The sequence below is a fragment of the Marinobacter iranensis genome (genome assembly GCF_029207565.1).
GTDB classification, from domain to species: Bacteria; Pseudomonadota; Gammaproteobacteria; order Pseudomonadales; family Oleiphilaceae; genus Marinobacter; species Marinobacter iranensis.
This window is the reverse complement of the sequence record NZ_JANCMW010000013.1, coordinates 100,658-158,328: the sequence shown is the minus strand read 5'-3', so window position 1 is coordinate 158,328 and position 57,671 is coordinate 100,658. Positions and strand designations below refer to the sequence as shown.

Genomic DNA, 57,671 nt, shown 5'->3' with positions numbered 1-57,671 from the left:
CGATTGCGAGCCAACAATTGACCCAGGCTCTCAGCCCTGACTTCTTTACTCAGGCTCCATAGTTGCTCTACTTCCTTCCGATACCGACTGATTGGCAACCCCATTGCCAGGAACAATAGTCGGGTCAGCAGAAACCGGGCAGAACGGATTATCATGGTGCACCAAGAACCCTTTCGTAGAATTCGAGGTAACTCGCCGCCATTGCCGCAGAAGAGTAATCTCTAACCACTGCTCCATACGCCCAGTCCACTCGACGGCGGGACCGTTCTTTGTCATTGACTGACTGCTCAATAGCTCTGGCAATAGTGGCCGGCTCTATGTCGCTAAGCAGCTCACCGCCCTTTCCGTAGCCCAGAACTTTCGGTATTTCGCCGACAGCGGAGGCAATTACTGGAACCTTTAAAGCTATCGCCTCGAGAAGAGTTATTGGCAACCCCTCCGTCAAGGAAGGCATAACCAGCTCCTGTGAGCGCCTGAAAAGCGCAGGTACGGAGCTGCAGTATCCGGGCATGAGCACATCGTCCTGAATACCCAGCTCTGCAATCAACGCCTCCAACTGATTGCGGAGTTTGCCCTCACCAACAATAATCATTCCTGATTTGGGGTATTCTTTTCTGAATTCTGAAAAGGCAGAGACCAACCTGTCGAATCCTTTCTCTCTGGAAAGCCTTCCAACCCCGAGTATCACAGGTTCATGGTTATCGAAAAACGATTTGAACGGCTCATCCAGTGAATCCAGGGATGATTTCTGAAGTTCTGAAATATCCAGACCATTTGGAATAGCAACGGCTTGGCCGCTTGAGATCTTTCCTGGCAACTCCTTCTTCATCGCCTCGCCTACAAGTACTACACCCCTCATCCGGCGGATCGCGAAGCGGTCAAGAGATTCGTAGAGCCACATTTTTGAAAGGCGTTGGGCATGGACGTACCCATGTAGAGTGGCGATTATCGGGACACCTCTGACTTTTTCAGGAAGCATACCCAGCAAAACATTGAACTTGAAACCATGAGAATGGAGTAGTTGGTAATTATTTGCCAGTGCCCAGTTCCGGATCATCCAGGCCGCTTTCAGATTGAGACCGGGCTTCATTCTCCATTCAGTAACAGGCAACCCTAATTTTTTTGCCTCAGTCTCTAGAGCTTTTTCGCCCGCCTGGTGCTCACCAGCGCTTAAAATCATGGGCTCAAGCCCTTGTCCCAACTGCTCCTTTACCAGGCTCAGAAGCACCTTCTCAGCGCCGTACAAGCCTCCGCTGTCGATCAGATGGAGGACCTTCAACTCGACCTCTCTCTCGCCAAATCTCCATGAATCCCAGGGTCGGAGTTCACTGCAGTATTTCCCTGATTGGATCCGTCCCTGGCTTTCTCATAATTGTGTTTAAGAGACAGAAAGCGTTTTTCCAGAAGATGATAAGAGAGTGCAGCCAAAGCACAACTGATCAATATACCTGCAAACAGTTGCAGCGATTCAGGCAAAAAGTTGAGCTTGTTACCAGCCTGTATACCCCACATATGCCATAGGTAAACGGGATAGCTGATAAGCCCTAGATAGACAGCCACAGGGTGATTGAGCCAGGCCCAGAATCGTCCCTGGCTTAATCGCATCAGTTGAAGCAGCAATACTGCCAGCAACAACGCATCCAGAGTAAAAGCGGGGCCATACGCATAGTCACTACCGGGCACCTGACGGGATAACGTGAGCAGCCCTATGGTGATCAAGGGCATCCAGAACCGACTGCTCACGAGGTCTGCCAGTTCAAGACAGCGCTTTTTCTCAAGCAGAAAGGCCATTGCGCAACCAATAGCGAGATTATCAAACCGGGTGTCAAAGGCGTTATACGCATAGGACGTTCCAAAATCTAATACGGAGAAACTGTAGGTTCTCCAGGCCATAACCAGCACACTTATAACAATCAGAAAACTGATGACGAAGTTTCTGCCCCGTTGTATCAGAAACATAAACGCCATTGGCCACAAAAGGTAGAACTGCTCCTCGATTGCCAGTGACCATAGGTGAGCCAGGGACGAACTGGAATGCCCTTCCAGCGCATTATGGTAGTTCATGAAATAGAAGAGGCCAGGCAATATGACATCTTTGATATCGTCATTGCCACGAAACAGGTCCCAGCCGATGGATGCAAACAGAAACGCGTAGTAGGCCGGGAAAATCCTGAGTGATCTCCGCATGTAAAAATCCCGGAGAGATATGCGGCCTGCTTTCTCGTATTCCTTGAGCAACAACCAGGTAATCAGAAAGCCGCTGAGTACAAAAAACCCTGCCACCCCGTGGCGGGCTGAAAATAACGATCCGACACCGGAATGGGCCAACACAACGGCCATAACAGCAATCATCCGGAAGCCATCAAGGGCCGGAAGCTTTCGCGATGCGAGAACACTGTCCAGTGTTGGCAAGTTCACGGCCTACCCCTTCCTTGGATTCCAGATAACCTTCTTTTCACCCTTCAGGAACGCTGCTGTCGCCTTGTAGGAGGCAATGTTCAGCAGCATGAAGTAGTAGGGTATCGAGTAAATTACTGACAACGGTTGCCCCTCCTCTTCCCGCTTATGGCCAGTCCAGGCCAGTGCCAGGAAGATGACCAGGCCGATGAATGCCAGGGTGTAGATGCCACGGGCCGGGGCGAGCAGCAATGTGCTCAGTGCCAGTGTGGCCAAGGGTACGAAAGCGGTATAACGCAGCAGCTTGTGGGAAATGAGCTGCCAGGCAAACACCGGGTCCCGCGACGGGTTCATCAAATGGCGCATGTCTTTCAGTGCCCACAGTGCACGAAGGCTGACACGCACCCGCATACTGAATTCGCTGTCGCTGTCGTTCAGGGTTTCTTCTTTCAGCAAGGCCAGGGGTTCATAGACTACCCGGTAGCCCTGCTCTACCACTTTCAGCGGTTGCACGAAGTCCGGCAACTGGTCGGCGTTGAGGGGCTGGTAAAGTGTCTTGCGCATGGCGTCTATACCGCCGTCCACGCCAACAACGGAACCCAACCAGGTTTCCTGTTCGCGCAGCCAGTTCTCGTATTTCATGTAAGCGCTGCAGCCGTCGCCCACCAGGGAACCATCGTCGTTCACGTAGACCATTTTACCGGTAACATAGCCCACGCCCGGGTCGGCGAAGTTGCTGCACAACTTGCCAACGGCCTGGGCGTCCCACTGGGAGTTGGCGTCTGAAAACAGGAGGATATCGCCAGTGGTTTCCGGTACCAGGGTATTCAGGCCAGCAGTCTTGCCCTGCCTTGGAACCTGGCGGAACAGACGGATCGGGAAGCGCGAGTCGCTTGCGACGCGCTCTATGATGTCATCGGTGCCATCGTCGGATTCGTCCGAGATCACCAGGATTTCCAACTTGTCTGACGGGTAATTCAGGGACAGTTTATTTCGCAGGGTGGCTTCGATGTCCTTTGCTTCATTGTAGGCGGCAATCAGTATGGAAACCTTGGGCTCGTATTCGGCATCTGTGTTTACCGGCCTTGGCCAAAGGGACGCCACTACCCTTGTCATCAGCGGATAGCCAAAATAGATATAGAAAAGCAGTAACAGGGACAGCCAGAACAGTGCAACTAGCATGGTGATGTGAATTCCATTTTCTCGTGGCCGGCGGCTATTGGAGCTTCCTTGTCCAGCAATTGCTGGTTTCTTAGCACGTCGCCCATGGCAGTAAACTGGAAGTGCCCCAGCAATTGATCCAGCCTGTGCTCACACACGTCCAGGTTGTTGTAGTGCCGGAAGCGGGAGAACCATTTCACGTCCAACCGCGGCTGGCCCGGGTCCACTTCCCAGGGGTGCAGGTAGAACACGAACGGATGACCCTGGCGGTTTATGCTGCCCAGGCCCCAGCGGCTGAACCAGTAGGGGAACAGCCGGAAATAGCCACCGCCGGCGATGGGCAGGGTGTAACCGGGGAACTTCAGGGTGCTCAGGGGGAACTCAGCCAGTTCATGGCCGTTGTCGGTTGTCAACCGATGCGGCCAGCGTGGTGTGCCCGGCATGCCATAACGGTCGTGGTGCACGGGAAATATGGATGAGTCCCAGGTAAATCCTTCCTCGGCCAGTATGTCGAGGGCCCAGCGCGACTGGTTGGTGATGGAATAGCTTGCGGCTCGATACCCGGTAATGGGCTCGCCAGTAATGTCTTCCAGGATCTGTTTTGAGCGCCGGGTCTCTTCACGGAAGACGTCGGGTGTCTGATTATAGATCAACTGGTGGCTGTAGCCATGGCTCGCCACCTCGTGGCCGGCTTTCTGGATATCGCGAACCAATTGGGGTGATTTTTCCGCCACCCAGCCCAGGGTAAAGAAGGTCGCCTTTGTGCTGTGTCGGTCAAGCAGTTCCAGCAAACGGTGTGTGTTGGCTTCAACCCGATATTCCATGGAATGCCAGTCTTCACGGCGCACTGCTTCAGCGAGGGCAGCTACCTGGAAGTAGTCTTCCACATCAATGGTGAGTGCGTTTGCTATCCGGGTGATATCATTGTTCATTGGTACGTCCCCCTACTCAGAAAAATTGATAGTTAAGGGAAACCGCAACCCAGTTCTCTTCATATTCCCTGGCTGCAATGTCGCTGGTCTTTTGCTGGTGCCCGACGGCAGAGCGGATATCCATTCTGGTGCTAAGCTGGTAATCAAGGCCGACAGACAACAGGGCCACTTGGTCTTCCGCGCCTTCGTCTTCAAAGCGCTGGTGCTCATAGGCGGCATCGGCAAACCATGAAAGCAATGTTGTTACCGGTCGTGAATACCGCAGGTCAATCCCGCTTCTTTCCTCGCGGTTGCCTGTCTGGACATAATCACTGCGACTGGTAGAGATTTCTGCCCTGAAAGCAGAGCCGTCGCTGAACCGGGCGTTATAGCCCGCTCTTACAACCGTGACTTCCACTGCGTCGGATTCGGTCAGGTTGAAGTTGAAGTCATCGAAGCGAAGGCCCAGAGTGGAGGTCCTGTCTGTTAACTGGCGATTGGCATTCAGGGTAAATTCGCTGCTGGGGTTGATTTCCCGGCTTAGGTTAAAGGTGCCCGTGATGCCATCGCTGGAGACCGTCTGGCTGCCCAGCCGGGTCTCCAGGCGGTTTTTGCCAAGGGAGCCGCTTACCTGGGTGGTTGCCCAGACTTTGCTAAAGGTCACAACGGCTGATTCACGGTCCAGTTCAGCGCCAGTATCCAACTCTGTGCGTTGAGCACTGGCAGACAGGCCGCCCTGGAGTGTGTCACTGAAGCTATGGTTGTACGCAGCAGTGCCGGTAACGCGGTCGCTGTCCGGTTCTTCCCGCTCTTCGAACTCGGTTTGTTCGTAGGCAGCAGAAAACTGCAGCTGATCCACCTGAGTTAATTGCAGGGTGTACACCGGGCCGGTGCGGAACACGTTCTTGCGGGTCTGGTTGTCCTGTGTGTCGGCTCTGCGGTTGTCCTGTGTAACATGGCTAACGGTGTTGGAAGCCTGCCACACCAGCCCTCTGGCCAGCTCGCACTGCCCTTGCAGGGTGCCGTTGGTGTAAACCTCGGAGTCATAGGTGTCGTCGTGCCAGTAGCCATAACCCAGCCCCATGTCCACGGCGGATGTGCACTGCCCCGGGTCGCTCAGGTGCTGGATGTTCAGGTTTACCCGGGTTTCCAGATCGCTCTGCTCGTTGGATTCAGCGCGGCGGGCGTTGTCGGAATAGCGGTTATCAATACCACCAGACAGGCTGTTTGTAGCCGCCATTGCCGACCCGGATCCTGCTATCAAAAGGCCAGCGCCGATGGAGGTAACCCACCGGATCTTCCCTGATCCGTGCACATCATCCATTGATTACGGCTCCTACAAACTTTTCCGGGTTAAACGCCTGGGCAGCGTTCTCTGCGGCAGTAGCCGTAATTTTGCCGTGGGGCACCACCAGCATCGAGTAGTCACACAGGTCACCTAGAATACGGGCATCCGGTGAGTCGCTGATGGGCGCAGTGTCCAGAACAATGAAGCGGTCCGGGTAACGGCGGCGAATTGCCTGCAGGAATTGCTTCATGCGGAATGAGGTAAAGAATTCCGCCGGCGTCTCCCGCTGGCTACCAGCGGGGATCAGCCTCAGGCGCGGAACGCCTGTGGGATAGATAATCCGCCCGATGTCGTAGTCCGAGTCTTCCAGGAAATCCGTCAGGCCGGTTTCCGCAGCCAGGTCCAGTTGTGAATGCAGCGTGGGGTGGCGCAGGTTGCAGTCGATGATCAGTGCGGTTTTGGATTGATCAAAGGCAAACGCGGCCGCGAGGTTGAGGGCCATAAACGACGTTCCCGCCCCTTCGCAAGCTCCGCTGACAACCATGGTGAAGTTGTTGCCGCCTGACAATTCCAGTAGTTTGGTTCGCAGGTGACGGAAGCGGTTGACCAGCTCCCGGTTCTGGGACTCCGGATAGATGATGCGACGCTCGTCCATGTCGTCACGGGTGAGCCGACGTGGCTCCTGCATCTTGACGATCTGCTTGCTGATAACATACTTGTCGACAGCACCCGGGCCCAGCTCCAGGGAGCTTGGCACCAACATACGGGAGTCTTCCCAATGCGAAAACTCGCTGCTGTGGCTGCTATCCGGGGTGCTACCCCTTGTTTGCAGGTCCCCCGTCCGTTCATGCCCGTTGATATCTGAAGCCTGCGTTCTTTTCTCGCGGGAACGGGTGCTCGCTTCCATCTCTTCCTTATCCCTGTCCTGTTTTTGCTCTGTCATCAGATAACTCCCATCAGAGCAGCACCAGCAACACCACCATAGGCAGCTACCACCAGTACGGCGCATACAGAGACTGCAACGGTTAACCAGCGGTCTTTACGTTTCTCGTAAGGTGTTCGTACGTGAGGGATTTCTGCCAACACCGGCAGACCAATACCGTCTTCAAGCTGCTTACGAGCCCTTATACGGGGATCAATCTGTAGCACTCCAGCCGCCAGGCCAAACGGAGCCAATGCTCCGAGAATCAGGCCAACTGACGCAAACAGCTGGAACTTCGGACCCACTGGGCCCAGCGGATACTGAGCGGTTTCATTGATGCGGAAATTCAGGCCCTGGCCTTCAATGTCCAGGTGCATGGATACCCTGGCTCTTTCACGGCGTTTGAGTAGGTCGTTGTAGATTTGCTCGTTCACTTCCATATCCCGGGTAAGCTCGGAATACTGCGCCTTGTTCTCCTGAATGCGCTCCATGCGTTTTTCCTGCTCCGCGATCAGGCCCTCAAAGGAGTTGATGCGTGATTCCTGGGTACGGATGTTGGCGCGGGTTGTGGCGAGCTCGGCACTGATGTCCTGGTACAGAGGGTTGACCAACTGGTCGCCTTCACTGGCGACCCGGTCCAATTCACCGCTCTGCGCAGCCCTGTCTCGCTGGTTTCTTAACTCTGCAATCTGCTCCTTCAATATAATGATGTCCGGGTAGGTGTCGTGGTAGCGCAGCCGCATCTCATCAAGCTGGGCTTCCTTTTCGCGAATTCTGCGGGTATAGGCATCGGCCGTCCGGCCCTGGCTAAGCATGGGTTCAATGTTCTTTAGCTCGGACTCCAGAGAGTTTGCGCGCGCAATCAGTTCAGTACGCTCCAGCTCGGCAAGTTCCAACTGCCTCCGCAGATTCGCCATTCTCGAATTCGCTTCAGCTTCTGTTCCATCGACATTCTCTGAGAGGAACTTCTTAAGCTTTTGCTCGACTTCGGTAAGGATGGCTTCGTAGCTTTTAACCTGCTTGTCGATGAATTCATAGGCGTTGCGGCTTTCCTTGCGCTTGCTCGCCGAATTCTCGGATATAAAAAGTTGCCCCAGCCGTTGCGCGATGCGAAAAGCCTTCATGGGAGACTCGGAGGTGTAACCAATACTGAAGTAGCGATCTCCACGGGGACGTACATTCATGTTGGTACGAAGCATGCCGATTCTGCGTTCCAGAGCCTCGTCACCGAGCTGCTCCGCATCCTGGCCGAAGATATCCTTATCCTTGGCAATCTGTGACATTACATCCCTGGACCAGAGCATTTCCTTGGCCACCGACGTACGCTCGCTGATTTCGGTGGTGACGGCACTGCCTTCCATGAGAGGACGAATAATGTTCTGGTCATCCACAAATATCACAACCTGAGAGTGATACTTGTATGGCCAGACAAACCCCGCCCCCAGCACGGCGAAACTGACAATGGCAAACAGCAGGAAGGCCAGCCACTTGCGTGACCGGACCTCTCTGATCATTTCTGTAGGGAGCTGACTTAATGGAAGTGCCATCTATCTTACCTGTTAACCGGTTCCGCAGTTTGCGTCAAAAGGCGGTTGTAGCTGATCTTAGAAATTTCTTTCCGGCACGGTCAGGATATCCCCGGGCCGCATCCGGTAATTGGTGGACACATCGCCTTCGCTGAGGATATCGTCCAGACGTACTGGAATGGCCACCACTTTATCGCCCACTGAGCGGTAGAGCATGGAATCGTTGAGCTTGGCGAACGGATTCGCCCCGCCGGCGCTCAGCACCAAATCCAGCACCGTCATTCCGGACCGATGGGGCACGGAGATGGACTGATTGACCGCTCCGGTTACCCGTACACGATCGCTGTATTCGTGGCTCCCCATGGACTTGACCACAACGGTGACCTGGGGTTCACGGATATAGCTCGCCAGGCCCAGCTCGATTTCGTTAGCGAGCTCTTCCGGCGTTTTACCGGTGGCGTGTATATCGCCAATGAGAGGCATGGATACCTTGCCGTCCGGGCGCACGGGAACACTGATGCTGAGATCCTGGTTACGCCAGACCGAGATCTGGATTTCATCGGTGGGGCCGAGCACGTATTCGTCAACACTCGTGGATGTCTGCAGGCTAAGGGCTTCGTTAATGGCTTCCTGCGAAGATGACTGAGGCCCCGCACAACCTGCAACAAACGCTACCGCCGTCAGGGAGATCAACAGTCCCCGTGGTGAATACTTCGATGACATTGTCATTCCTCTCTGATTCCGTATCTGTTTCCATGTCTCGGGGAGAGCAGGTCCCGAAACTACCTTGATCCTTTCTTGAACAATACCACTTCTACTGTCTGAATTATAATCAACAAATCCAGTAACAGGCTTTGATTCTTGATGTAATAAAGGTCGTAACGGAGCTTTTCCCGAGTATCCTCTTCGTTATCCGCATAAGCAAAGCAAAGCTGGGCCCAGCCGGTCAAACCCGGTTTGACGCGATGGCGCTCGCTGTAGAACGGGATTTTCTCGGAGAGCTGCTCCACGAACACCGGCCGCTCCGGGCGCGGGCCCACGAAAGCCATGGTACCGTTCAGTACGTTGAAGATTTGTGGCAGTTCGTCAATTCTGACCTTCCGTATGAACTCGCCTACCCGTGTAACCCGGGCATCGTTCTTGCTCGCCCACACGGCGCCGTCTTTTTCGGCATCCGTTCTCATGGAGCGGAATTTATGGACCTTGAACACACTGCCGTTGAGCCCCACCCTTTCCTGGCTGTAAAAAATGGGCGCCTTCATGCCATCCTCAATCTTGATGGCAATGGCAGTTAGAAGCATCAACGGCAGACCGGCCAACAACAAGGTGCCAGCCGACACTAAGTCCAGGGAACGTTTGCCAACCCCGAACACAGATGAAACAGTGAATCCATCGGAGAACACCAGCCAGCCACGGGTGACCATTTCCAGGGCCACTTTTCTGGATTCCCGCTCGTAAAAGCTGGCGCCGTCGACAATCCGCACACCTTCCATTTTGCACTCCAGCAGGTCTTCCATGGGAAGGCCTTTGCGGCGGTCGTCCACGGCAACCACGATCTCATTGACCGGGTGTTTAATGATGTACTGCTGGAGCGTGGTGGGAATGTTCAGCAGGTAATCTTCGCTGATTTCAACCGGCTCGTCCGGCAGGGGCACGAAACCAGTCAGGATAAAGCCCTTGCGATTGAATGGGGTTCTGAGGTCTTCGTGAATCTGCCTGGCGCGAAAACCGGCGCCCAGAACCAGCACCTTCCGTTTGAAGGTGTCCTTGCCTACTGTGGCGAAAAACAGTGAGCGGACGATGCCCAACAGGAAAAAGCCGAACACAGACCCTGTTGTCAGTGCACTGCTGGAGCCGATATACCACAGCCAGTCTGTTGCGAGAAGATAGGCAAAACCGCACAACGGAACACTTACAATAAGTGCCATGATGGTGCGGAGCATCATACCAGACATACCTTCTTCCAGGCGGGACTGGTGAACGCCCAGTGCCACCATCACCAACAGGTTCATTGCCGAAAATACGATGGCTGAAGGCAACAGGAAATTCAGGTTTTCGAGAAAGAAGGAAAAATCACCGAAGTAACGGAAGAACACGGCAAGGGCAAAGGCAAACGCCAGCACCAAAAAATCAATCAGGCCGAGGATGACATACGGAAGGTGGATATAGTGTCTGAACAATCTGACGTGGGCCACGCCAACTCCTTTTGCTGCTCACAACAATGAAACAACGCATCCAGTGCGTTTACATACAGCGTTATATGAACAGCAGTGTACTGTAAATTTCTGTAACTGCAATCGCCAGCGAACTAAACGAGCCGTTCGAATGTAAAAAAAACTGACAACCTGGCCCTGGGTTGTCAGTTTCCTTCTTTAGCCAGCGTTACGCTTGCTTACGTCTGCGGACCAATCCAAACCCTGCAAGCCCAAGACTGAAAAGCGCCAGTGTGCCCGGCTCTGGAACTGCAATAATGCCTATGGATACATCGTCCAGGCCATAGCCGTCATCTGGGTTATTGGAGAAAATGGAAACGTTTCCCAACCCTGCAGCATCAAACAATGTGATGTAGAAAATACTTCCGTTACCCAAAGCAGACCCGAAGATATCGTCGAAATCGAAATCCACGCCACCGATCGAGAAGCGACCACCTGCATCGTTGGGGTCCGTCATGTAGAAGCCCATGGCGTTGTAGCCCGCAGCCGGGGCGATCTTCATCTCTTTCGCATCCATGCTATCCAGCCAGTTATCACCGGACACTGAATAGCGGCCGCCGAAAGGTGTTGTGCCTGCAGTCAGAATCGACAAGCCAGCATTGCAGTCATAGCTACCACTATCACAAAGACCGCCGGAACCGGCTACTTCTCTGCTGAAGGAACCCACACCGGCAACGGAGTTGATTAGGGGGGCTTGTGCTCCGGGCGTATAACTGCCGGATTCGAAATCTTCTGTAAGATAACCCCCGTCGAGAGATGCCAGGAAGGCAGTCTCCGCCTGACCAGCGGCTGTTGAGCCTTGGGCGCTAATGGAAAAAACAGGCGTTGCACTTGCCCAGGAGCAGGCACCCACGAGCAGTCCGGTTGCGATAATTCTTGTTACTTCGTTCATATCAGTACTCCATTGATCTGATGTAATTCACGTGCACTGGAGTACCGGTTGCATGGCTCGTGCCAAAAACATAATCGCTTATATTTCGGTCACTTATGAAACCCCATTTTCCGGTGTGTAAATTTAACCGACATAGTGTAACTTTTTAGTATCAGTGTCATATCACGAAAAGCTCAACAAATTCGTGCACGGGCGTACCTTCCAGCGCCTTCTGGTTCTTGCAGACCTGGAATATCCGCTCGCAGCGCTGGCCAGGAAATCGGGTGGCGAGATTGTTGTGGAACTTGTCTTCCAATAGCGGAATCCCGTCCTTTCTCCGGCGACGGTGGCCGATAGGGTATTCAACTGAAACGTTGTCCGTGCTGCTGCCATCCTTGAAGAACACCTGGATGGCGTTTGCGATGGACCGTTTGTCTTCTTCAAGATACTCGCGCGTGTACTTTTCATCTTCCACCACTTCCATTTTCTCACGAATCCTGTCGATGATCGGATTGGCCTCGTGGAAGCTGTCTTCATAGTGCTCCGCAGTCAGGCTGCCAAAGATCAGAGGTACCGCTGCCATGTACTGCAGGCAGTGATCCCTGTCTGCGGCGTTGGCCAGCTTGCCCTGCTTGGAGATAATGCGGATGGCGGACTCGTGGGTGGTGATTACAATACGATCGATCTCGTCGAGGCGGTCTTTTACCTGTGGGTGCAGGGTTACTGCCGCTTCCGCCGCTGTCTGGGCGTGAAACTCCGCCGGGAAGGAGATTTTGAACAGGATGTTTTCCATTACGTACGAGCCAAACTCTTGTGGTAAAGAAAACTGACGCTTCCCTTCCGGCTTAAGCTCCTGGTCTCTATTGGTTTTGCTGAACAGAACATCGTAAAACCCCCATTGAGGTGCCGTGAGCACCCCCGGGATGCCCATTTCCCCCCTCATCGCGATGTCTGCGAGGCGCACTGCCCGAGACGTGGCGTCACCTGCCGCCCAGGATTTGCGGGAGCCTGCGTTGGGCGCGTGACGGTAGGTTCGCAGTGCCTGGCCATCTACCCAGGCGTGGGACAGCGCCGACAGCAATTGCTCTCGGTTAGCGCCCATCAATTTTGCAGTTACCGCTGTCGAGGCCACTTTGACCAGCACTACGTGGTCCAGCCCTACCCGATTGAAGGAGTTTTCCAGCGCCAGCACACCCTGGATTTCATGGGCCAGGATCATGGCTTCCAGTACGCTCTTCATGGTTAGGGGTTCCTTGCCTTCCGCCACCTTTTTCTGGGAAAGGTGGTCAGCCACGGCAAGAATCCCCCCCAGATTGTCGGAAGGGTGGCCCCACTCGGCCGCAAGCCAGGTATCGTTGTAGTCCAGCCAACGGATGATGCATCCGATGTCCCAGGCGGCTTTTACCGGGTCCAGCCGAAACGATGTTCCGGGAACGCGAGAACCATGGGGAACAACCGTTCCTTCAACTATGGGCCCCAGATGTTTGGTGCATTCCGGGAACCGAAGGGCCAGCAGGCCACAGCCCAATGTGTCCATCAGACAGTTTCGGGCGGTATTCCAGGCCTCTTTATTTTTTATCCGGTAGTTAAGAGTGTAATCGGCAATCGTCTGTAAGAGGTCGTCATAGTCGGGGCGTTCGTTGAGATCAAATGTTGCTGACATTGAACTGTTCTCCTTATCTGAAGTTCCTGTATATATGTATATTTAACATACATAACCATAACAACCAATAGTTTTAAATAACTATATTTTTCAGACATTTAATAATAAGTGCTCACTTGAGTATAATTCAATTACTTTTGTTATCAGGTTATAACATAAATAAGTTTAATTTTTTTTAATAAACAACCCCCGACACATCCCTCTTATTTCACTTCAAATGCCTGTTTTCAATTCAGTTCCTTAGTGCAATTCATTTTCAAAGTCGTAATGGTACGAGATGGTCTTCCTGGCCCTATCTCCCCTATAATTCCGCCCTAATGATGAACAACCCGTCAGCAAACATTAACGAAGCATTTATTACCTCATCAATTAACCGTGGAAGCGCCAGTGAATAGCTCCTCTACAGAATCTGCCATTGCCGAATGGGTCACTATTCTGGGTGAATCCGGAGTGGTTAAGGCTGGCGCAGCGGATTATGGCGCCTCCACTATAGGAACGAAACGCTCAATTCCGGCTGTACTCCGCCCAGCGAACCGGGACCAGGTGGCAGAGGTTCTGCAGGTCGCGCAGCGGTGGCAGGTCGCCGTCTACCCGGTGAGCACAGGCAATAACTGGGGTTACGGTAGTGCCAACCCGGTCGAAGAAGGCTGCGTGATCCTCGATTTGAGCCGACTTGACCGTATTTCCAATTTTGATTCCGAAATGGGCGTTATCACTGTTGAGCCCGGTGTCACCCAGGGTGCACTGAGGGACTTTCTCGACCAAAATGATGGCGATTACCTCGTCCCGGTAACCGGCGCCGGGCCCACCTGTAGCATTCTTGGTAACGCCCTTGAGCGGGGTTACGGCATCACGCCAATTACCGACCATTTTTCGGCGGTGACAAAACTAGAAGCGATCCTGCCCGACGGCACCCTTTACCGGACGTCGCTCAGCGAACTTGGCGGTGCGGAAGTAGATGGGCTCTTCAAATGGGGACTCGGCCCTTATCTCGACGGGCTTTTCAGTCAGGGAAACTTCGGCGTGGTAGTGAGTATGACCATCGCCCTTGCGCCGGCCCCCGAAACTGTTACTGCGTTTTTCTTTTCCATAAAAGATGACGCCAGACTGGAAGCCCTGATACCTACCGTCAGAGCTGTGTTGCGTTCGCTCGGCGGTTCAGTTGTGGCGATTAACCTGCTCAACAGCCAGCGTATGCTCTCGATGATGACGCCGTTCCCTGAAGACAAGGCGGTTAACGGCGTTCTGCCCGCTGACGAAGTAGACAGTCTTGCCAATAGCCATGGCATTCCCGCCTGGAGCGGGGTTGGAGCGATTTATGCCCCCAAGGAAGTAGCCCGAGCGGCCCGACGCACGCTACGGCGGCTTCTCGGGCCAGTCACGGACCGCCTAGTGTTCATCAACCAACGGAAAGTTAACACGGCGCGGCGTATTGCAGGCCTACTGCCTGCCAGACTGGCGACACGGGTTAAGGGCATGGCGGATACGCTCTCGGGCGCACTGGAGATCATGCATGGCACTCCGAATGACGTTGCGTTGGCGCTGGCCTATTGGCGCTCAGGTAAGCTGCCCGAGCCGGGGCAACCGAAAAATCCCGCACGCGATGGCTGTGGGCTCATATGGTTCGCGCCCCTGGTTCCGATCCGGGGAAACGACGTTCGCCGCTATATCGAGATGATTGAAAGAATTTGCCCACAGTACGGCGTTAACCCGCTCATTACATTGACGACGATAAACAACCGCTGCTTCGACTCAACCGTTCCCCTGCTCTTCGATCGCCGGGACGAGGAGGCGACAGCACGGGCTAACGAATGCTACCGCGCACTGTATGAAGCCGGGCAGAAAGAAGGTTTCCTGCCCTACCGTCTGAACATTGACGCGATGGGCATCCTGAATACCGGTGACTCTGCTTTCTCTCGACTTGCCAGTCAACTGAAAGCAGCAGTCGACCCGAATTTTATCCTGGCGCCCGGGCGGTACATACCAGGATCAAGCGTTCCGAGGTCTGATGAGCTGTAACCTCGATTCACCCGTAGTACGCCGTCGGTTGAAACCATAACGGCGATTTTTCTTCGGCATAACAGCCCACGGAGCGGGATAAATGAGGATATAGAGATGCACACAGGGTTTGCACTTCAGCACGAAATAGAAAACACAATAAACCAACCGACTCAGGAAGACGTCAGTACTATTTTCAACTCGGTATTCAATGTCGAGTTGGCGATGTCTCCAGAGGCGATTAACGAGGTCTTCGAGGTTCGGTATCAAGTTTATTGCATCGACCGACCTTTTGAGGACCCCGATTGCTTCGCTGATAGACGCGAGCACGATGTGTACGACCCGCGATCCGCGCACGCCCTGATCCGACACCGGATAACGAGAGACAGCGCCGCCACCGTTCGTCTCGTTATGTCGGGCGATAATCCAGAAGACGCTGAATTCCCCATGGAAGCCCCCTGTCTCCATCGGATGGATCAGCGTGCGCGGAACGCATTTGCAAGCGTACCTCGCGAGCAGGTCGCGGAAATATCCCGGATGGCGGTCAGCCGGGAGTTTCGGCGGCGCCTCAATGAAGATGAATCAGCCTCCGGCACGAGCGATTTCGTCTGCTACAGCGATGCGGAGAATGGCAAACGCGCCATGCCTTATATCAGCCTGGGGCTTTTCTCCGCCATCCTCCAGATGTCGGTGAGGTACGGCATCACCCACTGGATGGCAGTCATGGAGCCTGCACAGCTGCGCCTGTTGAAGCGATTTGGTGTGGAATTTGATCATGTGGGACCGGTGATTGAGTACCACGGCCGGCGCCGCCCTGCCTTCACCGAAGCAGCGTCACTGATTGATGGTATCAAGAGGCGTCGTCCGGATGTCTGGTCGCTGATTACTGACGACGGGCGATACTTGCCGGCGAAACCGACTACCAACTACAAGGCCGATGAGAGAGAGGTTGCCTGATCCGCACCAAGAAGTGGTTCTAAGTTGTATTGAGCACTTATGGCTTAGGGAAGATCCCATAGTAGAAAGCCCCCGCTTTACGGCGGGGGCTTCTTTTTGCGCATTTCATCTAAACATTAGAACTGTTCAGATGTTATGCCTTTGCTGCTTTTCTCCTGCGTGACAGACCAAGTCCGGCAAGACCCAGGCCCAGCAGTGCCAGGGTGCCTGGCTCAGGTACCTTTGAAGCGGTGATCCGGAAACTGGAATTGAACTCGTTCAGAGCGTCCTCTTCAGTCAGAAGACCAACACATCCGATTTGAGCTCCCGCCTCTAAACAGGCGTTGTCGCCCAAGACGGAAAGGCCAGCCAGCTCAAGAAACACTGTATATTTGTAGTCTTGAAGGATGAATGACGAAACGAACTCAAAGCCGCCGTCACCCGTTGGCACAGCACCCAGATCGTCAAAGTTGTCGATGGTGAAAATGTCATCGCACCCGGAGGTTGATGCAAAACCACAGTCTGCAGGGTTATCCCTGTTGAGCGTTTCACTAAAGAAGCTCATGAAGGTAATAGAGGTCGAAGGTAAGGCTGGGCCAGCAGGATCAGTCGGGGTCAGCGTCAGCGTGGAAGTCAGATCGAAGCCTGTCAGCGTGATATAATCGGCACTGATAATATTGTTATCATGGGTAAATGTTCCACCCGCTTTGGCGGCCCCATTGGTCATAAGGCCAGTACCACCAACTACATCTTCGATCGCAACAGACGACCGTTCCTCAGCATCATCGCCGCCCCATGACACCAAATTATCACCGACATTAGTGGTGCCGTCGTTGTCACCATCTGGCGCAGTGAAAGTCACATTGGTGAAGTTGCTGTCGACATCATAAGCCCACTCGTTGATCAGGTCCGCGCTGGCTACTGATGCCCCAAGGGCAAAGGGTACGACAAGCGTTGATAAAAGCGTTCTTTTAAGTGCAGTTTTCATAATTATCTCTCCTTGATTGTGAGCGCTGGCAGCTGAAATTCAGGCAAGCAGGTCAGCGGTATATCCCTATAGGCATAAGCCATACCATGTATTAAAAGTTTTTGTATTTAAACAACTTAGATTTAATAATCGATTGTTGTGACGAGGCAGGTGTAAGCATCTTCGACACCGGATACGCTGAAATACATCGCCTTTAAGGCCATGTGTGTTTTAGGGAGTATTTAAATGGGTTCAATTAGAACAAGAACGTTTAAACAGCTCATTTTATAGTTATTTCACTATTAAAAACGCGTTTCAACAGCAGACTAACGTCCAGGTGCGTAAATTATCCTGACGCCAGGAAAGCAAAGCCAGGGTGTAACCCGTCAAGAAAAGGTGTTGAGTTTTTATACACTTATTGTCTCAGATACGTTACACCCAGGAAGCGGAAACTGTTACCCATCTGTTTTAGATGACATATTTTCTAACTGGTATTTTTCTTGCTCAAACGCCTACCGCGTATCGCAAATCAGGCGATGCGCTGTACACATGGAAATCTGTGAAAACCAAGGAGAACGAAACATGAAAGGATTTAACAACAACGTGTTTGCGGGCCTGGGCCTGGCCCTGGCAATGGCCGGAAACGCCTATGCAGCGCCCATAGTCAACGTAAGCAATACTGACGGTGACCTCTACGACACAGACGCATTGACCGGTTTCCAGACCGATGGTTCAGACATGGACGGGATGGAAGTGACCACCTGTTTCGCCAGTGCCGCCTGCGAAACCGTAACATTTGACGGTACCGTAGGTTCATCCAGTTATGGAGAAGCCATAGGCAGCGGCTGGAGTCTCTCTTTCAGCGGTGATACTTTCAGCTCGCCGTTTACGTACAGCACGGATCAAAGCATAACCAGTATCCTGCTGAACGGCCGCCCGGGTAATACGATATTTGATATCGTTAGCAGTAGCGCACTTTCACCGAACTCGGCCCAAGGCACACCGTTTACGCTGCAGAATTCAGGCGACCTGGCGGACGATGCAACCGTAAACGTCGAATACTCCGACAAGCTGTCCATCGGTGGTGTGTTCTACGACGACCTGTTCACCACCATGGCGATCGACTTCGGTGGCAGTCTGTTCTCAGGCATGTTCAGCTTTGTATCGGACACCGACAACAATGACTTCGCTGGCGGTAGCCCAATCACTCCGACCAATCCGGTACCAGAACCCGGCACACTGGCCCTGATGGGCCTGGGCATCCTGGGCCTCGGGCTGCGTCGCCGTCGCTCCAGGGTTTAAACCTGATTGTCGGATTACGCTTTGCTAATCCGACCTACGGTAAGCCTGCCCCTTGAGTGCCGTAGCCGCTTGTCGGATTACGGCCCTTTGGGCCTAATTCGACCTACGTCAGAGTTGCTCTCGTGCCCCCGTAGGTCGGATTAGCAAAGCGTAATCCGACACATTCCCTACGATGCGAACGAACCCCCAGGCACCCTCACCCAACCTTCCATAAGCACACGCGCACTCCGGCTCATGATCGCCTTGGTGGCGGTCCACTGGCCGTTCACCTGGCTGGCTTCCGCGCCTACCTGCAGCGCTCCCGAAGGGTGGCCGAAGCATACGGAGGTCCGGTCTCCACCGCCAGCGGCGAGGTTAACCAGAGTTCCTGGTACAGCGGCGGCAGTGGCAATGGCTACGGCAGCCGTACCCATCATGGCGTGGTGGAGTTTGCCCATGGAGAGGGCGCGTACCAGTACGTCGACATCCCCTGCTCCGATGACTTTACCGCTTGAAGACACATATTCCGAAGGCTTGGCCACAAAGGCGACCTTAGGGGTGTGCTGCCGGCTGGCCGCCTCTTCCACGTTCTGGATCAGGCCCATCTTCACGGCACCGTGAGCGCGGATCAGTTCAAACATGGCCAGGGCTTCGGGCTTACTGTTGATGTCATCCTGCAGCTCGGTGCCCTTGTAGCCAATGTCTTCCGCATTCAGGAAGATGGTGGGTATGCCGGCATTGATCATGGTGGCCTTGAGCGTGCCAACGCCGGGCACGTCCAGGTCATCCACCAGGTTGCCGGTGGGGAACATGGCGCCTTCGCCATCGGCGGGGTCCATGAACTCCACCTGCACTTCGGCCGCCGGAAAAGTCACGCCGTCCAGCTCGAAATCACCGGTTTCCTGTACTTCGCCGTTGGTGATGGGAACGCGGGCTACGATGGTTTTCTGGATGTTGGCCTGCCAAATGCGAACGGTGGCGATGCCATTCTCCGGGATGCGGCTTTTGGAGACAAAACCACCATTGATGGCAAAAGCGCCAACAGCGGCGGTGAGGTTGCCGCAGTTGCCGCTCCAATCGACGAAAGGCTTGTCGATGGACACCTGGCCGAACAGGTAATCCACATCGTGGTCCGGTTGGGTGGGTGCTGCCAGGATGACGGTTTTGCTGGTACTGGATGTGGCGCCGCCCATGCCGTCGATTTGCTTCTGGTATGGGTCGGGGCTGCCGATGACGCGCAGCAGGAGTTTGTCCCGGGCTTCGCCTGGGGTTTGGGCCGCCTCCGGCAGGTCCTGGAGGCGGAAGAAGACGCCTTTGGAGGTGCCGCCACGCATGTAGGTGGCGGGGATCTTTATTTGGGGTTTGTGGGGCATGGGATACCTTTATACCTTGTTTGTCGGATTACGCTTTGCTAATCCGACCTACTGTGCTGGTTTGTCGGATTACGCTTCGCTAATCCGACCTACGGGGTTCACGGTAACTCTAACGTAGGTCGGATTAGGCCCAACGGGCCGTAATCCGACGTCCATCAGGCTACGCAGCCCCTTCTGACTGGAGGAAATCCTCGGCAAACCGCTGCAACACCCCACCGGCACTGTAAATTGACACTTCCTCCGCCGTATCCAACCGGCAAATCACCGGTACACGCTCGGTACTGTCATTTTTGCGGTGAATGACCAACGTAAGCTCAGCGCCTGGGGCAGCCGTACCTTCCACGTCGTAAATTTCCGTCCCATCAAGAGCCAGAGTTTTACGAGTGGTGCCTTCCTCAAACTGCAGGGGCATCACACCCATGCCCACCAGGTTGGTGCGGTGAATGCGCTCGAAGCCTTCGGCCACAATCGCTTCTACACCGGCCAAAGCAACGCCTTTGGCAGCCCAGTCACGAGAAGAACCCTGGCCGTAGTCCGCACCAGCAATGATGATCAATGGCTGCTTGCGTTCCATGTAGGTTTCGATGGCTTCCCACATGCGGGTCACCTTGCCTTCCGGCTCGATCCGCGCCAGGGAGCCCTGCTTCACCTTGCCGTTTTCATCCCGGACCATTTCGTTGAACAGCTTCGGGTTGGCGAAGGTAGCCCGCTGCGCTGTCAGGTGGTCACCACGGTGGGTGGCGTAGGAGTTGAAGTCCTCCTCCGGCAGGCCCATTTTGTGGAGGTATTCACCAGCGGCGCTGTCCATCAGGATGGCGTTGGAGGGTGACAGGTGGTCGGTGGTGATGTTATCCGGCAATACCGCCAGCGGGCGCATGCCCTTGAGGGTTTTCTCACCCACCATGCCGCCTTCCCAATACGGGGGACGACGGATATACGTGCTCTGGGGGCGCCAGTCGTAGTTCGGGTTGGTATTGGCGTGGGCGTCCCGGGTGATGTCGAACATCGGGATGTACGTGCTACGGAATTGCTCCGGCTTCACGCTGGATTTCACGATGGCATCGATTTCCGCATCGTCCGGCCAGATGTCCTTCAGGGTGACGGGGTTGCCGTCCTGATCATACCCAAGGGCATCCTTCTCAATATCAAAACGGATGGTGCCGGCAATGGCGTACGCAACCACTAATGGCGGTGAGGCCAGGAACGCCTGCTTGGCGTAAGGGTGGATGCGGCCGTCGAAGTTCCGGTTACCGGAAAGCACGGCCGTGGAATACAGGTCCCGATCGATGATTTCCTTCTGGATTACCGGGTCCAGTGCGCCGCTCATACCGTTACAGGTGGTGCAGGCAAAGGCCACCACGCCGAAGCCGAGTTGCTCCAGCTCGGACATCAGTTTGGCTTCTTCCAGGTACATCTTGACCGTTTTCGAGCCCGGTGCCAGGGAGGTTTTCACCCAGGGTTTGCGGGTCAGGCCCAGCTTGTTGGCGTTGCGGGCGATCAGGCCGGCGGCCACCATGTTGCGGGGGTTGCTGGTATTGGTACAACTGGTGATAGCGGCAATGATGCACGCGCCGTCCGGCATTTTGCCTTCTTCCTTCTCCCATTTGCCGGCAATACCGCGCTCGGCCAGTTCGGAGGTAGGCAGGTGTGCGTGGGGGTTCGATGGGCCCGCCAGGGTGCGGTGGACACTGGCCAGGTCAAACGTCAGCACACGCTCGTATTCGGCATTCTTCATGCTGTCGGCCCACAGGCCGGTTTCCTTCGCGTAGGTCTCAACCAGGGCCACCTGGTCGTCTTCACGGCCGGTCAGTTTCAGGTAGTCGATGGTCTGACCATCGATGTAGAACATGGCCGCCGTGGCGCCGTATTCCGGTGTCATGTTGGAGATGGTGGCACGGTCGCCGATGCTGAGGCTGTCGGCGCCTTCGCCGTAGAATTCCAGGTAGGCGCCAACCACCCTTTCCTTACGCAGGAATTCGGTGATGGCCAGGACCATATCGGTACTGGTGATGCCCGGCTGCAGTTTACCGGTCAACTCCACACCGACGATGTCCGGCAGGCGCATCATGGAGGCGCGGCCGAGCATCACGCTCTCGGCTTCCAGGCCACCCACGCCCACTGAAATAACGCCCAGGGCGTCCACCATTGGGGTATGGCTGTCGGTGCCTACGCAGGTATCCGGATAGGCAATGCCATCGCGATTCTGCACTACCGGGGACATCTTCTCCAGGTTGATCTGGTGCATGATGCCGTTGCCGGGAGGAATCACGTCCACGTTCTTGAAGGCGGTTTTGGTCCAGTTGATGAAGTGGAAGCGGTCGTCGTTGCGGCGGTCTTCAACCGCGCGGTTTTTCTCGAAGGCGTCCTCCTCGAAACCGGCGTGCTCGACGGCCAGGGAGTGATCCACGATTAGCTGGGTGGGAACCACGGGGTTGACCTTCGCCGGGTCACCGCCCTTCTCCCTGATGGCATCACGCAGGCCTGCCAGATCTACCAGGGCTGTCTGTCCCAGAATGTCGTGGCAAACCACGCGCGCGGGATACCAGGGGAAATCCAGGTCGCGTTTGCGTTCGATCAGCTGTTTCAGGGAATCCGTCAGTGCCTCCGGGTCGCAGCGGCGAACCAGTTGTTCCGCCAGGATCTTGGAGGTGTACGGAAGTTTGTCGTAGGCGTCAGGCTGGATGTCTTCCACGGCCTGGCGGGTGTCGAAATAGTCCAGGTCGGTGCCTGGCAGGGGTTTGCGGTAATCAGTGTTCATGGCGTTGCTCGCGGTCCTGGGTTGTCGGATTACGCTTCGCTAATCCGACCTACGATTGTGTATCCCCTCTCCCCTGGCGGGAGAGGGTCAGGGAGAGGGGAAAATTTTATTGACGCTGCTCAATCGGCACCCACTCCGAATGCGCCGGGCCATCGTAATCGGCACTCGGGCGGATGATGCGATTGTTCTCGCGCTGTTCTTTCACGTGGGCGGTCCAGCCGGATACCCGTGACATCACGAAGATGGGGGTGAACAACTCAGTGGGGATGCCCATGAAGTGATAGGCCGAGGCATGGAAGAAGTCGGCGTTGCAGAACAGTTTCTTCTCGCGCCACATGACTTCTTCGCAACGTACCGATACCGGGTACAGCACGGTGTCGCCCACTTCGTTGGCAAGTTTCTCGGACCATTTCTTGATGATGGCATTGCGGGGATCGGAGTCGCGATATATCGCGTGGCCGAAGCCCATGATTTTTTCCTTGCGCTCCAGCATGCCCAGCAGGCCTTTTTCGGCTTCGTCCGGGGTCTGGAATTTCTGGATAAGCGCCATGGCGGCTTCGTTGGCGCCGCCGTGAAGCGGGCCGCGCAGGGTTCCGATTGCACCGGTCACGCAGCTGTGGATATCAGACAGGGTGGAGGCGCACACACGGGCGGTGAAGGTGGAGGCGTTGAATTCGTGCTCGGCATACAGAATCAACGACACGTTCATGACCCGCTCGTGCAATTCGTTGGGCTTCTTGCCGTGAAGCAGTTCCAGGAAATGGCCACCGATGGAGTCCACGTCACTGGCGGTGTCGATACGCACACCCTCATGGGCGAAGCGGTACCAGTAGTTAATCATGGCCGGGAACAGGGCCAGCATACGGTCGATCTTGTCGTCCTGCTGGCTGAAGTCGGTTTCGGTTTCTAGGTTGCCCAGCATGGAGCAACCGGTGCGCATGACGTCCATGGGGTGGGCGTCTTTGGGGATCTGTTCCAGCACGGATTTAAGTGCATCGGGCAAGGTGCGCAGGCTGGTCAGCTTTTTCTTGTAGGCGTCCAGTTCCTGCTGGTTGGGCAGTTTGCCCCGCAACAGCAGGTAGGCCACTTCCTCGAACTGTGCGTGTTCTGCCAGGTCGCTGATGTCATAGCCGCGATAGGTCAGGCCAGTGCCGGACTGGCCGACGGTACACAGTGATGTTACGCCGGCAACCTGCCCGCGAAGGCCGGCGCCTCCGAGTTTTTTTGCTTCAGCCATGGTGTTTCTCCCCCTCATGTTTTGGTTGTCGGATTACGCCTTCGGCTAATCCGACCTACGTTTTATTACTCCCCTCTCCCCTTGCGGGAGAGGGGCCGGGGGAGAGGGGAAAAGCGCGAAATATTCAGCATGCTGTTCTTTGCCCCCTCTCCCTGGCCCTCTCCCGCAAGGGGAGAGGGAAATGTGATTACCCTTTCTTCTGCTGGAACAACTCATCCAGCTTCTGTTCAAAGTCGTGGTAGTTCAGGAAATCATACAGCTCCATCCGCGTCTGCATCAGGTCGACGACGTCTTTCTGGTCGCCTTTCTCAAGGATGTTTTCGTAAACCATCAGCGCGGCCTTGTTCATGGCGCGGAAGGCGCTCAACGGATACAGCACCATACCGGCGCCGGCGTCTGCAAGTTCCTTGCGGTTGTACAAAGGCGTGGCGCCGAACTCGGTGATGTTGGCCAGTACCGGCACATCCAGCGCTTCGGAGAAGGCCTTGTAGTGTTCCAGTTCGGTAACAGCTTCGGCGAAGATGCCATCGGCGCCGGCTTCGATGCAGGCCTTGGCGCGTTCGATGGCGGCTTCGAGGCCTTCTTTCTGGAAGGCGTCGGTACGGGCCATGATGAAGAAGTCGTCGTCTTCACGGGCATCCACGGCGGCCTTGATGCGGTCCACCATTTCGTCCTGTGACACGATTTCCTTGTTGGGGCGGTGGCCGCAACGCTTCTGGGCTACCTGGTCTTCAATATGGACCGCCGCTGCGCCGGCGCGTTCCATTTCGCGGATGGTGCGGGCGATGTTGAAGGCGCCGCCCCAGCCGGTGTCGATGTCGACCAATAGCGGTACGTCGGTGGCTGCGGTGATGCGGCGGACGTCTTCAACCACGTCGTTCATGGTGGTCATGCCCAGGTCCGGCAGGCCGTAGGAAGCGTTGGCAACGCCACCGCCAGACAGGTAGATGGCCTGGTGGCCGACTTTTTCAGCCATCATGGCGGTGTAGGCGTTGATGGTGCCCACAATTTGTAGTGGGTGGTTTTCTTTCAGGGCCTTGCGGAAGCGGGCGCCTGGGGATTGTTTTTTGGACATGGGTGGCCTCTTTGTACTGGTGGATTCTTGTTGTCGGATTACGCCTTCGGCTAATCCGACCTACGAGTTTGGGTTTGTCGGATTACGCCTTCGGCTAATCCGACCTACGGTTCTGGGTTTGTCGGATTATGCTTCGCTAATCCGACCTACTTTGTTGGTGTTCTGCCTGGGGTTTTGTAGGTCGGATTAGGCCCACAGGGCCGTAATCCGACAAGCCAGGGTTTGGTTCGTGGCATGCCCGGGCAATCGTCAGATCGTCAGGGCGCCGTTCTGGATCTTTGTTTCTATGTTTTTGCGGGCGGCGTTGATGTGGCGTTTCATCAGGAATTCCGCCAGTTCGCCGTCGCGCTGGGCGATGGCCTCCACGATTCTGCGGTGCTCTTCCAGGGCCATGTGGGGCCTGCCTGAAGAGGTACTCAGGCGATAACGGTACATCCGGACCATATAGTAAAGATCACCCAGCAGCATTTGCGCGAGTTTTGCGTTGCGGCTGCCGGTGGCAATGCGGTGATGGAAGTCGTAGTCGCCCTCGGCCTGGTAGTAGGCCTGGCCCTGGGCCTGTTCAATCATCTGCTCGTGGGCGTCGAGGGTGGCGTGCAGGTCTGCGATTTCCTGGTCGGTCATTCGTTCGGCGGCCTGGCGGGCGGCAAGGCCCTCCATGGTTTCGCGAATGCGATAAAGCTCCATGAGCTCTTCGGCGCTGACAGACACCACTTTCACGCCAGCGTGGGGCCGGCGTACCAGTAAACCGCGTGATTCAAGGCGCCCAAGCGCTTCCCGCAACGGGCCACGGGTAAGATTGAAGCGGGAGCAGAGTTCAACTTCACCGATCTTTTCACCCGGTGAAAGGTCACCCTTTACGATGGCCGTTTGCAGACAATCGAAGGCTTCGTCAGCGCGAGTGTAGGTTTGGGCGATAGCTTCTGGCATATTTTGTCAACAATAGTGACTGTAATGACCGGAAATCTACGCCCTCATAACATTATTGTCAACAATCCATAAATCCCGACGGGGTCAATTGTTAACATAAAACGTGCAACGCCTGCCCAGGGCGATGTCAGTAAAGCGTACGCTCCTCCTGGGGAGGCGGTGTGTACTGGTACAACCAGGTTTCCGTAAGCACTTGATCATCGAGCACGAGCTGCAGGCGCAGATCAATGGGCTCCAGTGAGTCATCTGGCACCAGGTCGAACATTGCCCGGTAGCCATCAATGGAATCCAGCGGGCGCGCGGAGGTGATTTCCACCTCTCCCCTGCTTGCGGTTATCACCGGCTTTACGTCTGCATCGTCCGCCAATAGCGGTAGCGCCCCGCCGGCAAAATCCACCGCGAACCGCCAGGAGAAGTATTTACGCTCCTGACCGACCACGCCTCCCAGCCCGGTGCGGGTGGCCTGCACCGTTGCCAGTTCCTCGGGCTCCATTGGCGGTTCCGCACCCCAGGAAAGCGTATAGGCGTACAGGTATTCCTGCCCCGGTTCCAGAGGCTGCTCGGGGTTCCAGAAGGCCACAATGTTGTCGAAGGTCTCATCCTTGGTGGGAATCTCCACCAGCATGATGCTGCCCCTGCCCCAGTCTTCACGGGGCTTTACCCAAGCGCTCGGGCGCTTGTTGTAGAACACGCCGTCGTCCTGATAGTTGGCAAATCGGCGGTCACGCTGGAGCAGGCCAAACCCCCGGGGATTATTGTCAACAAAACTGTTCACCCGCAGCGAACGTGGATTAACCAGCGGGCGCCAAAGCCATTCGCCCTGACCGTTGAAGATTGCGAGTCCGTCCGAGTCGTGAATCTCGGGGCGCCAGTCATAAGCCATGCGGCGATCGTTCTCACCGGTCTGGTACATACTGGTCAACGGCGCAATACCCACCCGTTCAATCGGTTTACGTGGGTACAGGGCGGCATCCACTTTCATCACCATGTTCCGCCCAGGCGTTAAGGTAAAGGCGTAGGCGCCGGTGACACTGGGTGAATCCAGCAGTGCATAGACCACCATGTGGATGCTGCCAGGCTGCGGCTTTTCGAGCCAGAAGGCGGTGAACTGGGGAAACTCCTCTTCGCCATCCAGCGCGGTATCAATGGCCAGCCCACGGGCGGAGAGCCCGTATTGCATCTCGGAACCTACAGCCCTGAAGTAACTGGCTCCCAGGAAGGCCGCCAGGTCACGTTCATAGTCAGTATGGAAGTGGACCCGGAATCCGGCATAGCCCAGGTCCTCCGGCAGCGTACCCAGGGGTTGCTCACCTTCATACTCAAAGTATTTCGGTTTATACGCCAGTTCCTGGGCCTGACCGTCTTCGACCTCGTAGATGCGAACCGGCGACTTGAAATAAAGGCCAAGGTGGAAAAGCTGGACCTGAAAGGCATTGTCATCGTTGTGCCAGAGTGCTTCTTCCGGACGAAAGCGAATGGCCTGGTAATCATCCCAGGACAGGTCCTTCAGGGACCCGGGTAGATCTCCTTCCTTCGATACCCAGGGCTCGCCAGCCAATGCCCGGGCGTGCCCCTTGAGCCACGCATAACTGAAAGGCCTGGAATCACCAACTTCGGCGGCCAGTCCCGGACGGCTGTGCAGCAATACCGAGAGAGGTAACGCCTGGGCACCAGCCAGGCTGACAAAGGTTTTGATCAGTGTGCGTCTGTCCATTTCCTGCTCCCATCTACTGTTTCTGCCCAGGCTTTACGGCTATAGTTCCGCACTGCCAAGGCTTGATATCCGCTGCCCCCAGAAGCTGTCCGGAGCCGAACGCCAGGCCATCCGGTGGATTTCCGCCACGGAGGCGCGGTCGCGGAACAATTGGCTGAGCTCACCGCGGGATAATGAACCCGGGCCTTCACTACCGAGCCGCCTTACCAGCGGAGCCAGCAATTCGGCCCTTCTGGGCTGCCGATGGGCCCTGGCCAGGGCCCGATGAAGACGGTTAAGCCGGGGCCGGATCACGGCGGCTTCCACCGCAGTCAGTACTGAGTCCTCATCGTTCTCTGCCCGCGCGGCCCTCGAGTCGTTCAGAACCTCTACCGGATTGAGCTCTTCCGGAATCACCAGCAGCCTCCTGGCGCCAAAGGCACGGCCAAGCTCCACACGGCTGAGCACCACGGACGTCGGAGCCGCCAGAACCAGTGGCACCGCCACCGGCAGCGACCAAAGGAAGAACATCGGGTCCAGGCTCCAGGCAAAGGCGGACCAACCTGCCCCTACCAGCATGCCGGGAAACTGGGTGAGAAGGGCCTCCCGCCATGTGGTCTCTTCGGTACGGTTCTGCCCGGCCCAGGACAGGGAAAGGTTCAGAAGGGCTCCGAGCACATATCGGCTGTGGGCCATCATTCTTACCGGAGCCAGAAGAACGGAAACCACAATCTCCACCAACACGCTCAGAAGCAGCCGCCAGAACCCGCCGAATCCCCTGGCAAGCCCATGTATGACAGCGTCGAGAATGGCCAGAAACTTCGGCAGGAACAACAGTGACAACGTGCTCAGCGCAAGGCCGATGGCCCACTCCGGCCGCCATTCAGGCCAAAGGGGAAAGAGCCCCTGGTGACCTTCCGGGAAGTAATTGATGCTGGCGACCGTCATCTGCACGGCTTCGACGGTGGTCAGTATTAAAAAGGCCAGCCACAGGGGTGACGCCATGTAAGCCATGATGCCGTTAAGCAGGGCCATCCGATGAGCCAGGCGAATCCTGCGCCCGAACAGGAGAATCCACAAGTGCTGGAGATTGCCCTTGGACCAGCGATTATCCCTGGCGAGTTCATCCGAAATGGAAGGCGGGGACTCTTCGAAACTGTTGCCGAGGCCGGGCTCAAGCCAGACTTCGTAACCCGCCCTGCCCATGTAGGCGGCTTCGACAAAGTCGTGGCTCATGATTGGCCCCCGGAACAAGCCAAAGCCACGCAGTTTGCGCAACCCGCAATGCGCCATGAACGGCTGGACACGCAGGATGGCATTATGCCCCCAGAACGCGGCGTCTCCCATCTGTATGGCAGCCAGCCCGGTTGCGAACAAGGAGGAGTAGAGGCGATTGGCGAACTGTTGCAGGCGGGCGAAAAGGGAGTCGCCGTTGATGATGCTGGGGGCGGTTTGCAGTATGCCCACATTGGGCTCCCGCTCCATCAGTTGAACCATTTTCACGATGGTTTCCGCACTCAGCAGGCTGTCTGCATCCAGCACCACCATGTAGCGGTAGCGGCGGCCCCAGCGTCGGAGAAAATCCGCGATATTCCCACTCTTGAAATTGAGATTGACCCGTCGGCGACGGTAAAACAGGCGCCCTTCCGCCCCCAGTTCCTCACACAGGCGGTGCCACTCGGCTTGCTCTTCAAGCCAGACATTCGGGTCGCGGCTGTCTGAGAGGATATGGAATTCAAATTGATCCAGACGCCCTGCCCGTTCGATATCCTGGTATACCGCTTTCAGGCCACTAAGGGTCCACTTCACCGGTTCATGGTAGATGGGCATGACAATGGCCGTTTTGGCCAGTGCCGTGGCTTCGAGCTCCGCTTCAGGATGACGCTTAAGAAGGCTGTAACGGTCGCCCCCAAGCAGCCTGAGCACAAAACCGAACACAGCCGTCCAGAAGCCCACCGCGATCCACATATACAGGAGAATAAACAGGACAAGCAGGCCGATTTCCACCAGCGTTCCGCCGTGATACGGCAAAATCCACAGCAGGAAGTAACTGGCAACGACCGTTTGCCCAACCACAAATAATGTCAGGAAAAAGCGCCGCACGGTGGCAACGCGACGCCAACTCTCTTGACGCCCCTGAACGGCTGTGTCCACGACCTCAGTCATGGGCGTAATATCCGATATGGCCGCGTTCGAGTGGGGGATTAGGCGTAGGAATATCCGTGCCGCTCAGGTCGAAATACTCCGGTAAACGGTCGATGCAACGGGCAGGCAGCCCCGGGCCGTCGCCTTCTGTCATTGCATCGTTAACAAGGCGCAGCGCCTGCCGACAGGTTTCCGCGCACAGATCCACCCCGTCGTCGCGCAGGTATGTTAGGACCCTTTCGAGCGCCTGTTGGCATAGTGTTTCCGGCATGAGCAAACTCCGTGTTATTGACCCTGGCCTAGCCCGGAATTCGGCCCAAGGGAATAGGTCCATGTTTCGGTGAGCGGCTTGTCATTGAGCATCAACCGGCCACGAAGCACCGGGTTTCCTTTGGCAACGGGACGAACAAGCATCGACAGTCGCCAGCTTCCATCGGCCTCAACGTACTCGACAAAGTGTTCAATAATTTCAATAGCCTCGCTGTTGCCACTGCCTTCGCTGACGTGACTGACAACAGCCGCATCGGGCTCCAGGTCATCCAATGGCCCGCCCGCAAAATCCACGATGATCCGGTAGACTCCCTGCTCGTTACCGCCTCCAGGACGGCTGCCATCTCCCACAAAAGTTTGCAACGCACGCCCCGTATCCTGCCCGGAAACGTTGTTGCCGCCAAAGTGGATACTGTAGGCCAGTTTCCGGCTGTCTCCCGCCTGTACAGGCTCCTTCGGCTTCCAGAAAGCAACGATGTTATCGTTGGTTTCCGAATCGGTCGGTATTTCGACCAGCACAACCTCGCCATCCGACCAACCCTGCCTCGGCGCCACCCAGGCACTTGGGCGCTGGTCGTAACGGGCTTCGGTGTCCTCAAACTGGTGAAAATCGGTATCTCGCTGCATAAGCCCGAAACCGGCCAGACGGTTTACCTGTAAATAGCTGAGCCTGAGGCGTGAGGGGTTGACCAGCGGGCGCCACAACCATTCGCCGGCGCCCAGGTCGTGGATCAGCAGGCCGTCGGAATCGTGAACCTGTGGACGCCATTCCCCGTCGGGGCGGTCGGTGTTTTCTCCGTAATAAAACATAGAAGTCAATGGCGCCAAGCCCGTCTGCTCCACCGGATTGCGGTAAAACAGCTCAGCAGTAACGTCTATACGGGTGGTAGCGCCGGGGTGAATGTCGAAACGGTAGGCGCCGGTCACGCTGGGGCCATCCAGCAAGCCGTAGACCCGCATACGATCACTCCCGCCACCCGGCCGTTCAAGCCAGAATTCCACAAACGAAGGCACCTCCTCGCCGGAGGGAAGGCCGGTATCTATGGCGATGCCACGAGCAGACAGGCCAAACCGGTTATCCGCGCCCACACCCCGAAAGTAACTGGCACCGGCAAACACCAGGAACTGTTCCTGTTCCTTGCCGCCACCCATCGGATAGGTCAGTTTGAACCCGGCATACCCCAGGTCGGCGGGAACCCGTTTCGCCAGCTCCGGATCAGGAAAGCTGAACCCGGATTTATCAAAGGGAATCGGCTTAACGCCTTCGGCGTCTACCTCATTAAGCTTCACTGTGTGGGCGTAATAGCTTCCGGGAGGCACCATCCTGACCTGGAACCGGGAACGCCCGCCCCGCCACAGGCTGGCTTGAGGATCAAAACGAATCGACTGGTAAGTCCGGTAGTCCAGGTCCCTGAGGAATCCCGGCACCTCTGGAGCCGGCTGGTATTCCCCTTCAGCCTTTGCCTTGGCCTTGTCAACAATATCCTTGAACTCAAGGGCCCATGCTCCGTTGGCATATAACAACCCCGGCAACACCAATGCAATGAGCCATCTTGTCCCTGAATGCATGAAGCTCCCACCTCAATTAATGTCCCTAAAAGATTTAATGTAGCACCTGCGACCGGCGACGTCTCAAGTGACATCTTTGTAAGGCAGGCAGCCTAAGCAGGCTGGAGAACTCGGGAGGCGAGACGGGAAATCAGATACCCATGGTCAGGGAGAAGCGGACATCAGGACGGTCCGGCATGGTCATGGCCATGCTGGAGGCGCGAATCATGCGGCCGACACTGACATCAGCCGTAAACGCACGCCCTTTGAGCTTGAGCGAAACCTGGCCGGCACTTGCGCTGCCATAACGGTCTGACTGCATCCCCGAGTATGGAATCCAGCCATGGAGCACAGCGAAGTTCACACTGGACAGCACGCCATCTACAAAAGGCATTTGCCAGGAGGGGCTGGCGGTGTCCATACGGAGCCAACCACCCCGTGCCGCCGAGACGGATTGCCCGTTAAAACCAGCGATCATGGACGGACCCGCAACGGTAAGGTATTCCGACACCGGGAGATCCTCATCGGCGAACTGGTAACGGCCGTGGATCCGCCAGCGCCAGCGATAAACCTCCTGCTGGATTGAAGCTGACATGGCGACCTTGTAGAATTCGTATTCCTCACCAATGTCGTCTTGAAGGGGATAATCCGTCGCACTGTACTCGCGACCGCTGACTGCCAGAACGCCGGTATTGGCACGTATACCGCCCCAGAGATCATGCCCGCCTCGTGCTTCGAACCCCAGGGAAGACAGCTGGTAACTGGTCTCCGACACCAGGCTACCCTCTTCGAAGGCACGGCTTTCACGCCCGGTGTGACGGGCGATACCATCAAATGCCATGCCGAACTGCGAGAACAGCGGGCGGCTGACCCCAAAGCCCAATACGCTGGACTCCCCACTGGCATTAAATCGCCTGTCACCACTGGTGGCCGCACGATCATAGCGGGAACTGCCGGTTTCCACGCTCAGTTGATTGGCGCCCGCCGGAAAACGATAGCGGAACGAGGTGGCATTGGAGTCCGTACTGTCCTTCTGGGATCTGGCATCCCTGTAGCTAAAGCCGATGGCGTCGCTACGACCAACAAGGTTGTCTGCCGACACGCCAATGGCCCCGTCCAGGCCGTCACTGGTAAGCGAGGTTTTGCCAGAAAATTTCAGCCGGGACCGCAACCAGTGTTCGCGCTCATCGCGGAACGAATCCGCGCTGCCCGCAAAATTGTCAGCGTAGGGCGTCCAGCCATTACGCAACCAGGAACCCGAGGTTTCCGCATAAAGGGGCTGGCTGACGACGCACAAAACCAGTGCGGCCAACAGGGAATATTTCAACGTTTCAGATCCTGCCAGTTAGCGCCGGCCGTATTGAGATGGGTAGCCGGTTATTCTTAAGAAATTGTCATCGCAGAATGTATTGCATAAGAACCTATAAATCCATCCGTTGTTGCTAAAATTTACAAAGTTAATCTTTTTAAAAAACAGCTACCTACAAAGCTATCTGAAAGTTTTTTCTATACATATCAACGAGCCAGGGGAACAGCGACCTGGTTCCCGAAATTACCAAAATCCACATTTCGCTACCGGGACCTCCATTTAAAACCGCAACTTGGTTACACTTGGCATACTTCGCGACTCAGCCTTCACGGACGACTGCTCCATAACAGGCCGTGACCTAAACGAAATAAGGACGAACGTTATGATCAAGAAGTGCCTCTTCCCGGTTGCCGGCTACGGCACACGCTTCCTTCCGGCCACCAAGGCCATGCCCAAGGAAATTTTGCCAATTGTGAATAAGCCACTTGTGCAGTACGGCGTGGAAGAAGCGGCAGAAGCCGGTGTTCACGAGTTCGGCTTCGTTACCGGGCGCGGCAAAAGGGCCATCGAGGACCACTTCGACATCAGCTACGAACTCGAACACCAGATTGCCGGCTCCGGCAAGGAGGATCTGCTGACCTCCATCCGGGAGCTGATCGACAACAACTCGTTTGCGTTTACCCGCCAGAACGAGATGAAAGGCCTGGGCCACGCCATCCTGACCGGGCGCAACCTGGTTGGTGACAGCCCCTTTGCGGTTGTCCTGGCGGACGACTTCTGCGTGGCGGACGGTGCTGGCGAAGGCGTACTGGCCCAGATGGTCAAGCTCTATAACCAGTTCCGCTGCTCTATCGTGGCGATTGAGGAAGTGCCGGAAGACGAGACACACAAATACGGCGTGATTGCCGGCGAGTCCATGAAAGACGGCCTGTATCGCATCACCGACATGGTTGAGAAGCCCGCGCCAGACAAAGCACCCAGCAACCTGGCGATCATAGGCCGCTACATCCTCACACCGGATATTTTCGACATCATCGAACGCACGCCTCCTGGCAAGAACGGCGAGGTACAGATTACGGATGCGCTGCTGGAACAGGCGAGGAACGGCTGTGTGCTGGCCTACAAATTCAAGGGCCGCCGGTTTGACTGTGGCAGCATTGACGGATTTGTGGAGGCCACCAACTACGTCTACGAGAACATTTACAAGAAAGGCAAGTAAGGGGCTACTTGCCCAGGATCTGCAGGACCATGCGCCGGTTTTCTCCTGACGTTTTCCGGAACCGGCGCAGTAGCTCCACTTCTTCCTCAGACAGCTGAACCCGGCTGAGCTCTTTTTCCAGTTCCTTCAATGCCGTTGACAGGTCGTCACCCTGGCTGAAGGCAAGGCCCGGCAATTCAAGCTGTCCGGTGTCACTGGTATCGTCCAGGTCCAGCAGGTCTTCCAGCGGGGTTTCGGTTTTCAGGCAAAAATCCAGCAACTCGGTAACACCCGGCCACGCGCGCTGCCTGGCGTCGGTCGCTTCCCAGTTGGCAACCCTCGCCTCGTCCACACCGCACATTTCAGCGACATCCCAACGGGACAATTGCCCGGCTTCCCGAATCTGCCGCAGGCGGCGGTTAAAGGTTTGCAGGTACCGCATAGGATTGTTCCCTGGCTGGGTTTCCAACTAGTTGTAAGGAGTCACCTGGAGGCCCGATTGCACTTACAGTGAATCAAACCGGAAATGTAACGTACATATAGCTTTACACACAATCTACCTATAATGAATCCATAAGCAACGGAATAACTCGGTATGGCGGCAAAAGCACTGGACAAAAACACCGCATGGGAGCTGGTACTGGAGGCAGTGAACCGCAGCAACGTGACGCTCATGCTACCGGGAACTGACCGGCCTGCGCTGGATATCGGGCAGGATGGCGACTGGGCTCTGCGGCTGCCGGCAGACACGGAGGCGCTCAATCTTCTGTCGGTCTTCCTGCCCCTGTGTTGCCCGTTGCCCCAGGGTTCTCCTTCGCGGGTGGTTGGCCAGATGGGGCAGAGCCTGGACGGCCGTATCGCCACGGTGACGGGGGCCTCGAAGTTTATCAATGGTGAAGACGGCATTACCCACCTGCACCGCCTGAGAGCCGTGTCTGAAGCCGTGATTGTGGGGGCCGGAACCGCATCCACCGACAATCCCCGGCTGACCGTTCGCAAGGTCTCCGGCGTCAATCCGGTTCGGGTGGTGATTGATCGCAACCACCGGGTGCCGGATAGCCATCACCTGTTCAAAGATGAGGCATCACCCACCCTGCGGCTGGTCGCCGGTGATTACCACACCGGGCACAAGCTTGTGCCCCGTCACGACGCGACCGATGTTCCCTGCCTGGGCTACGGTGACACCATGGACCCGGCGCACATATTGGCCGTTCTCGCCGATTTTGGATTGCGCAAGATCTTTGTGGAAGGAGGCGGGCTGACGGTGTCTGAGTTCCTGAACTCGGACCTGCTGGACCGCCTCCATGTCATGGTTGCCCCCATGATCATTGGCAGTGGTCGCCCGGCGTTCTCTCTGCCGGAGATCAGAAAACTCGACAGCGCCCTGCGCCCGAAGGCCCAGATGGTGGACCTGGGCAGCGACATGCTGTTTGACCTGGATTTCAGGCGCTCGGCCGGCGACCACTGACGACAAAGACAATACCCGGGAGGCTTGAAATCAATACCGCCAGCCCGTAGCCGATACTGAGTGCCACACCCTGCTCCGCCGGCAGGCCCGCCAGCGGCCAGAGTAATGCCGCCGCGCCCTCCCGTATCCCCCAGCCAGCGACAGTGACGGGGATGGCCATCGCCAGCAGCAAAATACTACTGAGTGATACCAGGGTCATCACCGCACCTGCACTGCTCCAGTAACCCGCCCCCAGCGCCAGCAGTGAGAATACGGCAAGATAGCTGGCAACCACACCGGCTGAGGACAGCGCCTGCACACCCAGGGATGGCCAGGTCAACAGCGCCTTTCGGATGTCCCTATGCAGTGCATGGGCATAGCCTCTCGCACCTGCCCAGAGCCTGACGGCCAGGGACAACGCGGCAGTAACCCCCGCGATCAACAGCAATGCCACACCGCCCAGGTCCGCAACGACCTCCAGCATTCCAACCTGATGCCAGGCCAGCCAGGTCCCCAGGCACAGAGCCACCGCTATCATCACCAATTGGCCTGATAGCCTTTCGATCATGACGGCATGAATGGAGGCAAGGCGGGCGCCGGAATCCAGGCTGTGGCGCCAGGCCCGGTTAACGTCTCCCAATACGCCCCCGGGAAGTATCTGGTTCAGGAAGGTGGCGAGGTAATATTCCCGCATGGCAATCACCATGGGCAATACCAGCCCCAGCCTTTTTGAAGTGTATCTCCAACGCCAGGCTGACAGCAGCACCTGCGCCACCGAGACAACCATGGCGGCCGATAACGCCAGCCAGGAAAAGCGGGCAAGTTCTTGCCAGACAGCGGACAGGTCGAGGAACCAGGCGGTTGCCAGCAACAGTATGAGGGTGAGCCCCCATCTCAGATACGGCGAGGCTCGCAGGCGAAACACGTCAGGCAGGGTCTCCGCTGGAAGGCCAGGCAAACAGGTCCTTATGATCAACACGAATCGAAAGTTGCTGCTCGCAAGCCTGCTTGAAACGCAGCCGGAACCAGCGGTCCGCGCGCTCACGCTCCCCTGGGAACTGCTCTGTTACAGCATCCCGCCAGCCTTCCAGCAGAGCCCTCTGCAGTGCATTGTGTTCAGGGGTCAGTTGCCACGGGCTTGGCGCTACGGAAACCTGGTAACCCAGGGCTTCCAGCCGTTCTTTCAGGTAATCGGTCGCAGCTGGCCCCAAGGCTGCTCCGGTACCTTTATCACGGTGTTGGTGATCGTTGACCGCCTGCTGTATCCACGCATCATCACTATCCGTCGGTGACAGTTCGAAGTGCCCGGCGTAACTCAGTACGATAAATACACCCGCACGGTTTCCGGAAGCAGCGCCAGCCAATGCATCCAACCAGTCGGCCGACATCAGGTCGATCAGTGCCGAAGCAGTCACCAGCCGGGTATCATCAGGGATCTGGCTAACCAGACGATCAGCGCTCAAGTGACAGGCATGGGTTTCCAGGGGGACGTCCAGGTGCTGCAAGCGCTCCCTCGCAATACCCAGCAGGTGTTCATCCTGATCCAGCAATACCCAGTGCTGGGGCACCATCATTGCCGGCACCATGTAGCGGGCATTGGAGCCGGTACCGGTGCCCAAATCCCCCACGAGCAAAGGCGGTGCGTGGTGGCCGCTCGCGGTGTCCGGGCAACAGTATTCACGCTCGGCCCAGGCTGCCAGTTCCGCCAGAAGGGGTCGATTGCGGGCCTGGTGGTCGGCGGGCTCCCGCAGGGCCAGCCATTCACTGTCAAAAGTTGTGGGGTCCGGCGGCAGCAGCGCTTCGAGGGCGTGCTGGAATTCAGTGGCAGTGACTGCCCAGCTTCGCAATGAACGTGCTTCTTCCCGAGCCTGCAAAGTGACTTCCTGGAGTGTTTCCGGGCTGCCCAACAATTCTTCCAGACACGTCCGGAGTGCGCCAACGTCACCCGCCCGGTACTGCCGGATACCCGGCCGGCGGCCTGTACTGGCAAGAGCTCCGCCATCGGTCGTGATTACCGGCAGGCCGGCGGCAAGGGCCTCATCAATTACCATGCCATAGCCTTCGTAGACAGAGGGCAACACGAATACGTCGGCTTGGGCATAGGCCCTGGCCAGCCCTTCATCGTCCAGCTCTCCCGCCAGGGTAATTCGTTGCTCGAGCCCCAGGTTCTGGATAATACCCGTCACCTGTCGAGCGTAATCCTCGTCACGCTCCAGCGAGCCTGCCAGGGTGCAATGCCAGGGAAAGCTCCTCATGTCACTCAGGGCTTCCACCAGGTGATGCTGCGCCTTGCGCGGTGAAAGGTGCGCAACACACAACAGGTTTATGGTGCCGCCCTGCTCTTTCAACGTCGGCGGTTTCGCATTGGACCCGGCAACGGTGTCAGCCCCCGGCTCCACCACTCGGATAGCGGTTGCGGGTACGTCATACTCCTCCAGGCGCTGCGCGGTGTGGCTACTGGTGGTGACCACCCCGGCAACCCGGGACAAGGCCCTGCGCTCAACCCGGAAGAGCCAATCCCGCAACTCATCCGAAAGGCCGGTTTCATCCGCCAGGGCGTGGTGGACGAGGGACACAATCCGCAGGCGCGATGAATGCTGGCCCACAACCTCCGGTAGCCCACCCATGGCAAGGCCGTCGAGGACCACCACTGAATCGTCTGGAAGATCCACCAGCAAGGACTCCATCGACACCTCGGCCATCCGGTCAGGAACCGGGAAAGCACCACTAATGCCTGCAACAGAGGCATCCACGCCTTTGCCCTTCAGACCCTCAACCACCCGCTGGACATACCGGTAACCGCCGGTCTTCTGGTCCGGATCCCCGGGGACAACAAACAGTACGGCCCTCAGCGGCTCAGAGTTTGCCATGGTAGCTGGCCCAGGCAATGTGGGATTCGCCAAGGGTGACCTTCATGCCGCAAAGGCCTTTGCCAGTTTCGCCCAGTTTGCCCTGGCGAATCGCTGCCGCCATTCGGTCGAATACGATCGCTGCCATGAATTCGGTGGTGGTATTGCGGCCGTTGAATTCCTCAATGTCGTCGAGGTTTTTCATGTTGAATTCACTGATAACGCCGGACAAAACCTCAGACGCCAGACCAATATCGACAATCAGATCGTCCTGATCGAGAGCGTCCCGCTCAAAAGTGACGTCCACAACATAGGTGGCGCCATGAAGGCCCTGTGCGGGCCCGAACAGTTCGCCATTAAAACTGTGGGCGATCATCATGTGGTCTCTGATGGTGAGGCTGAACATGCAGTCTGGTTCCTTTTCCGGATAAAAATGTCAGTTATCGGGGTAAACAATACGGTGGCAGAGGGTTTGAGAGGCCAGTACGCCAGGGGTTCCATCGGCGTTGCCGGCAAGCTCTGGCATCAGTTCAGGCAATGACTCGAAGGGGCTTTCACCGCTGATCAGGTTATCCAGCACCTCGTCCCGCAGCAGGTCCAGCGCCAGTGACATGCGGTCACGGTAGTGCCAGCGCGGAAGCTGCTCCGGGTTCAGGTTACCGACCTGGCTCGACCTTATCGTCAGCCGTCGGGAGTGGAAGGCACGGCCCAGGGAGACGGGTACTGGCTGCTCGCCGTACCAACTCATTTCGATGATGCGCCCTTCCATTCCGGCAAGGGCGAGTGCAGCCTCAAGGCCTTCCGGGTGGCCGCTGGCATGGATAACCAGGTCGTGGTTGTCCTGTTTGCAGGCAGTCTGGAAATTGAGCCCCAGGGATTCCGCCACTGCCTTCCTTTGCGGGTTGGTATCCACCGCCGTCACACGGGTGCCGGGAATACGGTTGGCAAGCCAGGCAACCAGCAGGCCGACAACGCCGAGGCCAACCACGGCGATCCGCTCGCCTACCCTTGGTGAGGCATCCCACAGGCCATTGACGGCGGTTTCCATATTGGCGGCCAGTACCGCCCTCGATTCCGGTAGACCTTCCGGCAGGGGAACGACAGCGGCGGCAGGTACTCGATACCGGGTCTGATGCGTAAAAAGGCAGAACACCGAACGGCCGGTCAACGCCTCTGGCCCGGAAACAACGCGCCCGACGCTGGCATAGCCGTATTTCACGGGGAATGGAAAATCCCCCTCCTGGAACGGGGCGCGCATGGAATGGTATTCGGATTGCGGCACCCGGCCGGTAAACACCAGGGATTCCGTGCCACGGCTGATGCCGGTATACAGCGCCTGGATTTCCACCGCGGGTTCGTCGCCTTCCGGTGAACAGTGATTGTAAGTGGCTGGGCGGATGGCCCCTTCCCCGGGCCCGGTTACCCAAAATGCGTTTGTCATATCGTCTGTTTCCTTACAGCGCACGTAACTCACTATAGTACACACGGGCTTGCCAGCTATAGTGCATACAGGCGCGCCATGTTCTCGGTCTGGCCCTGTTTTGACCGGATACACGTTCATTCATACGCTGGGGTTTGATGATGGATTCCCGCACACAGACATTCCGCCTGCCCCTGGCTGCCGATCTTGCCTGGAGCGGTGCCCTCACCGGTCTGTTGGTAACCGCTGCAGGTATCGGATTCCGGCCCGGCGCGGCCTTCTACGTCATAGCACTGCTGCTGGGCCTCGCCATCGCCCTGCCCATTCTCCACTACTGGCCCCAAGGGCGGGACTTTGGTTGGGCAAACCGGGCAACGTTGTTGCGTGCATCACTGGTTGTGCTCCTGGCCAGCCTGGCCCCGTTTACCGCCGGCCTCGGGAACTGGCTGTGGCTATACGGGTCACTGTGTTTACTGGCACTGATTCTGGACGGTGTTGACGGAGCCGTCGCGAGGGCCACCCATTCCGCGTCCGCGTTCGGCGCCCGCTTCGATATGGAATTGGACGCCCTGTTCATCCTCGGACTCTGTGTTGCTGTCCTGGCACAGGATAAGGCCGGCCCCTGGGTTCTGGCCCTGGGGCTGATGCGCTATGCCTTTGTGGTAGCCGGCCACTGGCTCCGTTTCCTGAATCGGCCGCTGCCTGAAAGCTTTCGCCGTAAAACCGTCTGTGTTTGGCAAGTGGTCACCCTGATGATTGCCATACTGCCCATTACCACGGTCGGTTTTGCCACCGCCACCCTCGCCATTGCGCTTGTGCTGCTGTGTTATTCGTTTTTTACAGACCTGCGCTGGCTTTATCAAACACGGAGACAGACATGAGAACGATCCTATCCGCCGCTGCACTGGCTGCCACCATGGTATTGGCCACACCTACCGCGGTGGCCGAGCCGGAAACCTATGTCATTGATGATGAGCACTTTTCCATGTCCTTCGAAGTCAGTCACATTGGCTATGCCCCGGTGATGGGCATGTTCCGGGAGGTGGAGGGAAAGTTTCAGTACGATGAGGAAACAAAGCAGCTCACCTCCGGAACGCTCACCTTCAAAAGTAAAAGCGTGTTCACCAACCACAACAAACGGGACGACCACCTTCGCAAAGACGACTTCCTCAACAGCAGCGAGTTTCCGGACATCACCTTTGAAGTCACCGATTTCGAAACCACCGGAAACAACACCGGCATTGTCACCGGCGACCTGACATTACTTGGCAAAACCCGCCCGGTGGATGTCGACGTTACCCTCAATAAATCCGCGGAGTATCCCATCGGCCATGAGGACTACACCCTGGGCATGACCGCCGAAACCACCATCAAACGCAGTGACTGGGGCATGACCTACGGTCTCGATGAGGACCTGGTCGGCGACGAGGTGCGCCTCCGGTTTGGCCTGGAAGCAGTGAGGGAGTCCGGCTGGCTCTGAGCCAATGTGACCGGCATCACACCCTGGACACATTTTGTTACACAAACGGGCCAAATTTTTGCCTGAAGCAAGTTTGGCCCGTTATGTTAAGGGAACAATAAAAAGTAATGGCGCTCGCGCCATGGAATGCCACCAACAAGGATTTCAGGATGCCACTGCGGTTGCTCTTGGCCCTATTGTTTGTCGTCTCCGGCGCTATCGGCCTGGGATATATGCTTGCAGCCGACAACCCTGGGCGCTTCTCCTGGATAACCGGGGCCAGCAAGAACAACAACACCAACAGCACCGAAACCCGCGACACGCAACCCCCTTCCAGAAAAGCACCATCACCGCAAAAGCCAGAGCCTTCGGACGATGCGGTCGGTTTTATGCTGGCAAGCGCCGCAGAGCAGTATACCCAGAACATCCGCTACCCGGAGTACTCCATTCCGATCTCGGAAGAGCAGGCAAACGCCTATGCCGGGAACCGTTTCGACCCGGTAGAGCTTCCCCTGGAAGGTGGCGGACAGTTTACCGTTACGCTTGAACAGTACCGCTTTGTGCAGGACGAGGACATACTGGTTGCAGCGACCATCACCGGCTCCCAGGTTGTGGGCCAGACCCTGCATGTCACTCTGGAATCCACGGAATCCCGCCAGGAACATGCCAGCACCACCCTGAAGAACGACGCGGGTGCCCCCTATTACGAAGGCATCATTGCCGCCGATGCAGAGCCGGGAGAATACCGGCTGATCGTGGAGGCCACGATTGATGGCAAGCCCGTTCGCCACGCCTCCACCCTGACAATCGAGCCCGACCTGGGCGAATTCGACGGGGTGGGCAGCCCCCGCGTGAACAACAACGATCTGGTAATACCGGTCCACTTCGATGCCAACGAACCGGGATTCTACGCCCTGGCCGCCCAGCTCTACCACAACGGCCGAGCGCTCGCGCAATTGCAAACCGAAAAGCGACTGGACGGAACCACCGACACCCTGGAACTCAAGGCCCATGGCTCGATCCTGGCCAATCGGGAAATCACCGGCGACCTGGAGCTGCGCAACCTGCAGATACGGCGACTGCCGGCCAAACCCGGTGACCGCACGGATTACGGCTTTGGCCCGGATGATGGCTACTCTTTCTCGCCGCCGGACCTGGACGGTCTGACCGACAGCCCGGCCAGCGACCCCGAATCAGAGCAACGCGCTGCCCTGCTGCAAAGGCTGGCAGACAAGTTCTGATACAACAATAAAACAAAGACGGAGCCTTTATGAAAACAAGAAAGAGAAGTGCCTGTAAGACCGCCCTCTCGGTCGCCATAGCCGGCGGGCTGTTTGCCGGCACCGCCCAGGCCCAGCTTGCGGGCCACAACGTGGTTTTGGTTCACGGCTTCCAGCAGGAAGACCTGGCCGACCCACCCGCCGACCTTGATGCGGTAAAAAGCGCCGGCGAGGACTACTGGCGCACCTTCTGGTTGTCCCGTTCCGACGCCCGCATTGATTGGGGCAGCGATGGCCGGGTGGAAGGCAACATTGCCCAGCAGGCCTACCAGCAGTTGCGCGAGATCAGCCAGCAGGGCCTGTGCAGTGATTACTGCATCGTGATTTCCCACTCCACCGGCGACCTGGTCACCCGCTACCTGCTGGAGAACCAGGCACGCTGGCTGCAGGCCGAAGGGCTTCCACCGCTCAGGATCCTGGCTGCCATTGACTACTCCGGTGCCGGCGGCGGCACGGAACTGGCGGACCTGGCGCTGAGCATCGCCTACAACGACAGCTGGTATAACTGGCCACTGAAACAGGCGGTTCGTGCCTTCACCGGTATCGATCCGCAGCCCGGCAGCCTTGGCGTTGTGAACGACCTGCAAACCAATACGGCACGCAACCTCGCAGTCAGCCCCAACAACATTCCGCGACTGCGGTTTGTCGCCGGCGGCTCGTCGTATGGGGGCATTACCAAGCCGTTCATTTCCGGCACGGACGACGGAGTAGTACCCACGCACTCGGCTTGCGGTGCCACGTCAAGCAACGACATTGATTCCTGTAGCTCGAACCTGAGCCTGGCGGGCAAGGTGTCGAGCCAGGACGGTCCCTCGGACCTGTACTACAACCATTTCCCGATCCTGATGAACGAGGGTGTGTCCCACAGCGGCGTTCTGGGTTCCGAAACCGGTAATATCTCAGTGCCCGTGGTGAACAACACAACCCTCAATGGTCTGCGCGTCGATTTCGCCAGTCGCACCTACAACCAGCGGGCGTGGTGGCAATGGTGGGGTTCCGGCGACCGGTATGTCGAAGTACCTGGCTCGGACCAGACCGACATGTCCACACTGGTCTACAACACTCTCAATAACTGATAAAAACAACCAAGGGCTCACCCGCCCCAAGGAGTACCAACCGGCTCACGGAAGAGCCATTTTTACCCGCCCATGATAAACTCCGCAGCTGTCCCGCCCCATTGGCCGGACCCAGTCGATCCTCTGCAAGGCGGTTGTGAATGCCTCTCTCGAACACTCAAAAATCCGACCTGCTACTGGTGGTTGTAACCCTGATGGCCGCCATCAGTTGGATATTTTCCAAGGAATCGGTACTGCTGATGCCGCCACTGATGTTTATGGCCGTGCGTTTCCTGCTGGCCGGTTCGTTACTGGCAGTCATCGCCGGGCCTTCGCTAAGGCGACTGAGCCTGGACCAGTTCAAACGCAGTGCCGGCGTGGGGCTGGTATTCGGCGTGGCCATGAGCTGCTGGGTGATGGGGTTGTTCCACGTTTCTCACATAGGAGAAGGCGCCTTCCTGACCAGTCTTGGCGTTGTCATCGTACCGGTGATTGCCCGGGTTATCTTTCGGGAAGAGCAGCCCCTGAGCACCTGGTTTGCGATTCCGGTGGCTGTGGGCGGGCTGGCGCTGCTGTCGTTGAAAAACGGATTCCGGCCGGAAATCGGGCAGATCTTCTTTGTGGTCGCGGCGTTCATTTTTGCGCTGTATTTCACCCTGAACACCCGGGCTGCCAACCAGCGCACGGTCGTCAATCGCAGGGGTGAGACAGTGGAAAAACACCGCGTCCCCGCCCTGCCCCTGACCTCCATCGCCCTGCTCACCGTAGGCACCGTCACCCTGGTGGAATCCTCTCTACTGGAGCCGTGGGCGCCTACCCTGGAAAACGTCTCCGGCATGCTCGTGATGTGGGTGGTCGCCAGCGCCGTGGTTGGTACAGCGGGCCGCTTCCTGCTGCAAACCTACGCCCAGAGCCTGTCCACCCACAGCCACGGCGTGGTGATCCTGGTGCTGGAACCGGTGTGGGTGGCTCTTTTTGCAGCGGGCTGGTTCAGCGAAACCATGTCCACCACCCAAATGGCCGGCTGCGGGCTGATTTTCCTGGCACTGCTGATCAATCGCTGGGGTGTGATCAGCAAGGCCATAAAAGGCTGGGCCAGAAAGCAGAAAACCACCTGAAAGAGGTTGACCACGCCCATCGGAATCAGTATATTTCCACCCCGTTGCAGGACATAGGACCATAGCTCAGTTGGTTAGAGCGCTGCCTTGACATGGCAGAGGTCGGCAGTTCAAATCTGCCTGGTCCTACCATTCCTGCTTAAATATCAGCATCTTGCAACGCCCTTCTTTTTCCCCGATATTTTCTATACCCAGCACTCCCTGTTTAACCTGAAATGCCTAAAAAAATCGGGACATAAACTACTAGTAGCAACACCGCGATCAGGCCAAGCAGGTAAGGAATGATAGCGCGGGTGATGCGCTCAAGCGGCAAACCGGTGACAGAGGACGCAACATAAAGGTTGATTGCCACCGGAGGCGTAATCATACCAATGGCCAGGCCCACCACTATGATCAGACCGAAGTGGATTGGATCGATTCCAAGCTGGATGACCAGCGGCAACAGGACCGGGGTCAAAATTATCAGCGCACTGGCTGTTTCGATGAATACCCCCGTTGCCAGGATGATGCCGACAACGAGTAGCATAATGATGTAAGGGTTTGTTGACAGTGACAGAACGGATTCAGCAATCGCGCCGGGTATCTGCCAACTTGATAGTGTCCAGCTAAGAACGGCAGATGTGGCAATGACGAACATGATAACTGCGGTTGTAATGGCTGAGCGGATCAATATCCGGTAGATATCCGGAAGTTTGAGGTCGCGATAGATAAACAATGAGACTAACAGTGCATAATTGACCGCCACCACTGCCGCTTCGCTGGGTGTAAATATGCCAGAGAATATCCCCCCCAGAATAATGACGGGTGTCATTAACCCCCAACTCGCACTCTTGAGCGTGCCCCAAATGGTAGCGAGGGATAATGCCGTGCCGCGCGGGTAATTGCGACGGTAGCCCTGGGTAATGGCAATAGCCATGAGCCCCAGGCCCATGACCAGGCCGGGAATAAAACCATTCAAAAATAGCTTTGAAACCGATTCCTGGGCAATGACAGCGTAGATGATCATCGGCACCGACGGCGGGATAACCACACCAATGGTGCCGCTGGCAGCAATTAAACTGGCTGCTGCTGCCGGGTCGTACCCTTTTTTACGAAGCTCCGGCACCAGGCTGGAACCAACGGCTGCAGTGGTAGCCGCCCCCGAGCCGGATATAGCCGCAAAAAACATGCCTGCCAGCACGGAAACGATAGAAAGCCCGCCTTTCAGAAAGCCAAACAGCGAGTCCGCAAAATTGACCAGCTTTTCGCTCACCTTTCCCTGGGCCATAAGGTCGCCAGCAAGGATGAACATGGGCACCGCAACCAGGGCGAAGGAATTAATCCCCTGAAACATCTGCTGGGTGACGACCATCAGTGGCACGCCCTGAAAATACAGCGCCGTCATCGTGCTGGCACCGATTGATACGGCAATCGGTACGCCAATCAGCATGAACAGAAAAAAAAGAGCGAAGAGCAGGCCCGTCACGGTGGCGGTTCACTTATATCAGAACCAGTCTCGGCGGTGTCAGGTCCTTCGGACACCAGTTCAACCAGGTCAACAAATGCGTACCAACCCATCAGCACGCCACAGGCCGGGATAATCGCGTAGACGTATGTCATTGACCAGCCAAGAGAGGCTGAGGTCTGGTAGCTTTGCACCTGTGTGTAGCGGTAGCCAACAAGCACCAGTGCGATCATGAAACCGAAAGTAACGGCCACAGCCAGAATGCGTGTCAATTGCCGTGGCCTGCCTGGCAGCGCATTGACGACAAAGGTAACAGCGATATGTCGCCCGCGCTGGAACGCAAGGGTGGCGCCCATAAAGGTAATCCAGACAAGCAGGAACCTCGCCAGCTCCTCAGTCCAGCCCGCAGCCGTAAAGAAAACCCTGGACACAATCTGCAGTGTGATCACAGCAATCAATGCCACCATCGCCGCAAAAACCATGGGCTGCATGACGGCATCGATTGCACGCTCAATCTTCTTCAGAATTCCCAACATAACTTCGTCGGGTCCTTTAACTATTGTTGCTGGGATTCGCGAATCCGTTCCAGGTAGTCACCGAACTGATCACCGTACTTTTCATAGACCGGCGCAACAGCATCCTGAAAGGCACCAATGTCAGGATCTTCCACGATTTCCATTCCCGATGCCCGAAGCTCCGCCAACTGCTCGGACTCCATTTCAGCATTTACGCTGCGCTCATGTTCCGCGGCTTCCTGGGCGGCCTGTTTGATGACGCCTTGAGCCGCTTCCGGCAAGCCGTTCCATACCGGCATCCCCATAACAAATATCGCCGGCGCATAGGTGTGCCGGGACATCGTCATATAATCCTGAGTCTCATTGAGCTTGAAGGAATGTACGACGTTGACAGGATTTTCCTGGCCATCAATAGTCCCTTGTTGCATGGCTGTCAGCGCCTCTGTCCAGGCCATGGGAACAGCATTCGCCCCCAGTTCACGGAACGTATCAACGTAAACAGGGTTCTCCATGACACGCACGCGCAAACCGTCAATGTCATCCGGGTGACTTACCGGCCGCTCGCTGTTAGTGAGGTTGCGGAAGCCGCGCTCAGCGTAAGCAAGGCCTTTGAGGTTGACCTCACCCAACTTGTCCAGCAACTCCTGGCCAATGGGGCCATCAAGCACTGCATAGGCTTCTTCCGGGGATGAGAACAGGAAGGGCAGTTCAAATACTGCCATTTCTCCTACAAAATTGGCGACCGGACCATTGGTTATGACGCCCATATCCACTGTGCCGATTTGCATGCCCTCAAGCAGGGTGCGCTCGTCGCCAAGAGACGCATTAGGATAAATCTCGATGGTCACCGCCCCGTCTGTACGCTCACTGACCAGTTCCTGGAATTTTACAGCAGCGATGTGGAAGCCGTCCTGCTCGTTAACTACGTGAGCCAGACGCAAAGTAACGGGGTCCATATCCGAAAACTCATCGGCAAAGACCAAAGAGGTCATACCAAGCGTGAGGCCGAGTATTGCAGTAGTGTGGGCTAGTTTATTCATTATCCTTTTCCCTTTTTATTTTGAATAACCGTGGAGTTTGAAAAGCCAGGCCCTTAGCCCTCGCTGCCCCCTCATTGTTAAACCGTTTTCAGAATAACAGCAATGAACTGCATGACAAGCTCCTGATACAATAGACGCCTGATTGCGTTACGCCAAACGCAAAATCACAAGAACAGGTGGCCACCAATATAGTGGGTTCAGGATATTTCTGTTAGCGGGTTGGCGGTGCCATAAACTCGGGCCCGACGGGATCATCAATGCACCTGGCCAGAATCTCGTCAATCGCGTCAAACGCTTCCCTGTCCAGCGACCAGCCTTCAATGTCTCCCACCGGATCGAGTTGCTCAGGCCTCCTGGCGCCCCAGAGCGCTGTAGTGACGCCCGGCTGATCAACCAGCCAGCGAAGCGCCAACGCCAGCACATTCTTCTGATAGCGTTCGCGGGCAAACGCATCCAGTTCGGCCACGGCATTCAGGTATTGGCGATAGCGTTCTCCCTGAAACTTGGGATCATTCTTCCGTAGATCGTCGCCGGTGAACTGCGTATCTTCACGCATTTTTCCAGTCAGCAGACCGCGGCATAGCCCGCCATATGTGATGGTCGCAATACCATGTTCACGGCAATACGGAAGGACGTCCCGTTCGATCTCCCGTTCAAAAAGGTTATAGGGCGGCTGCAAACTGTGCAGAGGCACAGCATTGCTGAACTCTTCCATCTGCGCAGGAGTGAAATTGCTGACGCCAATGGCTCGGATCTTTCCAGCCTGATAGAGGTTCTCCAGTGCTCGTGCAGTCTCTTCCACCGGCGTCTTCGGATCCGGCCAATGGATCTGATAGATGTCGATCCGGTCCGTCTGCAGGCGTTTCAGGGAATCCTCAACCTCACGCTCTATGCGCTCTGGCGTAGCATCACGCCATACCTGGTCGTGGTTGTCATTCCAGTTAAGAGCAACCTTGGTTGCCAGGGCCACCTGATCGCGTCGACCGCCCGCAAGGGCTTTGCCCACAATCTCTTCTGAGCGCCCAAACCCGTATACCGGCGCGGTATCGATCAACCCGATGCCCTTATCGATCGCTCTGTGGATCGTATCGATGGACTGGGCCTCATCGGTGCCACCCCACATCCAGCCGCCAATGGCCCAGGTCCCGAGACCAACCGGCGTCACCTGAATATCCGTGTTTCCGAAAGATTGGGTATCCATAGTCTCTCCCTCCCCTGCAAAAACTCACGGTATCACCAAGCGAAGGATCCAGACAATAACGTTCAAGTGGGCTGAAAATTCCATAAAAAAAGCCGCTGAGGATATCCTTCAGCGGCTTTTGTGTGTTTTGCGCACTGCTACACCTTGTAGAAATCTCTGTACCAATCCACGAAGTTGGCAATACCCTCTTCCACCGTAGTTGAAGGTTTGTAGCCCACATCGTCAATCAGGTCATCCACATTGGCGTAAGTGGCCGGTACGTCACCTGGCTGGAGCGGCAACAAGTTTTTCTCGGCTTTCTTGCCAATGCGCTCTTCGATGATTTCAATGAAACGGGACAGTTCCACCGGGTTGTTGCTGCCGATGTTGTACAGGCGGTAAGGCGCCTTGCTGGTGCCCGGGTCCGGCTGTTCGCCGCTCCACTGGGGGTTGGGCGTGGCGACGCTGTCCAGGGTTCGAACAACCCCTTCCACGATGTCATCGATGTAGGTGAAGTCGCGCCTGTGGTGGCCGTGGTTGAACACATCAATGGGTTCACCGGCAAGGATCTTTTTGGTGAAGATGAACAACGCCATGTCCGGCCGGCCCCAGGGGCCATACACAGTGAAGAACCGCAGGCCGGTGGTGGGCATGTTGTAGAGGTGGCTGTAGGTGTGGGCCATCAACTCGTTGGCTTTCTTGGAGGCCGCATACAGGCTCAGGGGGTGATCCACGTTGTCGTGGATAGAAAACGGCATGGTTTCATTGGCGCCGTAGACGGAGCTGCTGGAGGCATACACCAGGTGCTTCACATCGTTGTGGCGGCAGCCTTCCAGGATATTGGTAAATCCCACGAGGTTAGCGTCAATGTAGGCGTGGGGGTTCTCCAGTGAGTACCTCACACCGGCCTGGGCCGCCAGATGGACCACGCGTTCGGGCTTGTGCTCCCGGAACATGGCTTCCATGGCCGCCCGGTCAGCCACATCCTTGCGTACCTCGGTAAATCCCGGTTTACAGGTCAGTCGCTCGAGGCGTGCTTCTTTCAGGGTGGGATCGTAGTAATCATTGACGTTATCCACGCCGATTACTTCATCACCGCGGTCAAGCAGCCGATGAGCCAGATGGGAGCCAATAAAGCCCGCCGTACCCGTAACCAGAATTTTCAACGTCTTTTCTCCCTGTTCCTTCAGAAGGTCAGCCCGGCGCTCACGAACGGGCCACCCAGTTCAATGTCCAGACGGTCATCGCTGTCTTCGTAATCAATGCTGATCTGGCGATAGCCGGCGCGAAGCTGCAGCAACGACACCTCGTACTGGCCGTAAGCGTTGTAGTCATAGACCGAGTCACCATCGAAGCTGATCACATTGGCTTCGCCGCCAACGGAAACACCTGTGAATGGCAGATCAAAACGAGCGGCCAGGTACCCCATTGGAATGACGCCATTAACTTCGGTCTTGCTGACCTGCCCGCCAAGAGTTTGCTCCCGGACGACCAGCTCACCGTCCAGATCGCGGGCTGTCAGGCCAAGATCCAGGTTGGCCCAGTTATCGAGCACTTCATAGTAGAGAGTGACATCGAATTGCGTCAGGTCGAGATCGGAATCCACTTCCACGCCATCCTGGATCAGATCAAACTCTGTAGATAGTTCTCCATTCCCGCTCTGCTCAATACGCGTGTAGTTCAGGCGAACGTTCGGCAGCACCGGAACCGGGTGTTCCAGGTAGGCGCTCAGGTTGGCGTTGGTGTCGCTTTCCAGGTCCAGGTCGTTTTCAACGTCGACGACGTCGTTGTTTTTGCCAGCTTCACCGGAGAGATCTGAATCCCAGTAACTGACATTGGCACCCAGTCCGACCACGTCGGCCGTCGCGACAGGGGCTGCAATAACCAGTGAGCCACCTACAGCAAGAATCAGTTTACGCATAAAGCACCTGTTTTGTGTTTGTTGTCTCCGACGGGTCAGTCGAAGCGGATACCGAGACGACGGCCTACCTCTTCGTAGGTCTCTATCACGTCGCCCAGCCCCTGACGAAAACGGTCCTTGTCCATTTTTTTGCGGGTTTCCCTGTCCCAGATACGGCAGCCGTCGGGGCTGAATTCATCACCCAGGACAATCTGGCCACCCGAGCGGCCAAACTCCAGTTTGTAGTCCACCAGCAGCATGCCGGCTTTCTCAAAAAGAGCTTTCAGTACGTCATTCACCTGATAGGTCAGTTCCTTCATTCTGGCAAGTTCGTCCGCCCTGGCCCAGCCAAAGCTGATTGCCAGGGACTCGTTGACCATGGGGTCGTGCATGGCATCGTTCTTCAGGAACAGTTCGAAGGTGGGCGGGTTCAGTGTCAGCCCCTCTTCCACCCCAAGCCGCCGGCAAAGACTGCCTGCGGAGATGTTACGAACCACACATTCCACAGGAATCATGTCCAGCTTCTTGACCAGGGACTCAGTGTCTGACAGCAGCCCCTCGAAATGGGTCGGGATGCCGGCCGCTTCCAGCTTCTCCATGACAAAGGCATTAAAGCGGTTGTTCACCATGCCCTTGCGATTAAGCTGTTCCTTTTTCTCGCCATCAAAAGCGGAAGTATCGTCGCGAAACACCATAACGAAACGATCAGGATCGTCGGTACGGTATACGGATTTGGCCTTGCCCGCGTAAAGTTCTTCACGCTTTTCCATGTCAGGTCTCCGGACGTGCCCACGTCGGGCGGGCACTGCTTACATTAATAAAGGTATTCGAACAGTTCTGAAAGCAGCTCGGACGAGCGATCTTCACCGTCATAATTATCGGCCCTGGACGCAGACACCACAATGTCGCCGTCCCTTTCGTCAAGCCGCACATCAAAAGAATGAACGGGTTCCGGGTCGTCGGCAAACCAGCTGAACCACCCTGGCTCGCGCTCCGACTCCGGCCGGAAGTCCACGAAGAAGTAACCGTCGTTCCGGTTCAGGTCGATCACCGGAATTCCGGCATCATCCAGTGCGCGCCGTACTTCGGCCCAGGCCCGGCCGTAATCCAGGCTCATGACAATTTCACGGGGCGTTTCGTTGTCGGAAACCAGTCTGACCAAGGGTTCACTGGCCATGCCAAGGGCCGCACGGGAGTACGATTTGCTGTCTTCCCGGTTACGTAGATACTGCCCCAGGTCTTCCAGCAACTTCCGGCTCGTGTCCAGTTGCTCACGGCTGCGAGTGTCGTGGCTACCCCAGGCCAGTAGCTCGTCGGGGTCATCAGCGACTTCGAACGAACGGAACTGGACCTCGGTGGTCTTACGGCGCACACCCGGCGCAACCCGAGCCTGCACAACCACTTTCGCCTCCTGACCATCAGGATTGTCCGGCAGCTCCAACAGCTCTCTCGCCTGTTTGCTGAAATTGACGAGCTCACTCTGCATCACGCCAAGCTGTGGGTTGTCGTAAGCCACGCCAAGCCCGTTCTCGTTCATGTAGGAAGTGACCGCTGGCCAGAGGCGCCCGGGAACATCATTGACCAGCAACCAGATCTGGCCGTCCAGCTCCTCGACCACGTAATTTTCATCCAGAATATCGGATGTCATGTCCGGGGGACTTGGAATTGTTCCCCGGTACATACGGCCAGAATCCGCGGCGCTGACTTCCCGTATCGGCATGATCTGGCCGAACTCACTTTCGTCGGCGGTTTCCGGAAGTTTGAGCGGTGAACCTTCAGGCGCGTCAACATAGCGCTCAGAGCGATCCTCGATAAAGCTACAGCCTGCGGAGGTCAACAAGAGGGCCATAACAAGCATCAGGCCCGCCAGGGGCCTGATGTATTTTCCAGCTTTGGTGATTTCTGTCCTGAAACTAAACGCCATCAGGCGACTCCAGTTACGATGGATGATACAGCCTGACTCAGAGTACGCCAGAGGCTTTCAGTGCGTCTTCCACTTCTCCATGGAACTTGTCACTCAGGGGTGTTAGCGGAAGGCGGATACCCTCTCCAATCATGCCCATGTGATAGAGAGCCCATTTGACGGGAATGGGATTGGCTTCCAGGAAGAGCTTGCGGTTCAGCGGCATCAATAGCTCGTTGAGCCGCTGGGTTTCCTCTTCATTACCTGCGATTGCGGCCTCACAAAGCGCAGCCATAGCCTTGGGAGCGACGTTGGCGGTAACCGATACGTTGCCCTTGCCACCAGCGAGCATCAACCCTGCAGCAGTAGCATCGTCACCGGAATAGACCACCAGACGGCCTTTCACCGCTTCAATCAGTTCCGCACCACGGGGAATGTTTCCGGTGGCGTCCTTGATGCCGATGATGTTCGGAATGTCAGCCAGGCGCTCAACGGTTTCGTTCAGCATGTCGCATGCCGTACGACCCGGAACGTTGTACAGGATCTGATTGACAGGGACCGCCTCGGCAATGGTCTTGAAGTGGCGATACAGGCCTTCCTGGGTCGGCTTATTGTAGTACGGCACCACCAGCAGACAGGCGTCGGCACCAAGCTTGTGGGCCTCTTCCGTCAGCTCGATGGCTTCCCGGGTGCTGTTGCCGCCGGTACCGGCAATCACGGGGATGCGGCGGTTAACGCGTTTTATGATGTGGCCGACCACCCGCATATGCTCTTCCGGGTCCAGCGTTGCGGATTCACCCGTCGTACCAACGGCCACGATACCGTGCGTGCCGTTGTCGAGGTGAAAGTCCACCAGCTTATCAAGGTGCTCCCAATGGATGCTGCCATCGGAATGCATGGGCGTGACCAGTGCAACAAGGCTCCCCGTAATCATAAAAGCTCCGTACGAATAAAAACGATATGGTAATGTTGGGCACCCACTGACACAAGGGAATTAAAGGAGATGTCATGTCAGCACCCGAACTGAACCGTCCTGTTGATGATTTTGAGGCCCCGGCCACCGGAGATCAAACCATTCGTTTATCCGACCTCAAATGGCGGGGCGTGAAGGTGCCTGGCCACGTCGACGAGGTGCTGGAGGCCGTGAGGAGCCTTTAAGGCTCCTCCGATATACCCGTTACCTGCCCTTCCTTGACCGGCCATGCCGAGAAGATTGCCTTAAGCATGGTCGCCAGGGGAATGGCAAAGAATACGCCCCACAGCCCCCAGATACCGCCAAAGAACAGCACCGCTACAATGATCGCAACCGGGTGCAGATTGTTAACTTCCGAGAACAGGATAGGTACCAGCACGTTGCCGTCCAGTGCCTGGATAATACCGTAGACCACCATCACCCAGATGAACTGGCTGCCCCACCCAAAGGCAAACAGGGCAATCATCGCCACGGGAATAGTCACCACGGCCGCACCGATGTAGGGAATGACCACGCTCAAACCCACCATCAGTGACAGCAATGCCGCATAGGGCATGCCCAGGAGTTTGAAGGAAACATAGGTGACCCCGCCGACGATGAGTATCTCAACCGCCTTGCCCCGCACATAGTTGGCGCACTGGAGGTTCACTTCATGCCATATTCTGACCATCATCGGCCGCTGCGACGGCAGCATGCGGGCAATGGCATCCAGCAGCACACGGCGGTCCTTGAGGAAGAAAAACACCAGGATGGGTAGCAGTACCATGTAGATCAGCAGAGCCACCAGATCCGGGATACTTTCCAGCGAAAAGGACACCAGCCACTGGGTCATGCGACCCGCTTCGGTGGTCACCTGGTTGTAGATGGTATTGATGCCCTCCATGGAGATCAGCGTTGGGTACTGCTGGGGAAGCACTTCAAGATAGGACTGCATCTCCCTGAAAATACGGGGCGCCTCTCCTGCCAGGGCGGTCACCTGGGTCCAGATCAGCGGCAGCAGCCCGAACAGGAATCCGACCAATACCCCAAGGAACACGAAAAACACGCCTATGATGGAGACTATTTCCGGGATGCCAAGCCGGTTGAGCTTGGTGACCAGCCCCTGGAGTATAAAGGCGACAATGACCGCCGCGATGGCGGGCGCCAGCATGGAGCCGAAGAAAATAACGAAGATGACACCTGCCAGAATCAACAGGAAAAGAATGACGGCTTCTTCATCTGAAAAGTATTTGTGGGCAAGACCACGTAAAATTCTGATCATCAACGACTCCGGAGGGTCACTACTGCGGGCTTAACCGCCGCACTTTATCACAAAGGTGAAACAACCACCCTGTTCGGATGAACTGACCAGTTCATGGGCCGAGAGCTTGAGGAACGCGGGAATATCCCTTGCAGAACCGGCATCTGTGGCGATAACTTCCAGTTCCTGGCCCGGGGACATGCTGCTCAGTTCAAGCTTGGTTTTCAATAGTGGCATCGGACAACGCAGGCCCGAGGCATCCAGTGTTCGGTCGGCCATGGCAACAAGGCACCCGTATATGGTCAAAAAAGAAGAGCCGGCATTATGCCGACAGTGTTGATTTAATGCACCTCAATCGTAACAGACGATCCACGAAAGAACTTTCAATGGCACAATGCTGTCTGACAGAATCAAATGACAACGGACATCGCCCATTCATGACTGCAAAAAACCGCTGCCGTACTCGCCGGCCAGGCTTTCTGGCAACTGCCCTTACCCTGGTATTCGCACTGACGGTTGGCCAGGCCTCTGCACAGTCTTCGGAAAGCACCCTGCCCTCCATTGGCGGTGCCGGCGGCGGGCTGATATCGGAGCGCCAGGAGGCTGATATCGGGCGTCAGGTCATGACGTCCATCCGGCGATCCGCGCCTCAGATAACCGACCCGCTGGTCCATGACTACCTGAGCTCGGTGATTTACAACCTGGTGCCGTCAGCGCCCCTGAACAGCAGCGACCTCACACTGGCACTGATCGACAGCCCCGACATCAATGCCTTCGCGGTGCCCGGGAACATTGTCGGTGTAAACGGCGGCCTGTTCCTGAATGCGGACAGTGAACAGCAGTTTGCCTCGGTCCTTGCCCACGAACTGGCGCACCTGAGCCAGCGCCATTTTGCCAGGCGCCTGGAGCAGCAGGAAACCAGCGCACCGCTGACCATCGCAGGCATGATTGCCGGCATTATCCTCTCGGCAGTCACCCAGTCGGATATCGGCATTGCCGCCATTGCCGGCACCCAGGCACTGGCGGTACAGAACATGCTGGCATACAGCCGTGCCCACGAGCAGGAAGCCGACAGGGTGGGCATGGAAATACTGGCAAACTCCGGCATGGACCCGCGGGGAATGCCCGAAATGTTCGAAATCATGATGCGGCAAAATCGCCTGCAGGGAAACCGGGTGCCAGAGTACCTGTCCACCCATCCCCTGACCCAGAATCGGGTGGCAGACACTCGTAACCGTGCGGAGCAATACCCCCGCAGGGATGTAGCCGACGCCCTGGAATATCACCTGGTGCGATCAAGGCTACAGGTTCGCTATGCCAAATCCGCCGACATCGCCGTGGAAACCTTCAAGGACTACCTGGAACGCTCGGAAACCGAAAAGCCGGATGCCATTCGTTACGGCTATGCGGTCGCCCTGTTGCGGAACGGCAATCACACCGAGGCCGTGGCTCAACTTGAAAGGTTGCTGGAAGGCTCGCCGGGGCGTATCACCTACCAGGTAACGCTTGCAGAGGTAATGATTGAACAGGACAGGCTGGACCAGGCCCGCAGCCTTCTGACTGAAGCCCTGTCACGAAACCCCGGCAACTACCCCATCACCGACATGCTGGCACGCGTGGAAACAGCCGCTGGCAATGGCGAGCGTGCTGCTGAATACCTGCACAGGCTTACGCGGGAACTGCCAAAGAAGGAACATCTCTGGCTGAGGCTGGCGGAAGCGGAAGGATTGGCCCGCAATATTGTTGGCGTACACCGGGCCCGGGCTGAATACGATATTCTGATGGGAGACCTGGAGTCGGCCCAACGCCAACTGCGTCAGGCCCAGGAAAAGCTGCCCGCGGGTGCACCGCTGCGTCAGGTTGTTACCGAAAGGTTGTCACAGGTCTCGGAGCGGCTGAACCAGCAGCGAAGCTGACTTCAGGCGTTGCCAGCCGCCTTGAGGTTCATCTCGCGGGTGAAGTCCAGCATACGCTGCAACGGCTTCAGAGCCTCTTCACGCAACGCCGGATCCACATGCACCTCCTGGTCTCCGTTCTCGATAACCGACAGCAGGTTTTCGAGGCCGTTCATTGCCATCCACGGGCAATGGGCACAACTGCGGCAGGTGGCGCCATTGCCGGCCGTAGGGGCCTCAATCAGCGTCTTGTTGGGTGCCAGCTGCTGCATCTTGTAGAAGATGCCGTTGTCGGTGGCCACGATGAACTGCTGATTGGGCAGCGTTTGTACCGCATGAATCAACTGGGATGTGGAACCGACAACATCCGCCATTTCAACGACTGCATCGGGTGATTCAGGGTGCACAAGGACAGCGGCGTCCGGGTACAACGCCTTGAGATCCTCAAGGCCCCTATGTTTGAACTCTTCGTGAACAATGCAGGAACCGTCCCACAGCAGCACATCCGCACCCGTGGTTTTCTGCACGTAGTGCCCGAGATGCTTGTCCGGTGCCCAGAGAATTTTCTCACCCCGCGCATCCAGCGATTCCACAATGGCCTGGGCGCAGCTGGACGTGACCACCCAGTCTGCCCTCGCCTTCACTGCCGCGGAGGTGTTGGCGTACACCACAACGGTGCGGTCCGGATGCTGGTCACAGAAGGCCGCGAACTCGTCGGCGGGGCAGCCGATATCCAGTGAGCAGGTGGCCTCCAGCGTGGGCATCAGAACCCGTTTTTCCGGGTTGAGAATCTTGGCGGTTTCGCCCATGAAACGGACACCGGCCACCACCACTGTCGACGCCTTGTGCTGGTTGCCAAACCGGGCCATTTCCAGCGAATCAGCGACACAGCCACCGGTTTCCTCAGCCAGGCGCTGGATATCCGGATCCGTGTAGTAATGAGCTACGAGCACGGCATCCTGCGCCTTCAGGGCAGCGCGGATACGGGCTTCAAGATTGGCTTTCTCGTCGTCGCTCAGGGTTTTGGGCTCGGCCTGGTGTGCCAGGTGTTCCTGAACGAGAATACGGTCTTCAACTCGTGTCATTACGGCATCTCTGTGTTGCATTAACGTCGGAAGTATATCACTTCAACCACGACTTTCACTGGGCTGGAACCCGGCTGTCACAAAGTTCTGTTGACCTGGATTACGCGCCCTACCCCAGATGTATGACCGTATAGCCAAAAAAAAAGAGCCCGAAGGCTCTTTTTTCGACAAGCGGCGCTATCGCTTCCTGCCATATTG

52 protein-coding genes and 1 tRNA gene (1 of these 53 cut by a window edge) are annotated in these 57,671 nt (G+C 56.6%); 13 read left to right on the top strand and 40 right to left on the bottom strand.

Features of this window, described 5'->3' with window-relative positions; translation table 11 throughout:
* The 12 genes from NLU14_RS18180 to prpD all read right to left on the bottom strand — a co-directional run.
* On the bottom strand, window positions 1-155 hold the 5' end (the start) of the coding sequence (locus tag NLU14_RS18180) for a phenylacetate--CoA ligase family protein (protein WP_275709219.1). The gene continues 1,114 nt to the left of window position 1, outside the view; only the first 155 of its 1,269 coding nucleotides appear in the window; its start codon is at window positions 153-155; its stop codon lies beyond the left edge, outside the window.
* Window positions 152-1,279: a glycosyltransferase gene (locus tag NLU14_RS18175; RefSeq protein WP_275709217.1), complete on the bottom strand. Its 1,128-nt coding sequence runs from the start codon at window positions 1,277-1,279 to the stop codon at window positions 152-154. Before NLU14_RS18175 ends, NLU14_RS18180 begins: the two co-directional genes overlap by 4 nt.
* Complete coding sequence (locus NLU14_RS18170) at window positions 1,276-2,418, bottom strand: acyltransferase family protein (RefSeq protein WP_275709215.1); 1,143 nt, start codon at window positions 2,416-2,418, stop codon at window positions 1,276-1,278. The genes NLU14_RS18175 and NLU14_RS18170 overlap by 4 nt, the downstream gene beginning before the upstream one ends.
* A gap of 3 nt (window positions 2,419-2,421) precedes the next feature.
* Window positions 2,422-3,579 (bottom strand): glycosyltransferase family 2 protein, encoded by a 1,158-nt coding sequence (locus tag NLU14_RS18165; RefSeq protein WP_275709213.1) that lies wholly within the window; start codon window positions 3,577-3,579, stop codon window positions 2,422-2,424.
* Entirely contained in the window at window positions 3,573-4,490 is a 918-nt protein-coding gene (locus tag NLU14_RS18160; protein WP_275709210.1) for an XrtA system polysaccharide deacetylase, read from the bottom strand. Before NLU14_RS18160 ends, NLU14_RS18165 begins: the two co-directional genes overlap by 7 nt.
* A gap of 16 nt (window positions 4,491-4,506) precedes the next feature.
* Entirely contained in the window at window positions 4,507-5,709 is a 1,203-nt protein-coding gene (locus NLU14_RS18155; protein ID WP_275709208.1) for an outer membrane beta-barrel protein, read from the bottom strand.
* 76 nt (window positions 5,710-5,785) lie between these two features.
* Window positions 5,786-6,700 carry a P-loop NTPase family protein gene (locus tag NLU14_RS18150; RefSeq protein ID WP_275709205.1) on the bottom strand — a complete coding sequence of 305 codons (915 nt, stop codon included), beginning with the start codon at window positions 6,698-6,700 and terminating at the stop codon, window positions 5,786-5,788.
* Window positions 6,700-8,226, bottom strand: a complete 1,527-nt coding sequence (locus tag NLU14_RS18145; protein WP_275709202.1) for an XrtA system polysaccharide chain length determinant — start codon at window positions 8,224-8,226, stop codon at window positions 6,700-6,702. Before NLU14_RS18145 ends, NLU14_RS18150 begins: the two co-directional genes overlap by 1 nt.
* A 57-nt stretch (window positions 8,227-8,283) precedes the next feature.
* A complete protein-coding gene (locus tag NLU14_RS18140) occupies window positions 8,284-8,928 on the bottom strand; it encodes an XrtA/PEP-CTERM system exopolysaccharide export protein (protein WP_275709200.1) in 645 nt (214 codons plus the stop codon).
* A 59-nt stretch (window positions 8,929-8,987) separates the two neighbouring features.
* A complete protein-coding gene (locus NLU14_RS18135) occupies window positions 8,988-10,400 on the bottom strand; it encodes a TIGR03013 family XrtA/PEP-CTERM system glycosyltransferase (protein WP_275709197.1) in 1,413 nt (470 codons plus the stop codon).
* Between the two features lie 187 nt (window positions 10,401-10,587).
* Window positions 10,588-11,310 (bottom strand): PEP-CTERM sorting domain-containing protein, encoded by a 723-nt coding sequence (locus NLU14_RS18130; protein ID WP_275709195.1) that lies wholly within the window; start codon window positions 11,308-11,310, stop codon window positions 10,588-10,590.
* Window positions 11,311-11,467: 157 nt separating this feature from the next.
* Window positions 11,468-12,952, bottom strand: coding sequence for a 2-methylcitrate dehydratase (gene prpD / locus NLU14_RS18125; RefSeq protein ID WP_275709193.1), 1,485 nt, complete (start codon window positions 12,950-12,952; stop codon window positions 11,468-11,470).
* Between the two features lie 387 nt (window positions 12,953-13,339).
* Between prpD and NLU14_RS18120 the strand changes: the two genes are divergently transcribed.
* Together NLU14_RS18120 and NLU14_RS18115 are read left to right on the top strand one after the other, a co-directional pair.
* Window positions 13,340-14,971 carry an FAD-binding oxidoreductase gene (locus tag NLU14_RS18120; protein WP_275709191.1) on the top strand — a complete coding sequence of 544 codons (1,632 nt, stop codon included), beginning with the start codon at window positions 13,340-13,342 and terminating at the stop codon, window positions 14,969-14,971.
* A gap of 96 nt (window positions 14,972-15,067) precedes the next feature.
* Window positions 15,068-15,907: a PEP-CTERM/exosortase system-associated acyltransferase gene (locus NLU14_RS18115; protein WP_275709189.1), complete on the top strand. Its 840-nt coding sequence runs from the start codon at window positions 15,068-15,070 to the stop codon at window positions 15,905-15,907.
* A 133-nt stretch (window positions 15,908-16,040) separates the two neighbouring features.
* Here the strand turns inward: NLU14_RS18115 and NLU14_RS18110 are convergent, their stop codons facing one another.
* Window positions 16,041-16,874 carry a THxN family PEP-CTERM protein gene (locus NLU14_RS18110; RefSeq protein ID WP_275709187.1) on the bottom strand — a complete coding sequence of 278 codons (834 nt, stop codon included), beginning with the start codon at window positions 16,872-16,874 and terminating at the stop codon, window positions 16,041-16,043.
* Window positions 16,875-17,435: 561 nt separating this feature from the next.
* On the opposite strand from NLU14_RS18110, the gene NLU14_RS18105 reads away from it, so the two are divergent.
* Window positions 17,436-18,155 carry a PEP-CTERM sorting domain-containing protein gene (locus NLU14_RS18105; protein ID WP_275709185.1) on the top strand — a complete coding sequence of 240 codons (720 nt, stop codon included), beginning with the start codon at window positions 17,436-17,438 and terminating at the stop codon, window positions 18,153-18,155.
* Window positions 18,156-18,322: 167 nt separating this feature from the next.
* Here NLU14_RS18105 and prpF read toward each other — a convergent pair whose 3' ends face one another.
* The 10 genes from prpF to NLU14_RS18055 all read right to left on the bottom strand — a co-directional run bounded on the left by prpF (window position 18,323) and on the right by NLU14_RS18055 (window position 32,490).
* Window positions 18,323-19,507, bottom strand: coding sequence for a 2-methylaconitate cis-trans isomerase PrpF (gene prpF, locus NLU14_RS18100; RefSeq protein WP_275709183.1), 1,185 nt, complete (start codon window positions 19,505-19,507; stop codon window positions 18,323-18,325).
* Window positions 19,508-19,667: 160 nt separating this feature from the next.
* On the bottom strand, window positions 19,668-22,265 hold the full coding sequence (gene acnD, locus NLU14_RS18095) for a Fe/S-dependent 2-methylisocitrate dehydratase AcnD (protein WP_275709181.1): 2,598 nt from the start codon (window positions 22,263-22,265) through the stop codon (window positions 19,668-19,670).
* Window positions 22,266-22,371: 106 nt separating this feature from the next.
* Window positions 22,372-23,502, bottom strand: coding sequence for a bifunctional 2-methylcitrate synthase/citrate synthase (gene prpC, locus NLU14_RS18090; RefSeq protein ID WP_275709179.1), 1,131 nt, complete (start codon window positions 23,500-23,502; stop codon window positions 22,372-22,374).
* A gap of 187 nt (window positions 23,503-23,689) precedes the next feature.
* Entirely contained in the window at window positions 23,690-24,577 is an 888-nt protein-coding gene (gene prpB, locus NLU14_RS18085; protein ID WP_275709177.1) for a methylisocitrate lyase, read from the bottom strand.
* Window positions 24,578-24,826: 249 nt separating this feature from the next.
* Window positions 24,827-25,507: a GntR family transcriptional regulator gene (locus NLU14_RS18080; protein ID WP_275709175.1), complete on the bottom strand. Its 681-nt coding sequence runs from the start codon at window positions 25,505-25,507 to the stop codon at window positions 24,827-24,829.
* Between the two features lie 127 nt (window positions 25,508-25,634).
* On the bottom strand, window positions 25,635-27,221 hold the full coding sequence (locus NLU14_RS18075) for an OpgD/OpgG family glucan biosynthesis protein (RefSeq protein ID WP_275709173.1): 1,587 nt from the start codon (window positions 27,219-27,221) through the stop codon (window positions 25,635-25,637).
* Between the two features lie 39 nt (window positions 27,222-27,260).
* A complete protein-coding gene (mdoH, locus tag NLU14_RS18070; protein WP_275709171.1) occupies window positions 27,261-29,366 on the bottom strand; it encodes a glucans biosynthesis glucosyltransferase MdoH in 2,106 nt (701 codons plus the stop codon).
* Window positions 29,359-29,616, bottom strand: a complete 258-nt coding sequence (locus NLU14_RS18065) for a hypothetical protein (protein WP_275709169.1) — start codon at window positions 29,614-29,616, stop codon at window positions 29,359-29,361. The genes mdoH and NLU14_RS18065 overlap by 8 nt, the downstream gene beginning before the upstream one ends.
* A gap of 14 nt (window positions 29,617-29,630) precedes the next feature.
* Window positions 29,631-31,184: a glucan biosynthesis protein G gene (locus NLU14_RS18060; protein ID WP_275709167.1), complete on the bottom strand. Its 1,554-nt coding sequence runs from the start codon at window positions 31,182-31,184 to the stop codon at window positions 29,631-29,633.
* A 130-nt stretch (window positions 31,185-31,314) separates the two neighbouring features.
* Window positions 31,315-32,490: a ShlB/FhaC/HecB family hemolysin secretion/activation protein gene (locus NLU14_RS18055; RefSeq protein ID WP_275709165.1), complete on the bottom strand. Its 1,176-nt coding sequence runs from the start codon at window positions 32,488-32,490 to the stop codon at window positions 31,315-31,317.
* A 364-nt stretch (window positions 32,491-32,854) separates the two neighbouring features.
* Between NLU14_RS18055 and galU the strand changes: the two genes are divergently transcribed.
* The gene (gene galU, locus NLU14_RS18050) at window positions 32,855-33,691 is read left to right on the top strand and encodes a UTP--glucose-1-phosphate uridylyltransferase GalU (RefSeq protein WP_275709163.1); all 837 of its coding nucleotides are present in this window, start codon (window positions 32,855-32,857) and stop codon (window positions 33,689-33,691) included.
* A 4-nt stretch (window positions 33,692-33,695) separates the two neighbouring features.
* Here the strand turns inward: galU and NLU14_RS18045 are convergent, their stop codons facing one another.
* Complete coding sequence (locus tag NLU14_RS18045; RefSeq protein ID WP_275709161.1) at window positions 33,696-34,112, bottom strand: helix-turn-helix domain-containing protein; 417 nt, start codon at window positions 34,110-34,112, stop codon at window positions 33,696-33,698.
* A gap of 153 nt (window positions 34,113-34,265) precedes the next feature.
* Between NLU14_RS18045 and NLU14_RS18040 the strand changes: the two genes are divergently transcribed.
* The gene (locus NLU14_RS18040; RefSeq protein ID WP_275709159.1) at window positions 34,266-35,138 is read left to right on the top strand and encodes a RibD family protein; all 873 of its coding nucleotides are present in this window, start codon (window positions 34,266-34,268) and stop codon (window positions 35,136-35,138) included.
* On the opposite strand, the gene NLU14_RS18035 is transcribed toward NLU14_RS18040, so the two are convergent.
* The 4 genes from NLU14_RS18035 to NLU14_RS18020 are packed head-to-tail and all read right to left on the bottom strand — an operon-like array spanning window position 35,113 to window position 39,407.
* The gene (locus NLU14_RS18035) at window positions 35,113-36,042 is read right to left on the bottom strand and encodes a lysylphosphatidylglycerol synthase transmembrane domain-containing protein (protein ID WP_275709157.1); all 930 of its coding nucleotides are present in this window, start codon (window positions 36,040-36,042) and stop codon (window positions 35,113-35,115) included. The two genes, NLU14_RS18040 and NLU14_RS18035, sit on opposite strands and share 26 nt — an antisense overlap.
* A gap of 1 nt (window position 36,043) precedes the next feature.
* Entirely contained in the window at window positions 36,044-37,987 is a 1,944-nt protein-coding gene (locus tag NLU14_RS18030; protein WP_275709155.1) for a glycosyltransferase, read from the bottom strand.
* Window positions 37,974-38,372, bottom strand: coding sequence for a 6-pyruvoyl trahydropterin synthase family protein (locus tag NLU14_RS18025; protein WP_275709153.1), 399 nt, complete (start codon window positions 38,370-38,372; stop codon window positions 37,974-37,976). Before NLU14_RS18025 ends, NLU14_RS18030 begins: the two co-directional genes overlap by 14 nt.
* Window positions 38,373-38,402: 30 nt before the next feature.
* Window positions 38,403-39,407, bottom strand: a complete 1,005-nt coding sequence (locus NLU14_RS18020) for a zinc-dependent alcohol dehydrogenase (protein WP_275709151.1) — start codon at window positions 39,405-39,407, stop codon at window positions 38,403-38,405.
* Window positions 39,408-39,544: 137 nt separating this feature from the next.
* Between NLU14_RS18020 and NLU14_RS18015 the strand changes: the two genes are divergently transcribed.
* The 6 genes from NLU14_RS18015 (at window position 39,545) to NLU14_RS17990 (ending at window position 44,430) form a co-directional block, all read left to right on the top strand.
* On the top strand, window positions 39,545-40,267 hold the full coding sequence (locus tag NLU14_RS18015) for a CDP-alcohol phosphatidyltransferase family protein (RefSeq protein WP_275709149.1): 723 nt from the start codon (window positions 39,545-39,547) through the stop codon (window positions 40,265-40,267).
* Window positions 40,264-40,866 (top strand): YceI family protein, encoded by a 603-nt coding sequence (locus NLU14_RS18010; protein WP_275709147.1) that lies wholly within the window; start codon window positions 40,264-40,266, stop codon window positions 40,864-40,866. Before NLU14_RS18015 ends, NLU14_RS18010 begins: the two co-directional genes overlap by 4 nt.
* Window positions 40,867-40,973: 107 nt before the next feature.
* Window positions 40,974-42,086, top strand: a complete 1,113-nt coding sequence (locus tag NLU14_RS18005) for a hypothetical protein (RefSeq protein WP_275709145.1) — start codon at window positions 40,974-40,976, stop codon at window positions 42,084-42,086.
* A 29-nt stretch (window positions 42,087-42,115) separates the two neighbouring features.
* Window positions 42,116-43,201, top strand: coding sequence for a hypothetical protein (locus NLU14_RS18000; RefSeq protein WP_275709143.1), 1,086 nt, complete (start codon window positions 42,116-42,118; stop codon window positions 43,199-43,201).
* Between the two features lie 140 nt (window positions 43,202-43,341).
* Window positions 43,342-44,298 carry a DMT family transporter gene (locus NLU14_RS17995; protein WP_275709141.1) on the top strand — a complete coding sequence of 319 codons (957 nt, stop codon included), beginning with the start codon at window positions 43,342-43,344 and terminating at the stop codon, window positions 44,296-44,298.
* Window positions 44,299-44,353: 55 nt separating this feature from the next.
* Window positions 44,354-44,430: transfer RNA gene (locus tag NLU14_RS17990), tRNA-Val, on the top strand.
* 73 nt (window positions 44,431-44,503) lie between these two features.
* Here the strand turns inward: NLU14_RS17990 and NLU14_RS17985 are convergent.
* The 9 genes from NLU14_RS17985 to dapA form a co-directional block, all read right to left on the bottom strand.
* A complete protein-coding gene (locus tag NLU14_RS17985; RefSeq protein WP_275709139.1) occupies window positions 44,504-45,763 on the bottom strand; it encodes a TRAP transporter large permease in 1,260 nt (419 codons plus the stop codon).
* Window positions 45,760-46,278, bottom strand: coding sequence for a TRAP transporter small permease (locus NLU14_RS17980; RefSeq protein ID WP_275709137.1), 519 nt, complete (start codon window positions 46,276-46,278; stop codon window positions 45,760-45,762). Before NLU14_RS17980 ends, NLU14_RS17985 begins: the two co-directional genes overlap by 4 nt.
* A gap of 20 nt (window positions 46,279-46,298) precedes the next feature.
* Window positions 46,299-47,297, bottom strand: a complete 999-nt coding sequence (locus NLU14_RS17975) for a TRAP transporter substrate-binding protein (RefSeq protein WP_275709135.1) — start codon at window positions 47,295-47,297, stop codon at window positions 46,299-46,301.
* A 211-nt stretch (window positions 47,298-47,508) separates the two neighbouring features.
* Window positions 47,509-48,498 carry an aldo/keto reductase gene (locus tag NLU14_RS17970; protein ID WP_275709133.1) on the bottom strand — a complete coding sequence of 330 codons (990 nt, stop codon included), beginning with the start codon at window positions 48,496-48,498 and terminating at the stop codon, window positions 47,509-47,511.
* 137 nt (window positions 48,499-48,635) lie between these two features.
* Window positions 48,636-49,643 carry an NAD-dependent epimerase gene (locus NLU14_RS17965; protein WP_275709131.1) on the bottom strand — a complete coding sequence of 336 codons (1,008 nt, stop codon included), beginning with the start codon at window positions 49,641-49,643 and terminating at the stop codon, window positions 48,636-48,638.
* Between the two features lie 20 nt (window positions 49,644-49,663).
* Window positions 49,664-50,398 carry a TIGR04219 family outer membrane beta-barrel protein gene (locus NLU14_RS17960; RefSeq protein WP_275709129.1) on the bottom strand — a complete coding sequence of 245 codons (735 nt, stop codon included), beginning with the start codon at window positions 50,396-50,398 and terminating at the stop codon, window positions 49,664-49,666.
* A 35-nt stretch (window positions 50,399-50,433) separates the two neighbouring features.
* Entirely contained in the window at window positions 50,434-51,147 is a 714-nt protein-coding gene (purC, locus tag NLU14_RS17955) for a phosphoribosylaminoimidazolesuccinocarboxamide synthase (RefSeq protein ID WP_275709127.1), read from the bottom strand.
* A 44-nt stretch (window positions 51,148-51,191) separates the two neighbouring features.
* A complete protein-coding gene (gene bamC / locus NLU14_RS17950) occupies window positions 51,192-52,301 on the bottom strand; it encodes an outer membrane protein assembly factor BamC (RefSeq protein ID WP_275709125.1) in 1,110 nt (369 codons plus the stop codon).
* A 37-nt stretch (window positions 52,302-52,338) separates the two neighbouring features.
* Window positions 52,339-53,214, bottom strand: coding sequence for a 4-hydroxy-tetrahydrodipicolinate synthase (gene dapA / locus NLU14_RS17945; RefSeq protein ID WP_275709124.1), 876 nt, complete (start codon window positions 53,212-53,214; stop codon window positions 52,339-52,341).
* Window positions 53,215-53,288: 74 nt separating this feature from the next.
* On the opposite strand from dapA, the gene NLU14_RS17940 reads away from it, so the two are divergent.
* A complete protein-coding gene (locus NLU14_RS17940) occupies window positions 53,289-53,438 on the top strand; it encodes a hypothetical protein (RefSeq protein ID WP_275709122.1) in 150 nt (49 codons plus the stop codon).
* On the opposite strand, the gene NLU14_RS17935 is transcribed toward NLU14_RS17940, so the two are convergent.
* Both NLU14_RS17935 and NLU14_RS17930 read right to left on the bottom strand, forming a co-directional pair.
* The gene (locus NLU14_RS17935; RefSeq protein ID WP_275709120.1) at window positions 53,435-54,514 is read right to left on the bottom strand and encodes an AI-2E family transporter; all 1,080 of its coding nucleotides are present in this window, start codon (window positions 54,512-54,514) and stop codon (window positions 53,435-53,437) included. The genes NLU14_RS17940 and NLU14_RS17935 overlap by 4 nt on opposite strands.
* A gap of 30 nt (window positions 54,515-54,544) precedes the next feature.
* On the bottom strand, window positions 54,545-54,772 hold the full coding sequence (locus NLU14_RS17930; protein WP_275709118.1) for a sulfurtransferase TusA family protein: 228 nt from the start codon (window positions 54,770-54,772) through the stop codon (window positions 54,545-54,547).
* Window positions 54,773-54,930: 158 nt separating this feature from the next.
* On the opposite strand from NLU14_RS17930, the gene NLU14_RS17925 reads away from it, so the two are divergent.
* Window positions 54,931-56,409, top strand: coding sequence for a M48 family metalloprotease (locus tag NLU14_RS17925; protein WP_275709116.1), 1,479 nt, complete (start codon window positions 54,931-54,933; stop codon window positions 56,407-56,409).
* Window positions 56,410-56,411: 2 nt separating this feature from the next.
* Here the strand turns inward: NLU14_RS17925 and nadA are convergent, their stop codons facing one another.
* On the bottom strand, window positions 56,412-57,473 hold the full coding sequence (gene nadA, locus NLU14_RS17920) for a quinolinate synthase NadA (protein WP_275709114.1): 1,062 nt from the start codon (window positions 57,471-57,473) through the stop codon (window positions 56,412-56,414).
* Window positions 57,474-57,671 lie beyond the last annotated feature (198 nt).

Coding starts and splice junctions, on each gene's coding strand:
- NLU14_RS18030 (WP_275709155.1), bottom strand. CDS start 37,987: ATGGCAAACTCTGAGCCGCTGAGGGCCGTACTGTTTGTTGTCCCCGGG.
- prpD (WP_275709193.1), bottom strand. CDS start 12,952: ATGTCAGCAACATTTGATCTCAACGAACGCCCCGACTATGACGACCTC.
- NLU14_RS18040 (WP_275709159.1), top strand. CDS start 34,266: ATGGCGGCAAAAGCACTGGACAAAAACACCGCATGGGAGCTGGTACTG.
- NLU14_RS17975 (WP_275709135.1), bottom strand. CDS start 47,297: ATGAATAAACTAGCCCACACTACTGCAATACTCGGCCTCACGCTTGGT.
- NLU14_RS17935 (WP_275709120.1), bottom strand. CDS start 54,514: ATGATCAGAATTTTACGTGGTCTTGCCCACAAATACTTTTCAGATGAA.
- NLU14_RS18060 (WP_275709167.1), bottom strand. CDS start 31,184: ATGCATTCAGGGACAAGATGGCTCATTGCATTGGTGTTGCCGGGGTTG.
- galU (WP_275709163.1), top strand. CDS start 32,855: ATGATCAAGAAGTGCCTCTTCCCGGTTGCCGGCTACGGCACACGCTTC.
- NLU14_RS18145 (WP_275709202.1), bottom strand. CDS start 8,226: ATGGCACTTCCATTAAGTCAGCTCCCTACAGAAATGATCAGAGAGGTC.
- NLU14_RS18155 (WP_275709208.1), bottom strand. CDS start 5,709: ATGGCGGCTACAAACAGCCTGTCTGGTGGTATTGATAACCGCTATTCC.
- NLU14_RS18080 (WP_275709175.1), bottom strand. CDS start 25,507: ATGCCAGAAGCTATCGCCCAAACCTACACTCGCGCTGACGAAGCCTTC.
- NLU14_RS18140 (WP_275709200.1), bottom strand. CDS start 8,928: ATGTCATCGAAGTATTCACCACGGGGACTGTTGATCTCCCTGACGGCG.
- NLU14_RS18150 (WP_275709205.1), bottom strand. CDS start 6,700: ATGACAGAGCAAAAACAGGACAGGGATAAGGAAGAGATGGAAGCGAGC.
- NLU14_RS18045 (WP_275709161.1), bottom strand. CDS start 34,112: ATGCGGTACCTGCAAACCTTTAACCGCCGCCTGCGGCAGATTCGGGAA.
- NLU14_RS17970 (WP_275709133.1), bottom strand. CDS start 48,498: ATGGATACCCAATCTTTCGGAAACACGGATATTCAGGTGACGCCGGTT.
- NLU14_RS18015 (WP_275709149.1), top strand. CDS start 39,545: ATGATGGATTCCCGCACACAGACATTCCGCCTGCCCCTGGCTGCCGAT.
- purC (WP_275709127.1), bottom strand. CDS start 51,147: ATGGAAAAGCGTGAAGAACTTTACGCGGGCAAGGCCAAATCCGTATAC.
- NLU14_RS18130 (WP_275709195.1), bottom strand. CDS start 11,310: ATGAACGAAGTAACAAGAATTATCGCAACCGGACTGCTCGTGGGTGCC.
- NLU14_RS18160 (WP_275709210.1), bottom strand. CDS start 4,490: ATGAACAATGATATCACCCGGATAGCAAACGCACTCACCATTGATGTG.
- NLU14_RS18005 (WP_275709145.1), top strand. CDS start 40,974: ATGGCGCTCGCGCCATGGAATGCCACCAACAAGGATTTCAGGATGCCA.
- dapA (WP_275709124.1), bottom strand. CDS start 53,214: ATGATTACGGGGAGCCTTGTTGCACTGGTCACGCCCATGCATTCCGAT.
- NLU14_RS18020 (WP_275709151.1), bottom strand. CDS start 39,407: ATGACAAACGCATTTTGGGTAACCGGGCCCGGGGAAGGGGCCATCCGC.
- NLU14_RS17960 (WP_275709129.1), bottom strand. CDS start 50,398: ATGCGTAAACTGATTCTTGCTGTAGGTGGCTCACTGGTTATTGCAGCC.
- NLU14_RS17930 (WP_275709118.1), bottom strand. CDS start 54,772: ATGGCCGACCGAACACTGGATGCCTCGGGCCTGCGTTGTCCGATGCCA.
- NLU14_RS18115 (WP_275709189.1), top strand. CDS start 15,068: ATGCACACAGGGTTTGCACTTCAGCACGAAATAGAAAACACAATAAAC.
- NLU14_RS18105 (WP_275709185.1), top strand. CDS start 17,436: ATGAAAGGATTTAACAACAACGTGTTTGCGGGCCTGGGCCTGGCCCTG.
- prpB (WP_275709177.1), bottom strand. CDS start 24,577: ATGTCCAAAAAACAATCCCCAGGCGCCCGCTTCCGCAAGGCCCTGAAA.
- mdoH (WP_275709171.1), bottom strand. CDS start 29,366: ATGACTGAGGTCGTGGACACAGCCGTTCAGGGGCGTCAAGAGAGTTGG.
- NLU14_RS18165 (WP_275709213.1), bottom strand. CDS start 3,579: ATGCTAGTTGCACTGTTCTGGCTGTCCCTGTTACTGCTTTTCTATATC.
- prpC (WP_275709179.1), bottom strand. CDS start 23,502: ATGGCTGAAGCAAAAAAACTCGGAGGCGCCGGCCTTCGCGGGCAGGTT.
- NLU14_RS18010 (WP_275709147.1), top strand. CDS start 40,264: ATGAGAACGATCCTATCCGCCGCTGCACTGGCTGCCACCATGGTATTG.
- prpF (WP_275709183.1), bottom strand. CDS start 19,507: ATGCCCCACAAACCCCAAATAAAGATCCCCGCCACCTACATGCGTGGC.
- NLU14_RS18000 (WP_275709143.1), top strand. CDS start 42,116: ATGAAAACAAGAAAGAGAAGTGCCTGTAAGACCGCCCTCTCGGTCGCC.
- NLU14_RS18065 (WP_275709169.1), bottom strand. CDS start 29,616: ATGCCGGAAACACTATGCCAACAGGCGCTCGAAAGGGTCCTAACATAC.
- acnD (WP_275709181.1), bottom strand. CDS start 22,265: ATGAACACTGATTACCGCAAACCCCTGCCAGGCACCGACCTGGACTAT.
- NLU14_RS17940 (WP_275709122.1), top strand. CDS start 53,289: ATGTCAGCACCCGAACTGAACCGTCCTGTTGATGATTTTGAGGCCCCG.
- NLU14_RS17995 (WP_275709141.1), top strand. CDS start 43,342: ATGCCTCTCTCGAACACTCAAAAATCCGACCTGCTACTGGTGGTTGTA.
- NLU14_RS18075 (WP_275709173.1), bottom strand. CDS start 27,221: ATGGACAGACGCACACTGATCAAAACCTTTGTCAGCCTGGCTGGTGCC.
- NLU14_RS18025 (WP_275709153.1), bottom strand. CDS start 38,372: ATGTTCAGCCTCACCATCAGAGACCACATGATGATCGCCCACAGTTTT.
- nadA (WP_275709114.1), bottom strand. CDS start 57,473: ATGACACGAGTTGAAGACCGTATTCTCGTTCAGGAACACCTGGCACAC.
- NLU14_RS17925 (WP_275709116.1), top strand. CDS start 54,931: ATGACTGCAAAAAACCGCTGCCGTACTCGCCGGCCAGGCTTTCTGGCA.
- NLU14_RS17980 (WP_275709137.1), bottom strand. CDS start 46,278: ATGTTGGGAATTCTGAAGAAGATTGAGCGTGCAATCGATGCCGTCATG.
- NLU14_RS18110 (WP_275709187.1), bottom strand. CDS start 16,874: ATGAAAACTGCACTTAAAAGAACGCTTTTATCAACGCTTGTCGTACCC.
- bamC (WP_275709125.1), bottom strand. CDS start 52,301: ATGGCGTTTAGTTTCAGGACAGAAATCACCAAAGCTGGAAAATACATC.